Annotated in this window: 60 protein-coding genes (2 of these 60 running past the window's edge); 39 read left to right on the forward strand and 21 right to left on the reverse strand. The window is 60.7% G+C overall.

Annotated elements, in window-relative coordinates; all coding sequences use genetic code 11:
- The 3 genes from rpmG to radC all read right to left on the reverse strand — a co-directional run.
- Positions 1 to 52, reverse strand: the 5' end (the start) of a protein-coding gene (gene rpmG, locus Q8L89_07595) for a 50S ribosomal protein L33 (GenBank protein MDP1708908.1). 104 nt of this gene lie to the left of the window's left edge; only the first 52 of its 156 coding nucleotides appear in the window; the start codon lies at positions 50 to 52; its stop codon lies off the left edge, out of view.
- Positions 53 to 64: 12 nt separating this feature from the next.
- Positions 65 to 301, reverse strand: a complete 237-nt coding sequence (rpmB, locus tag Q8L89_07600) for a 50S ribosomal protein L28 (protein MDP1708909.1) — start codon at positions 299 to 301, stop codon at positions 65 to 67.
- A 79-nt stretch (positions 302 to 380) separates the two neighbouring features.
- Entirely contained in the window at positions 381 to 1055 is a 675-nt protein-coding gene (gene radC / locus Q8L89_07605) for a DNA repair protein RadC (protein ID MDP1708910.1), read from the reverse strand.
- Between the two features lie 43 nt (positions 1056 to 1098).
- Here radC and coaBC point away from each other — a divergent pair, with 43 nt between their 5' ends.
- The 5 genes from coaBC to Q8L89_07630 all read left to right on the forward strand — a co-directional run bounded on the left by coaBC (position 1099) and on the right by Q8L89_07630 (position 5374).
- Positions 1099 to 2307: a bifunctional phosphopantothenoylcysteine decarboxylase/phosphopantothenate--cysteine ligase CoaBC gene (coaBC, locus tag Q8L89_07610; protein ID MDP1708911.1), complete on the forward strand. Its 1209-nt coding sequence runs from the start codon at positions 1099 to 1101 to the stop codon at positions 2305 to 2307.
- Positions 2288 to 2743: a dUTP diphosphatase gene (gene dut / locus Q8L89_07615; protein ID MDP1708912.1), complete on the forward strand. Its 456-nt coding sequence runs from the start codon at positions 2288 to 2290 to the stop codon at positions 2741 to 2743. The genes coaBC and dut overlap by 20 nt, the downstream gene beginning before the upstream one ends.
- 64 nt (positions 2744 to 2807) lie before the next feature.
- Positions 2808 to 4187 (forward strand): phosphomannomutase/phosphoglucomutase, encoded by a 1380-nt coding sequence (locus Q8L89_07620; protein ID MDP1708913.1) that lies wholly within the window; start codon positions 2808 to 2810, stop codon positions 4185 to 4187.
- A 10-nt stretch (positions 4188 to 4197) separates the two neighbouring features.
- Positions 4198 to 5091, forward strand: coding sequence for an acetylglutamate kinase (gene argB / locus Q8L89_07625; protein MDP1708914.1), 894 nt, complete (start codon positions 4198 to 4200; stop codon positions 5089 to 5091).
- Between the two features lie 7 nt (positions 5092 to 5098).
- Positions 5099 to 5374 carry a hypothetical protein gene (locus Q8L89_07630; GenBank protein ID MDP1708915.1) on the forward strand — a complete coding sequence of 92 codons (276 nt, stop codon included), beginning with the start codon at positions 5099 to 5101 and terminating at the stop codon, positions 5372 to 5374.
- A 15-nt stretch (positions 5375 to 5389) separates the two neighbouring features.
- On the opposite strand, the gene Q8L89_07635 is transcribed toward Q8L89_07630, so the two are convergent.
- Positions 5390 to 6028, reverse strand: a complete 639-nt coding sequence (locus Q8L89_07635) for a DUF4124 domain-containing protein (GenBank protein ID MDP1708916.1) — start codon at positions 6026 to 6028, stop codon at positions 5390 to 5392.
- A 48-nt stretch (positions 6029 to 6076) separates the two neighbouring features.
- Positions 6077 to 7471: an argininosuccinate lyase gene (argH, locus tag Q8L89_07640; GenBank protein MDP1708917.1), complete on the reverse strand. Its 1395-nt coding sequence runs from the start codon at positions 7469 to 7471 to the stop codon at positions 6077 to 6079.
- A gap of 145 nt (positions 7472 to 7616) precedes the next feature.
- Between argH and Q8L89_07645 the strand changes: the two genes are divergently transcribed.
- From Q8L89_07645 to Q8L89_07670, 6 genes are all read left to right on the forward strand, one after another.
- Positions 7617 to 8693, forward strand: a complete 1077-nt coding sequence (locus tag Q8L89_07645) for a sensor histidine kinase (GenBank protein ID MDP1708918.1) — start codon at positions 7617 to 7619, stop codon at positions 8691 to 8693.
- Positions 8690 to 9424 (forward strand): LytTR family DNA-binding domain-containing protein, encoded by a 735-nt coding sequence (locus Q8L89_07650; protein MDP1708919.1) that lies wholly within the window; start codon positions 8690 to 8692, stop codon positions 9422 to 9424. Before Q8L89_07645 ends, Q8L89_07650 begins: the two co-directional genes overlap by 4 nt.
- 143 nt (positions 9425 to 9567) lie before the next feature.
- Positions 9568 to 10518 (forward strand): hydroxymethylbilane synthase, encoded by a 951-nt coding sequence (hemC, locus tag Q8L89_07655; GenBank protein ID MDP1708920.1) that lies wholly within the window; start codon positions 9568 to 9570, stop codon positions 10516 to 10518.
- Entirely contained in the window at positions 10487 to 11302 is an 816-nt protein-coding gene (locus Q8L89_07660) for a uroporphyrinogen-III synthase (GenBank protein ID MDP1708921.1), read from the forward strand. Before hemC ends, Q8L89_07660 begins: the two co-directional genes overlap by 32 nt.
- On the forward strand, positions 11299 to 12393 hold the full coding sequence (locus tag Q8L89_07665; protein ID MDP1708922.1) for a uroporphyrinogen-III C-methyltransferase: 1095 nt from the start codon (positions 11299 to 11301) through the stop codon (positions 12391 to 12393). Before Q8L89_07660 ends, Q8L89_07665 begins: the two co-directional genes overlap by 4 nt.
- A complete protein-coding gene (locus Q8L89_07670; GenBank protein MDP1708923.1) occupies positions 12390 to 13595 on the forward strand; it encodes a heme biosynthesis HemY N-terminal domain-containing protein in 1206 nt (401 codons plus the stop codon). The genes Q8L89_07665 and Q8L89_07670 overlap by 4 nt, the downstream gene beginning before the upstream one ends.
- Before the next feature lie 5 nt (positions 13596 to 13600).
- Here the strand turns inward: Q8L89_07670 and Q8L89_07675 are convergent, their stop codons facing one another.
- Entirely contained in the window at positions 13601 to 14638 is a 1038-nt protein-coding gene (locus tag Q8L89_07675) for a CDP-6-deoxy-delta-3,4-glucoseen reductase (GenBank protein ID MDP1708924.1), read from the reverse strand.
- A gap of 66 nt (positions 14639 to 14704) precedes the next feature.
- On the opposite strand from Q8L89_07675, the gene Q8L89_07680 reads away from it, so the two are divergent.
- Complete coding sequence (locus Q8L89_07680) at positions 14705 to 15592, forward strand: SDR family oxidoreductase (GenBank protein ID MDP1708925.1); 888 nt, start codon at positions 14705 to 14707, stop codon at positions 15590 to 15592.
- Here Q8L89_07680 and Q8L89_07685 read toward each other — a convergent pair.
- From Q8L89_07685 to aroE, 4 genes are read right to left on the reverse strand one after another with little or no spacing between them, the layout of a single operon-like run.
- Positions 15558 to 15947 carry a DUF2784 domain-containing protein gene (locus Q8L89_07685; protein ID MDP1708926.1) on the reverse strand — a complete coding sequence of 130 codons (390 nt, stop codon included), beginning with the start codon at positions 15945 to 15947 and terminating at the stop codon, positions 15558 to 15560. The genes Q8L89_07680 and Q8L89_07685 overlap by 35 nt on opposite strands.
- Before the next feature lie 5 nt (positions 15948 to 15952).
- On the reverse strand, positions 15953 to 16720 hold the full coding sequence (gene xth, locus Q8L89_07690) for an exodeoxyribonuclease III (protein ID MDP1708927.1): 768 nt from the start codon (positions 16718 to 16720) through the stop codon (positions 15953 to 15955).
- A complete protein-coding gene (gene prlC, locus Q8L89_07695) occupies positions 16717 to 18756 on the reverse strand; it encodes an oligopeptidase A (protein MDP1708928.1) in 2040 nt (679 codons plus the stop codon). The genes xth and prlC overlap by 4 nt, the downstream gene beginning before the upstream one ends.
- 19 nt (positions 18757 to 18775) lie before the next feature.
- The gene (gene aroE / locus Q8L89_07700; protein ID MDP1708929.1) at positions 18776 to 19627 is read right to left on the reverse strand and encodes a shikimate dehydrogenase; all 852 of its coding nucleotides are present in this window, start codon (positions 19625 to 19627) and stop codon (positions 18776 to 18778) included.
- A 205-nt stretch (positions 19628 to 19832) separates the two neighbouring features.
- Here aroE and ppx point away from each other — a divergent pair, with 205 nt between their 5' ends.
- Positions 19833 to 21302, forward strand: coding sequence for an exopolyphosphatase (gene ppx / locus Q8L89_07705; protein ID MDP1708930.1), 1470 nt, complete (start codon positions 19833 to 19835; stop codon positions 21300 to 21302).
- Between the two features lie 31 nt (positions 21303 to 21333).
- Here the strand turns inward: ppx and ppk1 are convergent, their stop codons facing one another.
- Both ppk1 and hemB read right to left on the reverse strand, forming a co-directional pair.
- On the reverse strand, positions 21334 to 23403 hold the full coding sequence (gene ppk1 / locus Q8L89_07710; protein ID MDP1708931.1) for a polyphosphate kinase 1: 2070 nt from the start codon (positions 23401 to 23403) through the stop codon (positions 21334 to 21336).
- Positions 23404 to 23489: 86 nt separating this feature from the next.
- Entirely contained in the window at positions 23490 to 24503 is a 1014-nt protein-coding gene (hemB, locus tag Q8L89_07715) for a porphobilinogen synthase (protein ID MDP1708932.1), read from the reverse strand.
- Positions 24504 to 24891: 388 nt separating this feature from the next.
- On the opposite strand from hemB, the gene Q8L89_07720 reads away from it, so the two are divergent.
- The 5 genes from Q8L89_07720 (at position 24892) to Q8L89_07740 (ending at position 28301) form a co-directional block, all read left to right on the forward strand.
- Positions 24892 to 25302 (forward strand): prepilin-type N-terminal cleavage/methylation domain-containing protein, encoded by a 411-nt coding sequence (locus Q8L89_07720; GenBank protein ID MDP1708933.1) that lies wholly within the window; start codon positions 24892 to 24894, stop codon positions 25300 to 25302.
- Between the two features lie 196 nt (positions 25303 to 25498).
- Positions 25499 to 26029 (forward strand): ACT domain-containing protein, encoded by a 531-nt coding sequence (locus tag Q8L89_07725; protein ID MDP1708934.1) that lies wholly within the window; start codon positions 25499 to 25501, stop codon positions 26027 to 26029.
- 49 nt (positions 26030 to 26078) lie between these two features.
- Positions 26079 to 26552 (forward strand): peroxiredoxin, encoded by a 474-nt coding sequence (locus Q8L89_07730; GenBank protein MDP1708935.1) that lies wholly within the window; start codon positions 26079 to 26081, stop codon positions 26550 to 26552.
- 51 nt (positions 26553 to 26603) lie between these two features.
- Positions 26604 to 28007, forward strand: a complete 1404-nt coding sequence (locus Q8L89_07735) for a PhoH family protein (protein MDP1708936.1) — start codon at positions 26604 to 26606, stop codon at positions 28005 to 28007.
- A 33-nt stretch (positions 28008 to 28040) separates the two neighbouring features.
- Positions 28041 to 28301, forward strand: a complete 261-nt coding sequence (locus tag Q8L89_07740) for a hypothetical protein (GenBank protein ID MDP1708937.1) — start codon at positions 28041 to 28043, stop codon at positions 28299 to 28301.
- A 24-nt stretch (positions 28302 to 28325) separates the two neighbouring features.
- On the opposite strand, the gene Q8L89_07745 is transcribed toward Q8L89_07740, so the two are convergent.
- The 3 genes from Q8L89_07745 to Q8L89_07755 are packed head-to-tail and all read right to left on the reverse strand — an operon-like array spanning position 28326 to position 33046.
- Positions 28326 to 31529 (reverse strand): efflux RND transporter permease subunit, encoded by a 3204-nt coding sequence (locus tag Q8L89_07745; GenBank protein MDP1708938.1) that lies wholly within the window; start codon positions 31527 to 31529, stop codon positions 28326 to 28328.
- Positions 31519 to 32568 (reverse strand): efflux RND transporter periplasmic adaptor subunit, encoded by a 1050-nt coding sequence (locus Q8L89_07750; protein MDP1708939.1) that lies wholly within the window; start codon positions 32566 to 32568, stop codon positions 31519 to 31521. Before Q8L89_07750 ends, Q8L89_07745 begins: the two co-directional genes overlap by 11 nt.
- Positions 32569 to 32587: 19 nt before the next feature.
- Positions 32588 to 33046: an EVE domain-containing protein gene (locus Q8L89_07755; protein ID MDP1708940.1), complete on the reverse strand. Its 459-nt coding sequence runs from the start codon at positions 33044 to 33046 to the stop codon at positions 32588 to 32590.
- A gap of 79 nt (positions 33047 to 33125) precedes the next feature.
- Between Q8L89_07755 and Q8L89_07760 the strand changes: the two genes are divergently transcribed.
- The 19 genes from Q8L89_07760 to mutM all read left to right on the forward strand — a co-directional run bounded on the left by Q8L89_07760 (position 33126) and on the right by mutM (position 48218).
- Positions 33126 to 34130 (forward strand): KpsF/GutQ family sugar-phosphate isomerase, encoded by a 1005-nt coding sequence (locus Q8L89_07760; protein MDP1708941.1) that lies wholly within the window; start codon positions 33126 to 33128, stop codon positions 34128 to 34130.
- On the forward strand, positions 34127 to 34648 hold the full coding sequence (gene kdsC, locus Q8L89_07765) for a 3-deoxy-manno-octulosonate-8-phosphatase KdsC (protein ID MDP1708942.1): 522 nt from the start codon (positions 34127 to 34129) through the stop codon (positions 34646 to 34648). The genes Q8L89_07760 and kdsC overlap by 4 nt, the downstream gene beginning before the upstream one ends.
- Positions 34649 to 34665: 17 nt before the next feature.
- Complete coding sequence (lptC, locus tag Q8L89_07770) at positions 34666 to 35250, forward strand: LPS export ABC transporter periplasmic protein LptC (protein MDP1708943.1); 585 nt, start codon at positions 34666 to 34668, stop codon at positions 35248 to 35250.
- On the forward strand, positions 35231 to 35767 hold the full coding sequence (gene lptA / locus Q8L89_07775) for a lipopolysaccharide transport periplasmic protein LptA (GenBank protein MDP1708944.1): 537 nt from the start codon (positions 35231 to 35233) through the stop codon (positions 35765 to 35767). The genes lptC and lptA overlap by 20 nt, the downstream gene beginning before the upstream one ends.
- An 11-nt stretch (positions 35768 to 35778) precedes the next feature.
- Complete coding sequence (lptB, locus tag Q8L89_07780) at positions 35779 to 36504, forward strand: LPS export ABC transporter ATP-binding protein (GenBank protein ID MDP1708945.1); 726 nt, start codon at positions 35779 to 35781, stop codon at positions 36502 to 36504.
- A gap of 83 nt (positions 36505 to 36587) precedes the next feature.
- Positions 36588 to 38060 carry an RNA polymerase factor sigma-54 gene (locus Q8L89_07785; GenBank protein ID MDP1708946.1) on the forward strand — a complete coding sequence of 491 codons (1473 nt, stop codon included), beginning with the start codon at positions 36588 to 36590 and terminating at the stop codon, positions 38058 to 38060.
- 30 nt (positions 38061 to 38090) lie between these two features.
- Positions 38091 to 38417: a ribosome-associated translation inhibitor RaiA gene (gene raiA / locus Q8L89_07790; protein MDP1708947.1), complete on the forward strand. Its 327-nt coding sequence runs from the start codon at positions 38091 to 38093 to the stop codon at positions 38415 to 38417.
- Positions 38418 to 38465: 48 nt separating this feature from the next.
- Positions 38466 to 38927, forward strand: a complete 462-nt coding sequence (gene ptsN / locus Q8L89_07795; protein ID MDP1708948.1) for a PTS IIA-like nitrogen regulatory protein PtsN — start codon at positions 38466 to 38468, stop codon at positions 38925 to 38927.
- Between the two features lie 6 nt (positions 38928 to 38933).
- The gene (locus tag Q8L89_07800; protein MDP1708949.1) at positions 38934 to 39476 is read left to right on the forward strand and encodes a hypothetical protein; all 543 of its coding nucleotides are present in this window, start codon (positions 38934 to 38936) and stop codon (positions 39474 to 39476) included.
- Positions 39473 to 40330, forward strand: coding sequence for an RNase adapter RapZ (gene rapZ, locus Q8L89_07805; protein MDP1708950.1), 858 nt, complete (start codon positions 39473 to 39475; stop codon positions 40328 to 40330). Before Q8L89_07800 ends, rapZ begins: the two co-directional genes overlap by 4 nt.
- Positions 40327 to 40728 carry a PTS fructose transporter subunit IIA gene (locus tag Q8L89_07810; GenBank protein MDP1708951.1) on the forward strand — a complete coding sequence of 134 codons (402 nt, stop codon included), beginning with the start codon at positions 40327 to 40329 and terminating at the stop codon, positions 40726 to 40728. The genes rapZ and Q8L89_07810 overlap by 4 nt, the downstream gene beginning before the upstream one ends.
- A 3-nt stretch (positions 40729 to 40731) precedes the next feature.
- A complete protein-coding gene (locus tag Q8L89_07815) occupies positions 40732 to 41001 on the forward strand; it encodes an HPr family phosphocarrier protein (protein MDP1708952.1) in 270 nt (89 codons plus the stop codon).
- A gap of 171 nt (positions 41002 to 41172) precedes the next feature.
- A complete protein-coding gene (gene corA / locus Q8L89_07820) occupies positions 41173 to 42120 on the forward strand; it encodes a magnesium/cobalt transporter CorA (protein MDP1708953.1) in 948 nt (315 codons plus the stop codon).
- Positions 42121 to 42166: 46 nt separating this feature from the next.
- Positions 42167 to 43402, forward strand: a complete 1236-nt coding sequence (locus Q8L89_07825) for an HDOD domain-containing protein (GenBank protein MDP1708954.1) — start codon at positions 42167 to 42169, stop codon at positions 43400 to 43402.
- Between the two features lie 20 nt (positions 43403 to 43422).
- Positions 43423 to 44355, forward strand: a complete 933-nt coding sequence (locus Q8L89_07830) for an ATP-binding cassette domain-containing protein (protein MDP1708955.1) — start codon at positions 43423 to 43425, stop codon at positions 44353 to 44355.
- The gene (locus Q8L89_07835; protein MDP1708956.1) at positions 44355 to 45113 is read left to right on the forward strand and encodes an ABC transporter permease subunit; all 759 of its coding nucleotides are present in this window, start codon (positions 44355 to 44357) and stop codon (positions 45111 to 45113) included. Before Q8L89_07830 ends, Q8L89_07835 begins: the two co-directional genes overlap by 1 nt.
- A gap of 9 nt (positions 45114 to 45122) precedes the next feature.
- The gene (locus tag Q8L89_07840) at positions 45123 to 46508 is read left to right on the forward strand and encodes a GldG family protein (protein ID MDP1708957.1); all 1386 of its coding nucleotides are present in this window, start codon (positions 45123 to 45125) and stop codon (positions 46506 to 46508) included.
- 3 nt (positions 46509 to 46511) lie between these two features.
- Entirely contained in the window at positions 46512 to 47399 is an 888-nt protein-coding gene (locus Q8L89_07845; protein ID MDP1708958.1) for a DUF4340 domain-containing protein, read from the forward strand.
- Between the two features lie 3 nt (positions 47400 to 47402).
- Complete coding sequence (gene mutM / locus Q8L89_07850) at positions 47403 to 48218, forward strand: bifunctional DNA-formamidopyrimidine glycosylase/DNA-(apurinic or apyrimidinic site) lyase (protein MDP1708959.1); 816 nt, start codon at positions 47403 to 47405, stop codon at positions 48216 to 48218.
- Between the two features lie 132 nt (positions 48219 to 48350).
- Here the strand turns inward: mutM and Q8L89_07855 are convergent, their stop codons facing one another.
- The 3 genes from Q8L89_07855 to efp form a co-directional block, all read right to left on the reverse strand.
- Positions 48351 to 48554: a cold-shock protein gene (locus tag Q8L89_07855; GenBank protein ID MDP1708960.1), complete on the reverse strand. Its 204-nt coding sequence runs from the start codon at positions 48552 to 48554 to the stop codon at positions 48351 to 48353.
- A gap of 174 nt (positions 48555 to 48728) precedes the next feature.
- Positions 48729 to 49724 (reverse strand): EF-P lysine aminoacylase EpmA, encoded by a 996-nt coding sequence (epmA, locus tag Q8L89_07860; GenBank protein ID MDP1708961.1) that lies wholly within the window; start codon positions 49722 to 49724, stop codon positions 48729 to 48731.
- A 9-nt stretch (positions 49725 to 49733) separates the two neighbouring features.
- Entirely contained in the window at positions 49734 to 50303 is a 570-nt protein-coding gene (gene efp, locus Q8L89_07865; protein MDP1708962.1) for an elongation factor P, read from the reverse strand.
- Between the two features lie 175 nt (positions 50304 to 50478).
- Here efp and epmB point away from each other — a divergent pair, with 175 nt between their 5' ends.
- A complete protein-coding gene (gene epmB, locus Q8L89_07870; GenBank protein ID MDP1708963.1) occupies positions 50479 to 51486 on the forward strand; it encodes an EF-P beta-lysylation protein EpmB in 1008 nt (335 codons plus the stop codon).
- A 41-nt stretch (positions 51487 to 51527) separates the two neighbouring features.
- Complete coding sequence (locus Q8L89_07875; GenBank protein ID MDP1708964.1) at positions 51528 to 53615, forward strand: EAL domain-containing protein; 2088 nt, start codon at positions 51528 to 51530, stop codon at positions 53613 to 53615.
- 52 nt (positions 53616 to 53667) lie between these two features.
- On the opposite strand, the gene Q8L89_07880 is transcribed toward Q8L89_07875, so the two are convergent.
- The 3 genes from Q8L89_07880 to parC all read right to left on the reverse strand — a co-directional run.
- Positions 53668 to 54909, reverse strand: coding sequence for a DUF1015 family protein (locus Q8L89_07880; GenBank protein ID MDP1708965.1), 1242 nt, complete (start codon positions 54907 to 54909; stop codon positions 53668 to 53670).
- Positions 54910 to 54949: 40 nt separating this feature from the next.
- Positions 54950 to 55843, reverse strand: coding sequence for a protease HtpX (gene htpX, locus Q8L89_07885; protein MDP1708966.1), 894 nt, complete (start codon positions 55841 to 55843; stop codon positions 54950 to 54952).
- A 195-nt stretch (positions 55844 to 56038) separates the two neighbouring features.
- Positions 56039 to 56076, reverse strand: partial view of a DNA topoisomerase IV subunit A gene (gene parC / locus Q8L89_07890; protein ID MDP1708967.1) — the end only. 2224 nt of this gene lie beyond the right edge of the window; 38 of the gene's 2262 nt are visible here — the last part of the coding sequence; its start codon lies beyond the right edge, outside the window — the gene reads right to left on this strand; its stop codon occupies positions 56039 to 56041.

The following is a 56076-nucleotide window of genomic DNA, read 5'->3' on the forward strand; positions in this document are numbered from 1 at the left end:
TGTAGAAGTGACCGGTGTCGGCACTGGAAACGAGCTTGATTTTTTCACGCATGGCGTAGCCCCCTTAAAATTTTTCGCCACGGCTGCGCATATCAGCAAGCACATGGTCGATACCGAGCTTGTCGATGATGCGCATACCCTTGCAGGTGAGGCGCAGGCGCACCCAGCGCCGTTCGGTTTCAACCCAGAAGCGATGATAGCCCAGGTTGGGCAGGAAGCGCCGCTTGGTTCTGTTATTGGCGTGCGACACGTTATTGCCCGCCACGGGGCGCTTACCGGTCACTTGGCATACTCTGGACATGGTGAAATTCCTTAAAACAATCACTCGCAGCCGTCTATTCTAGCAAGAATCAGGGCCCGACGACAAGAATCCTGGGCGTTTATATCAACCCGCGTTCGGCCAGCGACACGGCGCGCCCGTCGCCGATAATGAAGTGGTCCAGCAGGCGGATATCGACCAGCGCCAGCGCTGCCTGGAGCCGCTGGGTGATATGGTGGTCGGCCGGGCTCGGTTCGGCCACTCCGGAGGGATGGTTGTGGGCCAGAATTACCGCCGCTGCGTTGCGCGCCAGGGCCTGTTTGACGACCTCGCGCGGGTGTACGCTGGCGCTGTCGATGGTGCCATGAAACAGCTCATCGAAGGCGATGACACGGTGACGCTGATCAAGAAACAGGCAACCAAAGACCTCGTGGCGGTAGGCGCGCAGGTGTGCGCAGAGGTAGTCGCGAGTGGCGTCGGGGTGGCCCAGCGCATTACCCCGCTTGATTTGCGCCCCCAGGTAGCGGCGGGTCATTTCCAGTATGGCCTGGAGCTGGGAGCATTTGGCCGGCCCCAGCCCGACCGTGGCAGAGAGGGCATCACGCTCTGATTCCAGTAAGCCACGCAGGCTGCCGAACTGCTGCAACAGGTCGCGGGCGAGGTCGATGGCGGTTTTGCCGCGTACCCCGGTGCGCAGGAAGATGGCGAGCAATTCCGCGTCGGAGAGCGCCCCGGGCCCTCGGGCCAGCAGCTTTTCGCGCGGGCGCTCCTGTTGCGGCCAGTCGGTGATCGCCACGAGAACCCCCTAATTTCATGATAGTTGGGGTAAACTTTACCCTATGAATGCGCTAGTCAACAAACACATCCTGCTCGGGGTGAGCGGCGGTATTGCCGCCTACAAGAGTGCCGATCTGGTGCGCCGCTTGCGCGAGGCGGGGGCGGAGGTGCGGGTGGTGATGACGCGCGCGGCCACGGAGTTTATTACCCCGCTGACGTTGCAGGCCTTGTCCGGGCATGCGGTGCGGCTCGACATTTTTGATCCACAGGCCGAGGCGGCGATGGGGCATATCGAGCTGGCGCGCTGGGCCGACGCCGTGCTGGTGGCGCCCGCGAGCGCCGATTTCATGGCCCGGCTGACCCATGGCCGGGGTGATGATTTACTGAGCACGCTGTGCCTTGCAACCACCGCACCGATCGCGCTGGCGCCCGCCATGAACCAGCAGATGTGGCTGAATGCGGCGACTCAGGCCAACAAGGAGGTGCTGGAGCAGCGTGGCATACGACTGTTCGGGCCAGCCACAGGCTCACAGGCCTGTGGCGAAACCGGGCCGGGTCGCATGCTGGAGCCTGCGGATATCGTGCCGCAGGTGGTTGGGTTGTTCCAGACGAATGTACTTTCAGGTCTGCGGGTATTGGTGAGCGCCGGCCCCACGCGCGAGCTGATTGATCCGGTGCGTTACATCAGTAACCGCAGTTCCGGCAAGATGGGCTACGCACTGGCCGAGGCCGCCACCGAGGCAGGTGCCGAGGTGACGCTGGTGAGTGGGCCGGTGATGCTGGCCGTACCTGAGCGAGTGCGGTGTATCGATGTGCAAAGTGCGCGCGAGATGCATGCAGCGGTGCTGGCGCAGGCGCCCAGCCACGCTATTTTCATCGCTGCGGCTGCGGTGGCGGACTATCACGTTGCCGACAGCGTGCCGCAAAAGATCAAAAAGACCCAGGAGGTGCTGGCGCTTTCGCTGGTACGCAACCCCGACATTCTGGGAGATGTGGCCGCGATGCCGAATGCGCCGTTTACCGTGGGTTTTGCCGCCGAGACGGAAAATCTGGAGTTGAATGCGCAGGCCAAGCGCGCCCAGAAAAAACTCGACCTGATCGCTGCGAATCTGGTCAGCCGCCCGGATATCGGTTTCGACAGCGATGACAACGAACTCAAGCTGTTCTGGGAAGGTGGCACCCGGGAGCTGGCGCGCGCCACAAAAACCCGGCTCGCACGTACACTCATTTCAATTATCGCCGAGCAGTACCATGCAAAAAATCCAGCTTAAAATCATCGACGCCCGTATCGGTAATGAATTTCCCCTGCCGCAGTATGCTACCGAGGGTGCAGCCGGTATGGATTTGCGCGCCTGCCTGGAAGATGCGCTGACTATTGCGCCGGGAGAAACGCACCTGATTCCGACCGGTCTTGCCATCCATATTGCCGATGCCACGCTGGCCGCCGTGTTGCTGCCGCGCTCGGGGCTGGGCCACAAGCACGGCATCGTGTTGGGTAATCTAGTGGGGTTGATTGACTCCGACTATCAGGGTCAGGTGTTTGTCTCGTGCTGGAACCGTGGTCGGGAGCCTTTTAGTATCGGTGTCGGCGAGCGCATCGCGCAGATGGTGTTTGTACCTGTGGTGCAAGCCCAGTTTGAAGTGGTAGACGAGTTTGATGCCAGCCAGCGTGGCGCAGGTGGCTTCGGCCATTCCGGCACACAGTAAGAAATACGCAGCCTGTAGCGAGCAACACGTTACAAGAACACAGAAAACAACAGAATAATAAAGAATGACGACGGAAATCCCTGCCAGCATCTTCAAGGCCTATGACATTCGTGGCATCGTTGGCAAAACACTGACAGCGGACATCGTGCGCGACATAGGCCATGCGATTGGCAGCGAGGCGCAGGCGCGGCAGCAGACCGCTGTGGTGGTGGCGCGGGATGGACGCCTGTCCGGCCTGGAGTTCAGCCAGGCGCTTGCCAGCGGTCTGTGTGCCTCGGGCATCAATGTGATCGATATCGGCCAAGCCCCGACGCCGGTGCTGTATTTTGCCACCCACCATTTTAATACCGGCTCCGGTGTGGCAATCACCGGCAGCCACAACCCCCCCGATTACAACGGTCTCAAGATCATGCTGGGTGGCGAGACCTTGTCCGGTGCGGCGATTGCCGCGCTGCGCACACGCATTCTGCAGGGCGCGTTCACGCAGGGCGCGGGCAGTGTCCGCAGTGCCGATGTCATACCGGCCTACATCGAACGCATTGTTGCGGATGTGAAGCTGCACCGTCCGCTGCACGTGGTGGTGGATTGCGGCAACGGGGTCGCGGGCGCGCTTGCGCCACAGTTGTTGCGTGCGCTGGGCTGCACGGTGAGCGAGTTGTTCTGCGATGTGGACGGCCATTTTCCGAACCATCATCCGGACCCGAGTCAGCCGGAGAATTTGCAGGACCTGATCCGCGCCGTCAAAGCCGAGCAGGCCGATCTGGGGCTGGCCTTCGATGGTGACGGTGACCGGCTTGGCGTGGTGACGGCTGAAGGCAGCATCATCTGGCCCGACCGGCAGATGATGCTGTACGCTGCCGACGTGCTGTCACGCAAACCGGGCGCGACGGTGATTTATGACGTAAAATGCACACGCAATCTGGCGCTGGTGATCGCGCAGCATGGCGGCAAGCCTTTGATGTGGAAGACCGGCCACTCGCTGATCAAGGCCAAGATGAAAGAGACGGGCGCTGAGCTTGCGGGTGAGATGAGTGGCCACATCTTTTTCCAGGAGCGCTGGTACGGCTTCGACGACGGCTTGTATACTGCCGCACGTTTGCTGGAGATATTGGCGCGCGATGCACGGACGCCGGGCGCCGTGTTTGCGCAACTGCCGGAGACCGTGAATACGCCGGAGCTGAAGCTGGAAATGAGCGAGGGCGAGCAGTTCGGGTTGGTGCAGCGGTTGCGGCAAGGCGCGTATTTCCCGGGCGCAACGTTGACTACCCTGGACGGAGTGCGAGCGGATTACGACGACGGCTGGGGGCTGGCGCGGCCATCCAACACCACGCCCACGGTGGTGATCCGTTTTGAGGCGGACAATCAGGAGGCGCTGACTCGCATCCAGCAACAGTTTCGTGCTGCATTATTGAGTCTGGAGCCGAATTTAAACCTGCCGTTTTGATGACACGAGCATGAACCTGAATACGACCACAGCAAGCAACATCGCCCATGTGCTGACCGAGGCGTTGCCCTATATCAAGCGTTTCCAGGGCAAGACCATCGTCATCAAGTACGGTGGCAACGCGATGGTGGACGAGACCTTGAAGAGCGGTTTCGCGCGCGATGTGGTGCTGATGAAGCTGGTGGGTATCAATCCGGTGGTGGTGCACGGCGGTGGACCGCAGATTGGCAAGCTACTTGAGAAGATCGGCAAGCCCAGCCAGTTTGTGGACGGCCTGCGGGTAACCGATAGCGAGACCATGGACGTGGTCGAGATGGTGCTGGGCGGGCTGGTCAACAAGGAGATCGTGAACCTCATCAACCGTCATGGTGGATCGGCGGTGGGACTTTCCGGCAAGGATGGCGATCTGATTCGTGCGCGCAAGCTCACGCTGACGCGCAAGACGGCGGAGCTGGAAGCGCCCGAGATCATAGACCTCGGCCATGTGGGCGAGGTGGCGAGCATCGATGCGGCGGTGATTGGCACGTTGGTCAGCGGCAGTTTCATTCCGGTGATTGCCCCCGTGGGTGTGGGTGAAGACGGCCAGTCCTACAATATCAATGCTGATCTGGTAGCAGGCAAGCTTGCCGAAACCCTGCGTGCCGAAAAGCTGATGCTGCTCACCAATACGCCGGGTGTGCTCGACAAGGCAGGTAAACTGCTGGCGCGTCTGGATGCAGGGCAGGTCGCGGCGTTGATTGCCGACGCCACTATTCAGGGCGGTATGCTGCCCAAGATACGCTGTGCACTGGATGCGGTACAGGCCGGTGTCGGTGCGGCACATATTGTCGATGGCCGAGTAGAGCATGCCGTGCTGCTCGAGCTCTTTACCGATGAAGGCGTGGGGACGCTGCTCCGCTTGTGAGATTGTGATGAGTCACGCCAGGGTAAGCGCCTACTTTTCCAGCAGCGCAGAAATTGCCCGGTTGTGCACCCAAAACGGCTGGCCTGACCCGGCCAGCATGCGCGTCGAGGTGCTGGAAGAAACCCCTGCTCAGATCGTGTGTGCCGTGACCTTTGATGAAGTCATCATGGAGGGCTCGGGCTGCGAGGCGGCGCGTGTCGCCTGCTGGGGACGTTTTCACCTGCGTCTGGATGGCCAGGGTGAGGTTATGGGTGTGGAGCTTGCCGGGGGAGATCACCTGTAGCAACTGCGGTGACAATTACGGTTGGGGCGCTGTGCTGGTCTTGAGTTCGCGGAAACGCTGCAGGTCGTTCTCGGCCTGTTGCCGAATGGTCTCCTGCTCGGTCTGTTTGATCTTGATGAAGGTTGTATATTTTTCGATCTGCGCCTTGGTGTCCAGAATATCGTTCTGCAGTTTTTCCGGTACAGGCGCGCCCTGCTTTGCAAACTGGTCAGCTTCCTTGGTCTGGGCGGCCAACCGTGGTTCCAGTTTTCCTCTGTAGGTGGTATGCATACTGATCTCGCCTGCCACGGTCGCCAGCTTTCTGTCTCGCACTTGAGTAATGTCGTGCTCGGACGTGTAAGAACTGAGTAGCGTCCTGTCGCGCGTAGTCTGGTCGGCGGCACGGTGCTTTTCTGCCTCCAGGGCTTGTTGCCTGTGCTGCTCTTCAGTCAATTGTGCCTCGGTTTTCGGGCCTTCAATGGATTTGACGGTGACGCCCTGCTTGTTGAGCTCTGTATGGCCCTGCTGGGTATATTCCGGAGGAATCTTGTCGCCGTAATGCACCGCGCCGTTTTCGTCCACCCACTTATAGAGTTTGCCGGCGGCAAGTTCGCCGGACGGTGCGGCGATGACCAGGATTATGAGCAGTGTGCGTAGAAGACCACGAAGTTTCATGTCGTCATTCTCCGGCTCCAATGGTGGAGCATGTAAACGTCCGCTATATTACCGGTCGAGCAGGACGCGCGCACGCTTGAGTGCGGCGCGCACCTGCGACGGCGCGGTGCCGCCGACGTGGTTGCGTGCAGCAATGGAGCCTTCCACGGTAAGCACCTCAAATACATCCGGCCCGATCACTGGCGCATGCGTACGCAACTCTTCCAGCGTGAGCTGCTCCAGCAGGTGGCCGCTGTCGATGCAGTGGCGTACCGTTTTGCCTACTATTTCGTGCGCGTCGCGGAACGGCACGCCCTTGCGTACCAGATAGTCTGCGAGATCAGTGGCGGTGGAGTAGCCGGCGCGTGCCGCACTCAGCATCGCCTCGCGATTCACGCGCAGGGCTGCAATCATGTCAGTGTAGACATGGAGCGAGGCCTTGAGGGTGTCGACAGTGTCAAACAGCGGCTCCTTGTCTTCCTGGTTATCCTTGTTGTAGGCCAGTGGCTGGGCCTTCATCAGCATGAGCAGAGCAACCAGATGGCCGGTGATACGGCCTGCCTTGCCACGTACCAGCTCCGGCACATCAGGGTTCTTTTTTTGAGGCATGATGGACGAGCCGGTGCAGAAGCCATCGCCCAGATCGATGAAGCCGAACTGGGTCGAGGACCATAGCACCAGTTCCTCGGAGAAGCGCGACAAGTGCATCATGATAAGCGCCGCCGCGCTTACGAATTCGATGATGAAGTCACGATCGCTGACGGCATCGAGCGAGTTTTCGCACGGGGCGGCAAAGCCCAGCAGTTGTGCGGTGTAGTTGCGGTCAATTGGGTAGCTGGTGCCGGCGAGGGCCGCTGCGCCGAGCGGCATGATGTTGACGCGTGCACGGCACTCGCCCATGCGCGCGGCATCGCGTGCCAGCATTTCAAACCAGGCCAGCAGGTGATGCCCAAACGTAACCGGTTGTGCGATCTGCAGGTGAGTAAAGCCGGGCATGATTGTTGCGGCCTCACGCTCGGCGAGATCCAGCAGCGCACTTTGCAGGCGGCGCAGTACTGTTTGCAGTGTGTCAATTTCATCCCGCAGATACAGGCGTATGTCCGTGGCCACCTGATCATTGCGGGAGCGCCCGGTGTGCAGCTTTTTACCTGTTTCGCCAATACGCTCGATCAGGCGCGCCTCGATGTTCATATGCACATCTTCCAGCGCTACTGACCAGGCAAAATTCCCCTGCTCGATATCCTGTTCGATGGTTTTCAGCCCACTCACGATGTTGTCGCACTCGGTGGACGTCAAAACGCCCACGTGCGCAAGCATGCGTGCGTGAGCTGTCGACCCGGCAATATCATGCCGGTAAAGGCGGCAATCAAATCCGACCGAGGCAGTGAAATCTTCCACGAAGGTTTGTGTGGGCTCACTGAAGCGGCCTGCCCAAGGCTTGTCGGTAGGAGAGTTTTTGGCCATCTCGTGCGCGCTGTTGCCAGATGTCACGGTATTATATGCTGTATTGGCAGGATTACTATGAGGTTCCTGCGAAAGCCCCCGCCCAGGCACGAGGGATGGGGAGGGGCGATGATGGATATGGGCCGGTGAACGTGAGGCAATGCACTTGAAGACCGCAAGGGCAGCAAACGACGCACTCTTTTTGCCCGATTTCTGTGGCATGCGCACAGTGCTGGCGCTGATGGTGATTTCCGAGCTGCTGGCGGTGGTACTGGCGCTGGGATCATTGGAGAGCCGGGATCGCTGGGCCGACCTCGGTGTTATTTCATTGTTTGTGCAGTGGGTGGCGCTTACTGGGGCTGCACTACTGTGCTTTGTTCGCAGGTGGCTGGCGCGCCTGCCCAACAGCACGGCAGCCGTGCTGAGTTATCTGTTGCTGCTGGCAGTGACGGCATTGCTCAGCGAGGCGGTGTACTGGCTGCTGCAAGGTGAGGTCGTTGGCATGCCCGTACCTGCTGGCTGGCGCCAGGATTTTCTGCTGCGCAACCTCGCGGTAAGTGCAGTCGTGAGTGCCGTGGCGTTGCGCTACTTTTATGTGCAGCACCAGTGGCGGCGTAATATCGAGTCGGAGAGTGCGGCGCGCATCCAGGCCTTGCAGTCGCGTATCCGCCCGCACTTCCTGTTCAACAGCATGAATGTCATTGCCAGCCTTACACGCAGCCGCCCGCAACTGGCAGAGGCGGCGGTGGAAAACCTGGCCGACCTGTTCCGCGCCAGTCTGGCCGATGCGCGCAACCGTGTGCCATTGCGTGAAGAGCTCGGTATGGCGCGCAAGTACCTGCATATTGAGCAACTGCGCCTGGGTGAGCGCCTGCGTGTGGAGTGGGACATGGATGCGGTGGCGGAGGATGCGCTGATCCCGGTGCTTACCTTACAACCGTTGCTTGAAAATGCGGTATACCACGGCATAGAACCGCTGGCCGAGGGAGGGGATATCTGCATCCGGGGACGGGATGCAGGGGGTGTGATCGAGATCAGGATCAGTAATCCCGTGATACCACAGGGCGCGCCGTCGCGCGCGCACAGCAATCACATCGGGGTGGATAATGTGCGTGAGCGTCTCACGGCGTATTACGGGGTCAACGCCGGACTCACGATTGATGAGGCCGCAGAGCACAATGGCTGGCGCTACAGTATCAGCCTTCGCTTCCCTTATCTGCGTGATATGCAGGCGGACGCATGAAGATCCTCATCGTTGATGACGAGGCCCTCGCACGCGAGCGCCTGTGCGGGCTCATCGCCGAGCTCGGTGGCCACGAGGTTGTGGGCGAGGCGGCCAACGGCAGACAGGCGCTGGCACAAGTCTCGGCGCTGCTGCCGGACACGATATTGATGGACATCCGTATGCCTGAGATGGACGGAATGGAGGCTGCCCTGCACCTCGCTGCGCTGGAGGGGCCGCCTGCCATCATTTTCACCACGGCCTATGACGACCACGCGCTGGCTGCGTTCGAGGTGAACGCCACGGATTATCTGCTGAAGCCGATTCGCAAGGAGCATCTGGAGCGTGCGCTCGGCAAGGCACGTCAGATAAACAAGGTGCAGCTTTCCGCGATGCGCCGTGGAGGTGGAGAGCTGCGCACGCGCAGATACATCAGTGCCCGGGTGCGGGGGGGGCTCCAGCTCGTTCCGGTAACGGATGTCGTGTACTTCAAGGCGGATCAGAAATACGTCACGGTACGTTACCGGGGGGGTGAGGTGTTGATTGAGGATTCGCTCAAGGCGCTGGAGGAGGAATTCTGCGAGCGCTTTGCGCGTATCCACCGCAACTCACTGGTAGATGTGGCCAGTATTGCCAGCATGGAGAAGATCCATGCGGGAAATTGCCGGGTACGCCTGCGGGGCATGGAGGATACGCTGGAGGTCAGTCGTCGTCATGTGACGGAGTTGCGCAGACGATTGCTGGCGGGCTGAGGGGAAGGCCTGCGGCAGATGTACCGAAATCCGTGCTGCGTAGCGGCAGCGTGTCGTGTACACTTTCATTTTTCGCAGCGGACGCAGTGTATAGGCGTCCGCTGTGCCGCAAGCATGCTGTAACTTAATTTTCGGGTATTAACATGGCAACTCAGATACTGCGCATCGCTACGCGCAAAAGTCCGCTTGCATTGTGGCAGGCTGAACATGTGCGGAACCGGTTGTTGGCGGCCCATGCCGGGCTGGAGGTGGAGCTGGTGCGCATGGTCACGCAGGGCGACAGGATTCTGGATACGCCCTTGGCCAAGGTGGGTGGCAAGGGCCTGTTTGTGAAAGAGCTGGAGCAGGGTCTGCTCGAAGGCAGTGCTGATATTGCGGTGCACTCAATGAAGGACGTGCCGATGGCGTTTCCGGCGGGCCTGCATCTGCCTGTTATCGGCCTGCGTGAGGATCCGCGCGATGCGTTTGTGTCCAACCGCTATGCTGCGCTGGATCATCTGCCGCAGGGGGCGTGCGTAGGCACCTCCAGCCTGCGCCGTCAGTGCCAATTGCAGGAGCGGCGGCCTGACCTGCGCATCGTCAGCCTGCGTGGCAATGTCAATACCCGTCTTGACAAACTTGATGGTGGTGAATTTGATGCGGTGATTCTGGCCGCTGCGGGGCTGTTGCGGCTTGGATTTGGCGCCCGCATTACGCAGTACCTGGAGCCGGAGGTAAGCCTGCCTGCCGTTGGCCAGGGCGCCATCGGTATCGAATGCCGTATCGGGGACACACGGATACAAAAGCTGATCGGGATACTTGACGATCCTGCAACCCACATCCGGATCAGTGCAGAGCGGGCCATGAATCACCGTCTGCAAGGTGGCTGTCAGGTGCCGATTGCAGGACACGCCCTGCTTGCTGCCGATACGCTTTCGCTGCGCGGGCTGGTAGGACGGCCCGACGGCACGGAGGTGGTGCGCGGGGCAGTGAGCGGCCCGCGAGCCCAGGCCGAGCAACTGGGTGTTGCGCTGGCCGATGATTTGCTCGCGCGCGGCGCGCGCGCGATTCTGCGTGATGTCTATGCCGACGAACGTTTCGCCGACACCCACTGATCTGCTGGCCGGTGTTACGGTACTGGTGACGCGCCCACGTCATCAGGCCGGGCGCTTGTGCCAGTTGATTGAGGCGCGCGGCGGGCATGCCATTCTGTTTCCGGTGCTGGAGATCACGGAGATTGAGGACAGCAACCCTGCCCGCAAGTTGATCGCACGTCTGGAAGAGTTCGACTTTGCAATTTTCGTAAGCGCTAATGCCGTGCAGATGGGTGCACCCATGCTGGACGGTCGTGTTGATTTTCCGGCCTGGCTGCAGGTCGCGGTGATCGGTAAGCGCACCGCCGAGGCATTGCAAACACAAGGCCTGCGCGTCGATATCGTGCCCCAGGAAGGTTTTACCAGCGAGGCCTTGCTCGCGATGCCTGAAATGCATGAGATGCAGGGTAAGAGCGTGCTGATATTTCGTGGCACCGGTGGACGTGAAGCGCTGGGCGATACACTGGCCCAGCGTGGCGCCCTGGTGAGTTATGCGGAAGTGTATCGGCGCGTGCGGCCTGCAGGCGAAGGCGTGGCGCTGACGAAAATATTGGAGGAGAATAACAAACTGGTCATCATTGTCACCAGCAACGAAGGGCTGCAAAACCTGTTTGACATGGCGGGTATGCGAGGACAGCCATTGCTACAGCGCGCCGTGCTTGTGGTCATGAGCAAGCGCAACGCCGAGCTTGCGCAGAGTTTGGGGTTCAGCGAACCGCCAGTAATCGTCGAACGAGCGGGTGATGAGGGTCTGCTCGATGCCGTGCTTGTCGCCGCCAGGAGTATGAGAAGGGGAGAGTCATGAGCAATCAGCACAGCGAACAGGCCAGTACACAGGTTCATGGCACCGATCAGGATACGCCGGCTGATGCTGGCAGTGAATCGGTCAGCGCTTCAGGCAGTGGCTGGCGCGGGTGCTGGGTGCTGTGGGTGCTGGTTGTTGTGGTAGCCGCTGCGGCGCTCTATGGTGTGTGGCGGGTGGTGCAGCAGCAGCAGGTGCTAGGCCTGCAACTGGATGAGCTGCGTGCGGATGTTGCGCAGGAAGACCATATGCTGCAGGGGCTGCGCGACGAACAACAGGCGATGCAGGCCGACATCGGCGATCTGCGCACAGGCCTGTCCAAGGGTGCCTTGGTGCGGGCCGTGACCGAGGCCAGCTTTCTGGTACGCATCGCCCATGATCATCTGGTTTTTGCATATGACCTGCCCGGCGCCGTGAACGTGCTTGGGGCTGCCGAACAAGTCGTGGGCGACGTGGATGATGTGCGACTGGTAGAGGTCAAGAGGCAGCTTGCCGATACGTTGCAGGTGTTGCGCCAGGTCGATGTACCTGACATTTCCCGGCTCGCACTGCAATTGAAAAGATGGGCGGCGCGCGCGCAGGAACTACCGCTGGCTCAGAACAAAATGGCGCCAGTATCAGCCACACCCGCCACTGAGCAGGCAGGCGCACGCTGGCAGGTTTTGCTGTATGGATTCTGGGCAGAGCTGAAGAGTCTGGTTGCAGTACGGCAGGGAGAACAAGTCACAGTACCGCTGATCACGCCCGAACAGCAGTACTTCCTCTATCAAAACCTGCGCCTGGAGCTGGGGGCGGCACAAATCAGCCTGCTGCATCGCGATCCGCGCAATCTGCGCGCCAGCCTCAGTGCGGTGCGTGACTGGGTTAACCGCTATTTTGATGTGCGCTCGGCAAATACCAAGGCGTTGCTTGCTGAACTCGATGCGCTGGAGAAAATCGATGTTGCGCCGGCATTGCCCGAACTTTCCAGCCTGCAGCAAGCCTTGCATGACGTGCTGGCGGCAGTCAGGGACGGCGATGAGGGTGTACAAAAGATCGATGCCACTGATGCAGGACGCGTGATGGAGAGTGGGACGGCGAATACACCGCTATGAAATTGCTGCTATCGATCACTCTGGTGCTGGTGCTCGCGGTTGGGCTTGGCATTGTGGTGCAGACAGATCCCGGCTACGTGTTGCTGAGCCGTGGCCACTGGTCGCTGGAAATGACCTTGCCGGTGTTTGTGCTGCTGCTTCTGCTCGTCTTTCTGGCGGTATATTTTCTGCTGCGCTTTTTGGCCTATGCCTGGGGCATACAGGGGCGTGTTCGGGCGTGGCGCCGCGAGCGGCGCCGGATCCAGGCGCGGGATGCGCTGCTGTCAGGCGTACTCCAGATGGAGGAAGGCGAGTGGCACAGTGCGGAAAGCGCACTGCTCCTGCATGTCGAGCACAGCGACACCCCCGTGCTGAATTATCTCAGCGCCGCGCGTGCGGCCCATCACGTCGGCGCACATGATCGTCGCGATGAGTACTTGCGGCTGGCGAGCAGTCGCATGCCGCAGGCGGAAATAGCGATTGGGATTGTACAGGCAAAACTCCAGCTTGAGCATCAGCAACTGGATCAGGCTCTGACTACGGTCAACAATCTGTATCAGGTCGCTCCCCGGCATGGTTATGTGCTGCGCCTGCTGATGAAACTGTCATTGGCGCGCGGCGACTGGTGGCGATTGTTGAGTTTGCTGCCGGACCTGCGCAAGCGCAAGGCCATTCCTGTGCAGGAAGCAGATACGCTGGAGATCAATACCCATGTGGCATTGCTTGAAATGGCGGTGCAGTCTCAGGATGACGCTACGGTGCGCAGCGTATGGCATCAGGTGCCACGGCGATTGCAGGGCCACCCCCGACTGGTACTCCTGTATGCACGCTATCAGAACACGCGAGGCAGGGGTGACGAGGCAGAGGGTATGCTGTACCGCACGCTACGCAGGACATGGGATGATGGCTTGATCCGGCTCTATGGTCAGATTGAGAGTGAAGACACCACAGAGCAGCTTGCCCGTGCCGAAGACTGGCTGCATGCACATGACGATAGTCCTGCGCTGTTGCTGACCTTGGGGCGCTTGTGCATGCGCCACCGGCTGTGGGGCAAGGCGCGCACCTACCTTGACGGCAGTCTCAGGCTGGCCCTCCAACCCGAGACCTGTCAGACGTTGGGAAGCCTGCATGAGCAACTGGGTGAGCAGGCAGCGGCGCTGGATTACTACCGGCGCGGATTGCAGTTAACGCAGGGCGGCATGCAGTCCACAGTGGGCAGCTAAACGCATCAGGGTATTGCCCCTGCGGGCAGGGTGTCCTGTGTAAACTCAAACGGATCCGCATAAAAATTTTCCTGCGCGAGGCCGTGGGCGGTGAAATCCCGGTGTGCGGCTTGCACCAGTGCGGGTGGTCCGCTCGCATACACATCAAATCCCTGCAGTGCGGGGTAGTCGCGCAGCACGGCATCCGTTACATACCCCTGTGCGCCACGCCATGTATCCTCAGGCAACGGTTCCGAGAGCGCGGGTGTATAGCGGAAGTTCGGATGTTGTACCGCCCAGGAGCGTACGAGCTCATCGAGATAGAGGCCACTACGGGTAGCTGCGCCCCAGTATAAATGCAGGGGCCGGGTGATGCCCTCGGCAAAGGCATGCTCAAGCATGGCCTTGATGGGCGCGAAACCGGTACCGCCGGCAACAAAGATGACCGGGCGCGACGGGTCTTCACGCAGATAGAAGTTTCCGTGCGGGCCCTCAAGACGCAACAGCGTTTTTTCCTTGAACTCGAACTGGGCGCCGCCGGTGAAGCGTCCGCCTTCGATACGCTTGATGTGCAACTCGATATACTCGTCATCGTGGGGGGCATTGGCGATGGAGAAACTGCGCCTGCGGCCATCGCGCAGCAGAAAGTCGATGTATTGCCCGGCACGAAATTGCAGCCGCTCTGTGGGCGGGAGCTTGAGATAAACGTGTATCACATCAGGCGCGAGTTGCTCGACGCGTTCGACGCGGCAGGGTAATGTCTTGAGCGGGATGGCATCGCTGTCCGAAGTCTCATGCACCTCTACTGTCACGTCAGATGTGGGGCGCGCCTGGCACAGCAAGGTGTAGCCGGTGTTCAGGTCTGCGTCGCTGAGCGCGGGGGGTTTAAACGTGCCATAATTCACGCTACCGGTGAGCAACCGGCTTTTGCAGGCGCCACAGGCGCCGCCGCGACAGCCATAGGGCAACGTGAGGCCGCGACTTAGCGCCGCGTCGAGAATGGTTTCATCCGCGTCGACGTTGAACTCGTGACCGCCGGGCTGGAGGCGAACCTTGAAACTCATGCAGGTATCTTGCGGCTTGGGTAAATTCTGCCATCATTATCGCTGTTTTCACACCCCAGAGGAACCATGACCGGGCCAGTGCTGATTATCGGCTGTGGCGATATTGGCGCACGTGTGGCCGCAGGCTGTGTGGCGCGTGGCGACAGCGTAAGCGCGCTGGCGCGTTCAGCGGCGCGTATTCCGGCGCTACAGGCCATGGGCGCGGCGATAGTGCCCGGTGATCTGGACGATGCTGCTTCGCTGACCAAGCTGCCGACGCGGCATGCGCTGCTGTACTATTTTGCCCCGCCGCCGGAACAGGGCAACACCGACCCACGCATCGGGCGCTTTCTGCGCGCCGTCACAGCGTCTGCGTTACCGCATAAAATCGTCTACATCAGCACCAGTGGTGTGTATGGCGACCACCAGGGTGGCTGGGTGGATGAGGACACGCCGCCTAACCCGCAGACGGCGCGGGCCAAGGCCCGCCTCGATGCCGAGACCCAACTGCTGGTGTGGGGGCGCATGTACGCTGTGCCAGTGGTAATCCTGCGTGTAGGTGGTATCTACGGACCGGGGCGTTTGCCGGTTGAGCGTCTGCGGCAGGGTGGGCCTGTGCTACGACGCGAGGAGGCGTCTTTTACCAATCGCATCCACGCCGATGATCTTGCCCAGGTGTGTATTGCCGCCGCCGAACACGGCGCAGTCGGGTGCATATACAACGTGTGCGATGGCGAACACAGCACGATGACGGACTACTTCAACGCCGTCGCCGACTGGCTGGGTCTGGCGCGCCCACCGCAGATCACGCTGGCCGAGGCGCAGCACGTATTGAGCGCCGGCATGCTGTCCTATCTCCATGAATCACGGCGCATGGATAACCGGCGCATGCGCGAGGAGCTGGGTGTCAGGTTGCTCTACCCCACTCTGGAACAGGGGCTCATGTCCTGCGCGGGGGATACAGCACCAGGGTGACGAGCACTAACAGGCCGAACAGGCTATAGAGTACCGTGAACGCCCATGCCGGCGCGCCGTAAAATAATAAACGACCCAGCCAGTGACCGATGAAACTCATGTCGTAGCCAGCGCCCCCGGCGAGTTCGCGCAGATCATTTTCCAGCAGCGTAAGCGGGCAGCGCACGCCCAGCCACGCCTCCGCCACCACAAAGCCGATGGCGCCAAGGTGCAGCCAGCGGAGCCAACCATTGCGCGTCCACGACCACTGCCTGATCCAGCCTGCCACGATCAGCGCCTGGCCCCCAACCACGAACAACACGTAACTGGCATGCAGGACAAGCACACCGTCGGCAAGCCAAGCGTATAAACGCACGTCCATCACACATTGAATGCTGCGATGACCGGCGCGTGATCGGAGGGGCGCTCCAGCTTGCGCGGAGTGGTATCGATGTGGCAGCCGGTACACAGTGCACGTAGCGCGGGGCTGATGAGGATGTGGTCGATGCGCAGGCCGTGGTTACGCCGGAACCCGCCGGCACGGTAGTCCCACCAACTGAACACGGCCTCCTGTTGGTCAAACAGGCGGAAACAGTCCAGCAGGCCGGAGTCTTGCAGTTGTCTGAACGCCGCGCGCTCGGCGTCGCTCACCAGCACCTGGCCTTGCCATGCTGCGGGGTCATGGACGTCACGATCCTCGGGGGCGATATTGAAATCACCCAGCACGATGAGGTGTTCGTGCGTGCTGAGTTGCTGCTGAATCCAGCCGCAGACTTTTTCGAGCCAGGACAATTTATAAACGTACTTGTCCGAGCCCACGCTGGAGCCATTGGGTACGTAAAGATTGATGACCCGCAGGCCGTTGTAGCTGGCTGCCAGCAGCCGCCGTTGCGGGTCGTCGAGTCCGGCGATATCACATACCGTGTCGGCAGGCAGGGTTCGGCTCAGCAGGGCGACGCCGTTGTAAGTTTTCTGGCCGGAGAAGACCACCTGATAGCCTGCGGCATGGATCTCCCCCAGTGGGAAGTCATCGTCCACGGTTTTTGTTTCCTGCAGGGCAACGATATCCGGCTTTTCGCTGTCGAGCCAGGCCAGCAGGTGCGGTAGCCGCACGCGCAGGGAGTTGACGTTCCATGTGGCAATTTTCACGCGGCGATGCCGCTGTGACGCAACAGCGCATCAATGCGTGGCTCACGGCCACGGAAGTCGATAAACAACGCCATGGCATCACGCACACCGCCCTGTTCCAGTATGCTGTGTAGAAATTGCTGCCCGGTGTTGTGGTCGAATATACCCTGCTCCTCGAATTTTTCGAAGGCGTCGGCAGACAGCACCTCGGCCCACTTGTAACTGTAATAGCCTGCCGCATAACCTCCTGCGAAGATATGGGTGAAGTTGTTGGCGAAGCGCTCGAACTCGGGCGGCTGCAGGACGGCAACGGCCTTGCGTACCTCGCGCAGCAGCTCACGGATGCGCCCGCCTTGTGCCGGGTCATATTCCAGGTGCAGGCGGAAATCGAACAGTGAAAATTCCAGTTGCCGCACCATCTGCATGCCGGCCTGAAAATTGCGCGCGGCCAGCATCTTGTCGAGCAGCGCCTGAGGCAGTTGCTTGCCGGTCTGGTAATGGCCGGAGATGAGATCCAGCGCCTCCCGTTCCCAGCACCAGTTTTCCATGAACTGGCTGGGCAGTTCCACCGCATCCCACGCCACGCCGTTGATGCCGGAGATGGCAAGATGGTCAACGCGGGTGAGCATGTGGTGCAGCCCATGACCAAACTCATGAAACAGGGTGATCACCTCGTCATGCGTGAGCAGTGCAGGCTGATTACCGACCGGGGTGCTGAAGTTGCAGGTAAGGTAGGCCACGGGTGTTTGTACGCCCTGCGGTGTGCGGCGGCGTGCCACACATTCATCCATCCAGGCGCCACCACGCTTGTGTGAGCGGGCATAGGCGTCGAGATAAAATTGGCCACGCAGTTCATTGTTGCTGTCACGGATTTCATACAGCCGTACATCGGGGTGCCAGACTTCTATAGCGTCGGCCTCCGTGATGCGGAGGCCGTAGAGGCGCTGTACCACCTCGAACATCCCCGCCAGAGTCCGTGGCAACGGGAAGTAGGGGCGCAGGTCTTCCTGTGAGATCGCATAGTGGTGCACACGCAGTTTTTCGGCGTAATAGGTGGTGTCCCAGGCGTCGAGTTGAGTAACGCAGTGCTGGTCCCGCGCAAACTGCCGCAGTTCGTCCAGCTCGCGTTGCGCCATCGGCCGCGAACGTTCTGCGAGGTCGGTGAGAAACGCCACCACCTGCTGTGTGGATTGGGCCATTTTTTTTGCCAGCGACAGCTCGGCATAGTTGGCGTAGCCCAGCAGTTGGGCCAGTTCGTGCCGTAACGCGAGCAGGCGCTCCATGAGAGGCTGGTTATCCCACTGGCCGGCATTGGGTCCCTGATCGCTGGCGCGTGTCATATAGGCGGTATACATTTCGCGTCGCAGTTCGGCGCTGTCGGCGTACTTCATCACCGGCGAATAAAGCGGGTAGTCGAGCGTGAAACGCCAGCCAGGCTCGCATGCCTGCTCTGCGGTCTGCCGTGCCAGTGCGCGTGCCGAGTCCGGCAGTCCGGCGAGCAGGCCTTCCTCGGTGATGGATTTGGCCCAGCCCTGGGTGGCATCCAGCACGTTTTCCTCGAATTTGGCGGTGAGGCTGGAAAGCGCCTGCTGAATATCGCGGTAGCGGTCTTGCTGTGCTGGCGGTAACGCGACACCGGCGAGGTGGAAATCGCGCAGGGCGTTGGCGATCACTTTTTTGCGGGCGGCATCCATCTGCGCATAGTCAGGGCTGTCGGCCAGGGCCTGGTAGGCCTGATACAGCTGCGTGTTTTGTCCCAACTCGGTTGCATAGGCGCTCAGTTTCGGCAGGCAGGCGTTGTACGCCGCGCGCAGGGCATCCGAGTTCAATACGGCGTTTAGATGGCTGACCGGCGACCAGACGCGCCCCAGTCGGTCATCCAGCGCCTCAATCGGCGCCACCAGGGTGTCCCATGTAGGGTGCTCGGTGGTGGACAGCAACTGTGCGATGCAGGCACGGTTTTCGGCCAGCACGGTATCAATGGCGGGTTCGACGTGTTCGGCCTGGATGGCGCGAAAGCGTGGCAGGGTGGTGAGATCAAGCAGTGGGTTGTGCATGGTGTGCTCCAAAATCCGGTTAGCAGTCATTGTTACGTAGGGCCGCAATGACCGGTGCAGTGTCGGGCAGTATGCCGCGCCAGAGATAAAAGGCCTCGGCGGCCTGTTCAACCAGCATGCCGAGACCGTCGAGTGACTTTTCCGCGCCCTGCCGCTCTGCCCAGTGCATGAAAATGGTCGGCTGCGCGCCATACATCATGTCGTAACACCAGCCGCCGGTTGCCACGATGCCATCCGGCAAGGGCGGCATGTCGTGTTGCAGGCTGGCGGCGGTGGCATTGATGATAAGGTCGAAGGTGTGTCCTGTGAGGGCGGGAAAGCCGCCGCCCGCTATCTTACCGGTGCCGGAAAATGCGGCGGCGAGTTCCGCCGCCCGATCCGGGGTGCGATTGGCAATGACCAATACGGCAGGATTTTCCGCCAGCAACGGGCCGATCACGCCGCGTGCTGCGCCACCTGCGCCGAGCAGCAGCACACGGCGCCCGGCGATGATGCCGCCATGGTTGTGCAGAATATCGCGCACCAGCCCGACGCCGTCGGTGTTGTCACCGTAACGCGTGCCGTCGGCCTGAAACAGGAGGGTGTTCACGGCCTGGGCCTGTTGCGCGCGGGGGCTTAGTGCGTCGCTTAGTGCGCAGGCCTCCTGCTTGAAGGGCACGGTGATGTTCACACCCTTGCCACCTGCGGCCTGAAAGTTGCCGAGCGCTTGCGCCAGGCCGCCGCTATCCACGTGAATGGCCTCATAGCTCAGGCTGTGTCCGCACTGGCGTGCGAAGGCAGCATGGATAGCGGGTGATTTACTGTGCGCCACCGGGTTGCCCATCACCGCGTAGCGTGCATTTTCCGGTTTGAAATCAAAGAGTGATGACATGAGCGCCTTGGGCCTGGAAACAGGCGGCGGCTTGGGATTTTTGCTACAGTAGCCCCGGCTGTACACCAATTATAACAGGCGACAGGCGGAGAATTCATTGGCGCGTACGGCAAGTCGATCAATCGCCCTGAAAGCCGCGCCGGGCGCGAAACACGGCAGGCGGGCCAAGGCTGCGCCGCGCGCTGGGCCACGTCTGCTGGCAGCGGTGGACCTCGGCTCCAACAGCTTCCACATGATTGTGACGCAGGTGGCCCAGGGCAGGCTACACGTACTCGACCGGCTGCGGGAGATGGTGCGGCTCGCTGCAGGCCTGAACAAGCAGGCCAATCTCAGCAAGCGTGCGCAACAGCGCGCCCTGGCCTGCCTCAGCCGTTTTGGCGAACGCTTGCGCGGCCTGCCGCCGGGCAGTGTGCGGGTGGTCGGCACCAATACCTTGCGCAAGGCGCGTAATGCGGCTGAATTTATTGCGGCGGCACAGCGTGCGCTGGGGCATCCGGTCGAGGTCATCGACGGGCGGGAGGAGGCGCGTCTCATTTATCTGGGTGTGGCGCACAGTCTGGGGGAAAGTGTTGGCCAGCGACTGGTGGTGGACATCGGCGGCGGCAGCACCGAGTTGATCATAGGCCGTGGTTTCGATCCGCTCCACATGGAAAGTCTGAGTATCGGCTGTGTGCGGGGCAGTACAGACTTTTTCCCCAAAGGGGTACTCAGCCGCGTCAACTTCGAACGCGCCCAGTTGGCCGCGCACCAGGCGCTGCTGCCGCACGTGGCCCGCTACCGCAGCCTGGGCTGGACGGAGGCGGTGGGTGCATCTGGCACTATCAATGCGGTGCAGGAAGTGCTGCGTGCACAAGGCTGGAGTGACGAGGGCATCACCCGCGCGGGTCTGAACAAGTTGCGCAAACGACTCATCGCCGCCCGCCGGATTAAGGGGCTGAAGCTGGCAGGTTTGCGCAGTGAGCGTGCGGCAGTATTTCCCGGAGGCGTTGCCATCCTGATGGCTATTTTCGAGAGTCTGGGCATTACCCGCATGGTGTATGCCGATGGCGCGTTGCGTGAAGGCGTGCTGTACGACATGTGGGGGCGCAGGGCGCGGGGTACGGATGTGCGTGAACGCAGTGTGCAGTGGCTGGCGGCACGTACCGGGGTCGATGCCGCGCAGTCACAGCGTGTTGCGCGGAGTGCCGCGCTGCTGCTACAGCAGGTAGCGCAACCCTGGCACCTGCAGGCAGAGGATGCTCGTCTGCTGGCGTGGGCCGCGCAGTTGCATGAGGCCGGGCTTTCCGTCAGTCATGCCCAGCACCATAAGCACGGCGCCTATCTTGCCGAACAAACGGACATGGCGGGATTTTCGCGCCGCGACCAGCAGTGGCTGGCCACATTGATACTGGCGCAGCGCGGCAAAATCCCTGTGGCGGCGCTGCGGGCCCTGCCGGGCAGGTTGCGCCTGGCAAGTACGCGTCTGTGCCTGCTGCTGCGGCTGGCCGTGGTGCTGCATCGCAGCCGTAGTGCGCGGCGTCTGCCGCACATCCGGCTCAAGGCGGCGGGCAAGAGTGTGACGTTGTCGCTGCCCAAGGTCTGGGCCGCACGGCAACCGCTGACCTGCGCTGATTTAAAAGAGGAGGTGGCCTGCCTCAAGAGCGCGGGTATCAGGTTGCGACTGGGTTTTCGCTAGGGGCATCCGAGACACAGCAGCGCTTCCGGCATCAGTCCGCGAGTTTTTCCAGCAGGCGCTGCTGGGCTGAATGTGCATGCCCCGTCTTGGGCGTGACCCGCTGATATTCACCCGTGCTGTTCAGCAGCCAGGTTTGGGTGTCGTCGGTCAGGTAGGCGCGCAGGCCTTCATCCACCAGCCGTTTGGCCAGACGTTTGTCCTCCACCGGGAAACACACCTCGACCCGGCGGAACAGATTGCGTGGCATCCAGTCGGCGCTGGAGCCATACACACAGGAGGCACCGTCATTGTGAAAGTAGTACACACGGCTGTGTTCAAGAAAACGGCCGAGCACGGAACGCACCTGGATGTTTTCCGAGACGCCCGGCAGGCCCGGCCTCAGGCAGCAAATGCCGCGCACCAGCAAGTCGATTTTTACCCCTGCGCAGGAGGCCTGATACAGCGCCTCAATGATCTGGGGATCGGACAGCGCATTCATGCGGGCGATGATATGCGCCGGTCTGCCAGCGCGTGCGTGCTCCACCTCGCGAGTAATCATCTCGCACAGGGTCTTGAACAACGTAAACGGTGACTGCAACAGTTTTTTGAGTTTGCTCGCCCGCCCCAGCCCGGTGAGCTGCTGGAATACCTTGTGCACATCATCGCCAATCGTCTTGTCGCAGGTGAGCAGACCGAAATCGGTATAACTGCGGGCGGTGCGCAAGTGATAGTTGCCGGTAGAGAGATGTACATAGCGGCGCAACTGTTTACCCTCGCGCCGCACCACCAGCAGCATCTTGGCGTGGGTCTTGTAGCCGACCACGCCGTACACGACGTGTGCCCCGGCGTCCTGCAGGCGGTTGGCAGAACTGATGTTGTCAGCCTCATCAAAGCGCGCGCGTAATTCAACCACGACAGTCACTTCCTTGCCCGCATGCGCGGCTTCTGCCAGCACATCCACCAGCACCGACTCGGCACCGGTACGGTAGAGGGTTTGCTTGATGGCGAGTACGTCCGGGTCCGCCGCCGCCTGCCGCACAAAATCGATGACCGGCGCGAACGACTCGAACGGATGGTGCAACAACACGTCGCCCTGACGGATGGCGGCAAACAGGTCGGCGGGGTGAGCGAGACGGCGCGGCAGCCCGGGCGTAAAGGGCGGGTATTTGAGGTCGGGCCGGTCGACCTGCTCGGCAATCATGAGCAGGCGGTTGAGATTCACGGGACCCTCCACCTGGTACAGATCGTCGGTGCCCAGATTGAACTGACGCAACAGGAAGTGCGCCATTTCAGGCGCGCAGTTATCCGCCACCTCCAGCCGCAGGGCATCGCCATAATGACGCATGGGCAGTTCGCCTTCCAGCGCCTGCAGCAAGTCATCGATTTCTTCTTCGTTGACAAACAGCTCGCTGTTACGCGTGAGACGAAACTGGAAGCAGCCGGTCACCTGCATGCCGGGAAACAGTTCACCCACATGGGCGTGCAGAATGGAGGACAGAAACACGAAATCGTGGGGGCCTTTGGCGCATTCCCGGGGAAGATGAATCAGGCGCGGCAGCGAACGCGGCGCCTGTACCACGGCGGTGGCGCTGTTGCGGCCAAAGGCGTCCTTGCCTTCCAGCGAGACAACAAAATTGAGGCTCTTGTTGAGTATGCGCGGAAAGGGATGGGCCGGGTCGAGGCCCATGGGGCTGAGCACCGGTAACAGCGCATCATTGAAATAGCGCTTTACCCAGGCGGACTGTTTGGCATTCCAGTGGGTGCGGCGCAGGAAACGGATATTTTCCGCGGCGAGTGCCGGGATCAGGGATGCATTCAAAGTCCGGTACTGTTCTGCGACCAGCGTGTGTGCCGCGGCACTGACGCGTTGCAAGGTGTCCTGTGGGCTTAAGTGGTCGGCTTCCGCCTGCGCAGCGCCCGCCTGCGCTTTTTGCTTCAGACCGGAGACACGGATTTCGAAAAACTCATCCAGATTGGTGCTGGAGATGCACAGAAAACGTAACCGCTCCAGCAGGGGGAGGGTGGTATCGGCTGCCAGTTCCAGCACGCGGCGGTTGAACTCCAGTTGCGAGAGTTCGCGGTTGATATAGAGGTCGGGCTGCCTCAAGTCGATATCGCTCATGGCGTGAGGATATGAAGTAGTTGTGACGGGGGCGTTACACGCGGGTCCCTGCCTCTGGCCGGAGGGGGCGGGATGGTGTGGCCGGGCTACTTCAGCCACTCTGCTGCGCGTTTGGCGAAATAGGTGAGGATGCCATCGGCACCGGCGCGCTTGATACACACCAGCGACTCCAGCACCACCGCACGCTCATCCAGCCAGCCGTTTTGTGCGGCGGCCATCAGCATTGCGTATTCGCCGCTCACCTGATACACAAATGTCGGTGCGCCGAATTCATCCTTTACCCGCCGCACGATATCGAGGTAGGGCAGGCCGGGCTTGATCATCACCATGTCGGCGCCTTCGGCCAGATCGAGCGCCACTTCGCGCAAGGCTTCATCGCTGTTGGCCGGATCCATCTGATAGGTGTATTTATCGCCCGCGCCGAGGCCCGATTTGAGATTGGCCGCCGAGCCGACCGCATCGCGAAACGGGCCGTAAAAACCGGAGGCGTATTTCGCCGCATAGGCGAGGATGCGGGCGTGGCTGTGGCCGTTGGCTTCGAGTGCGCTGCGAATTGCGCCGATGCGCCCGTCCATCATGTCCGAGGGTGCCACCACGTCGGCGCCGGCCTCGGCGTGCGACAGTGCCTGCTTCACCAGCGCCGCGACGGTCTCGTCGTTCAGCACATAGCCGCTGGCGTCAATCAGCCCGTCCTGGCCGTGGGTGGTGTAGGGGTCGAGCGCGACGTCGGTAATCACGCCGAGTGCTGGAAGCTCCTTTTTCAGCGCCCGCACCGCGCGTTGGACCAAGCCATCCGGGTTCCAGGCCTCTTGTGCATCCAGCGATTTCATTTCCGCTGGGGTAACAGGAAATAACGCAATCGCGGGTATGCCGAGCTTTACCAGCGCTGTCGCTTCTTTAAGCAACTCGTCCACACTCACCCGTTCAATGCCGGGCATGGAGGCCACGGCCTCGCGCTTACCCTTGCCCTCGAGCACAAACATCGGGTAGATGAGATCGTCTACCGTGAGCGTGGTCTCGCGCATCAAGCGGCGGCTGAAGGCATCGCGCCGCATGCGGCGCATCCGGGTAGAGGGAAAGCGGCTGTCAGACGGAGTCACGGAGGGGTTCCCGGTAGTGGTTTGATCGCTCAGGCAATATTAGCACAGCGGGAAAGGGCGTCGCCCCCGGACGGCAGCTTTCCCGGTGGCCGAGAGGGTGATAGTGACGCAGGCTGCAAGGGCATAAAGTGACGCTGTGTGTCACTTTATGCCCGACAGGGCGTCCATCAAGGTGGCTTGAGGTGACGTATCGCCTTTTTTTGTTAAGTATAATACTTTTATATATCATAGAACTATTGCGTATATGTCAAACCTTTTCTGATTTCTGGCACGAATCTTGTTGTACATTCTTTTGACATGCTTCGGGGGTGCTGACCTGTTGCCCGTGATGTGCCGACAGAGCCCTGAAGCCAACAGAACTCAACTACAATTTTTCAAGGAGCAGGACATGCAAAAAATACAACAAGGCTTTACCCTGATCGAGTTGATGATCGTGGTTGCCATCATCGGCATTCTGGCGGCAATAGCAATTCCGTCATATAACGACTACACAAAGAGAGCTAGATTTTCTGAAGTACTATCTATTGGGGATGCCTATAAGATTGCCGTCGCTGAGTGTTTCGCAAGTCTCGGTACTCTAACTGGCTGTACTGCGGGATCCAATGGCGTGCCTGCTGCCGCTGCTGCGACCACCAGTTTGGCGGCAGACATGAGAGTAGCGGATGGTGTAATCACCATGACCGGTACTACCGCTGCGGGTGGGTGGACTTCAATCTTGACGCCAGCACAAAATGCAGCTAACACCGCGATTATCTGGGGACAGACGGGCACTTGCTTGACGAACAAGGCCTGTAAGTAAGTAACGCGCAGGAGGGTGCAGCGTAGCGCACCCCAGCGTTACCAACCCAGGTTGGGCCGACGACGAAACACAGGCTCAACCCTCCAAAGCCCCGCGCATGCGGGGCTTTGTTTTTCCGCCCGCCGCAATTGCCTGTATAATCCTCCTTAAATTCCCTCCACTTATACTCAGACTGCACCGGGGCGCCTGTATCGCAATGAAAGTCTTGCTGGTTATTTCCGCCCTGGGCGCAGACCGGCCCGGCCTGCTCAAGGAGCTGGCGCAGGCCTTGATGGAGTGCGGATGCGGCATTGCCGACAGCCGCATGACGGTGCTGGGGGGCGAGTTTGCCGCGGTGCTGATGGTGACCGGCAACTGGAGTGCGGTGGCCAAGGCCGAAGGCGCGTTGCCGGGGTTGCAGGAGCGGCTGGGGCTGGCGATCAACGCGCATCGCACCGAGGCGCGCGCCAGCGAGGCACCGCTGCTGCCGTACGTGGCCGAGATCGTGACGGTGGATCGCCCCGGCATTATCTACCGGCTGGCCGATTTTTTCACCGCGCGCGGCATCAATGTCGAGGATCTCTATACCAGCGGCTACACCTCGGCCCACTCTGCCACTTCGATGTTTTCCCTGACCATGACGGTCAATATTCCGGCTGAGGTGCATATCGCCGCCCTGCGCGACGAGTTCATGGGCCTGTGCGAGGAGTTGAATCTGGATGGTGTGCTGGAGCCATTGAAGCGTTAGAACCCTGAGCCACTGCAGGGGGTGAGAATATGTTCAAGGAGGCTGTCAGATGAGCAGGATCAGTATGGGCACGGCGGTGCCGGACTTTGAGCTGCCCGCGACTGGCAATCAGCGGGTGCGGCTGTCAGGTCTGAAAGGCAAGAATGTCGTGCTCTACTTCTACCCCAAGGACAAGACCCCCGGCTGCACGCTGGAGGGGCAGAATTTCCGTGATGCTGCCAAGCAGTTTGCCAAGCTCAATACGGTGATACTCGGCGTGTCGCGCGACAGCATAAAGCTGCACGAGTCATTCAAGGAGCAGGAAGGGTTCAGTTTTGATTTGCTGTCAGACGCGGATGAAGAGGTCTGCAAGCTGTTTGATGTCATCCAGCCCAAGATCATGTATGGCAAGGAAGTGGTGGGTGTGCAGCGCAGCACCTTCCTGATCGACAAAGCCGGCATGTTGCGTCAGGAGTGGCGCAAGGTGAAGGTGGAAGGCCACGTGGACGAGGTGCTGGTGGCAGTGAAGGCGCTCAGCAAGTAACCCCTTCCTCGCCGAAGCAGGGGACGTTTGGCTTGAAGGGTGTTAACGGTTATGCCCAGAAAAGAAATCACCGGCAAGCGGCTGTTTGTGCTCGACACCAATGTGTTGATGCACGATCCGACCGCGATCTTCCGCTTCCATGAGCACGATGTCTATCTGCCGATGGTGGTGCTGGAGGAGCTGGATGCGGGCAAGAAGGGGCTGTCTGAGGTAGCTCGCAACGTGCGCCAGGTCAGCCGTTTTCTGGATGACCTGATGCATAACGCCAGCAAGGAAGAAATCGACAACGGGCTTGCGTTGCCCGCCTACAGTCAGGCCGCTGCCGCCCGCGGACGGCTGTTCTTCCAGACCCGCCGCATGCCGCTCGAATTGCACGAGGCGCTGCCCGGCCATCGCCCGGACAACAACATCCTCGGCACCGTTATCGCGCTGCAACAGGAGCACCGCGATGTCACGGTGATCCTGGTCTCCAAGGATATCAACCTGCGCATCAAGGCGGCGGTGCTCGGCGTGCATGCCGAGGACTATTACAACGACCAGGTGCTGGACGATGTCAGTCTGCTGTACCGGGGCAGCGCGGAACTGCCAGCGGATTTCTGGGACAGGCACAGCAAGGACATGACCTCGTGGCAGGAAAGCGGGCGCACGTTTTACAAGCTGAGTGGCCCGGATGTGGAAAACTGGCACCCCAACCAGTTCCTGTCCGGCACCGGCGACAGTGGTTTTGAGGCCATCGTGCGGACGCTGGAGGGCAGTGGCGCAACCATCGAGCTGGTGCGCGATTTTCTCAACCCACGCCATGCGGTGTGGGGCATCAACGCGCTCAACCGTGAGCAGAATTACGCGCTCAACCTGCTGATGGATCCGGAGATAGACTTCGTCACCCTGCTCGGCACCGCAGGTGCGGGCAAGACGCTGCTCACGCTCGCCGCCGGGCTGGAGCAGGTGCTGGATGAAAAGCGCTACAGCGAGATCATCATGACCCGGGTGACGGTGCCGGTGGGCGAAGACATCGGCTTTTTACCAGGCACCGAGGAGGAGAAGATGACACCCTGGATGGGTGCGCTGATGGACAATCTGGAGGTGCTGACCAAGTCCGACGTCGGCGGCGACTGGGGCCGCGCTGCTACCAACGACCTGCTGCGCAACCGCATCAAGATCCGCTCGCTCAATTTCATGCGCGGGCGCACCTTCCTCAACAAGTTCATTATTCTCGACGAAGCGCAGAATCTGAGCGCCAAGCAGATGAAGACGCTGATTACGCGCGCCGGACCGGGCAGCAAGGTGGTATGCCTCGGCAACGTGGCACAGATCGACACCCCCTATCTCACCGAGACCACCTCGGGCCTGACCTATGTGGTGGACCGGTTCAAGGCCTGGCACCACAGCGGCCATATCACCCTGATGCGCGGCGAGCGTTCACGCCTTGCAGACTACGCCTCCGAGGCATTGTAGAATGCCGTATCACCCAGGACAGGAGCTGCACGCATGAAGAAGGCACCCTCGCTCGGTTGGTCACTGTTGCTGGCCGGTATCGCGCTGGCGTGGCTGGGGCTGTTCCTTGCCGACGCGCTCATGTTGCTGCACTCCGCCCTGCTGCATTTTGGCGAACACATGCAGATGCTGTGGGAGTATATGGAACCGTTGCCGCAGGCGCTGGTGGTGGTCGGGTTGCTGGCAGTGGTGGCGGCACTGGGGCTGTTTATCAGCGAGCGCCGCCGCCGCAGCACACCGGGTGAGTGGTACTGAGGCAAGTCTTTTCCCGGTAGCGCGTTAGGGTTTGTCCGCCGTCTGCCCCTGCCTGTAGCTGTAGTAGAGCAGCGGTATCACCAGCAGTGTCAGCAGCGTCGAGATCAGCACGCCGCACAACAGCGAGATCGCGAGGCCGTTGAAGATCGGGTCGTCCAGGATGAACAGCGCGCCCAGCATGGCCGCAAGGCCGGTGAGCACAATGGGTTTGGCACGTACGGCACCGGCGCTGATGACCGCGTCTCCCAGCGTCACACCCGCCTGCAGTTTCTGGTTAATGAAATCCACCAGCAGTATCGAGTTGCGCACCATGATGCCGGCAAGCGCAATCATGCCGATCATCGAGGTGGCGGTGAATTGCGCGCCGAACAGGGCGTGCCCCGGCAGAATGCCGATCAGCGTCAGCGGAATCGGCGCCATGATAATGAGCGGGACGAGGTAGGAGCGGAACTGCCCGACCACCAGCAGGTAGATCAGTATCATGCCGACGGCATAGGCAATGCCCATGTCGCGGAAGGTCTCGTAGGTGACCTGCCACTCGCCGTCCCACTTGATGCCGTAACGATGCACATCCTGCGGCGCCCGGATGAAGGACTGGCGGGGGCTGATGTCGTCCAGACGGGCGCCGCCTGCCAGGGCCGCGCTGATGTCGAACATGGCATACAGCGGACTGTCGAGCGGGCCCGCCATGTCGCCCGCCACATACACCACCGGACGCAGGTCTTTGTGATAAATCGACTGCTCACGCCGGGACTCGGTGACGTGGGTGAAGTTGGACAGCGGTACCAGCGACCCGTTGGCCGCCCGTACGCGCAGGGCGAGCAAGGTGGAGAGCCGGGCCTTGTCGCCGGGGCTGAATTCGAGCCGGATCGGCACGGCATATTTGGCCTGCGCGTCATGCAGGTAGCTCACGTCTTCGCCGCCGAGCACGGTGGCGAGCGCCGCCACCACGGTTTGCGGCGTCACGCCACTGAGCGCTGCCTTTTGCTGGTCGACGCGCAGCAGCAGTTTGGGCGCGGGCGCCTCCACGCTGCTGTCGACATCGACCACGTCCGGGGTGCGCGCGAACAATTGTGTCAGCGCCTCGGCTACGCGGAGTTGCCCGGCGTAATCCGGGCCATAGACTTCCGCCAGCAGCGGCGCGCTGACCGGTGGGCCGGGCGGTACCTCGACGATTTTGACGTTGGCGCCGAAGCGGTTGCCGATGTCCTGCAACGGCGCACGCACGGCCTGCGCAATGGCGTGGCTCTGGCGCTGGCGTTGCGATTTTTCCACCAGGTTGACCTGGATGTCACCGGCATGGGCCGACTGGCGCAGGTAATACTGCCGCACCAGGCCGTTGAAGTTGATGGGCGCCGCCGTGCCGGCATAGGTCTGATAGTCGCGCACTTCCGGCACCGTGTTGAGATAGGCCCCCAGTGCATCCAGCACCCGCGCCGTGCGCTCGACACTGGTACCCTCCGGCATGTCCACCACGATCTGGAATTCGGATTTGTTATCGAACGGCAGCATCTTCATCACCACCAGCCTGGCCGCGACCAGTACCAGCGACAGCACAATCAGCAGGGCAAGCCCGGCCCACAGCCAGCGCCGCCGGGTGCGGCCGCGGGTGTTATCCAGAAAGGGCGACAGGCCGCGCTGAAACAGCCCTTGCAGCCGGGCGGCGAGGCGCGCATCCCGCGCTTCACCAGCGTGCTGATGCGTGCCCATGAGTTTCAGGCTGAGCCACGGCGTGAGAACGAAGGCGACCGCGAGCGAAATCAGCATGCCCAGGCTGGCATTGATCGGGATAGGACTCATGTACGGCCCCATGAGACCTGAGACAAAGGCCATCGGCAGCAGTGCCGCGATCACGGTGAGGGTGGCGAGGATGGTTGGTCCGCCGACTTCATCTACCGCGCGCGGTATGACTTCACGCAGACTGCCGCCGGGTGGCGGGCGCTGGCGATGAATATTTTCGACCACCACGATGGCGTCGTCCACCAGGATGCCGATGGAGAAGATGAGCGCAAACAGCGACACGCGGTTGAGTGTAAATCCCCAGGCCCAGGAGGCGAACAGGGTCAGTGCCAGCGTGACGACAACGGCCACGCCCACAATCACGGCCGCGCGCCAGCCCAGCGCGGCGAATATCAGCAGCACAACCGCGAGGGTGGCGAATACCAGCTTGGTCATGAGCAGTTGCGCCTTGTCGTCGGCAGTCGCACCATAGTTGCGCGTGACGCTGACCTCGACGCCGGCGGGAATGACGATGCCCTTGAGATGCTCGATGTGGCTGAGTATCTCGTCGGCAATGGCGACGGCGTTGGTGCCTGCCTGCTTGGCGATGGCCAGTGTGACCGCAGGCGGTGCGGCGTGTGCCTCGCTGCGATTTCCGAAGCGCACGTACTGCTCCGGTTGAGCGGGCCCGTGGGCAATGTCAGCCACATCGCGCAGATGCACCGGCGTGTGCTGGCTGAGGCCGACCACCAGCGCGCCGATGTCGTCGGCGTTGCCGAGGAACTGTCCACCCTCAATCAGGATTTCGCGGTCGTCCAGCACCTGCACGCCGGACGGCTGCGCGCTGTTGGCCGCGCGTAATGCGTGGCGCAGGTCATCCAGTGCAATGTTAAAGCCCGCCAGCCGCACCGGGTCGATGCGTACGCGCACGACTTCCGGGGCGCCGCCGACCGTGTAAATATCGCGCGTGCCGGTGATTCGTTTGAGTTCGGTCTCCAGCGTGTGCGCTATTTTCTGTAACGGATAAGCGGTGTAGGCCGGGTCTGTGCTCCACAAGGTGAGCGTGACGATGGGCACGTCGTCGATGCCTTTGGGTTTGATAAGCGGTTGCGCCACGCCGAGGTTGGCGGGCAGCCAGTCCTGATTGGAGTAGATGGCGTTGTACAGGCGTACGATGGCGCGGGTGCGGTCTTCGCCCACCTTGAATTGCACCGTGAGCACGGCGCGCCCCGGCAGCGACTGCGAGGTGATGTGTTCCACGCCTTCGATCTCGGACAGCACCTGTTCTGCCGGTGTGCTGATGAGGTTTTCAATTTCGCGCGCGCTGGCGCCGGGGTAGGCAATGAAGACGTTGGCGAAGGTGACGTCGATCTGCGGCTCTTCCTCGCGCGGTGTGACCAGCACGGCGAAGATACCCAGCAGCAACGCTGTAATGGCAAGCAGCAGCGTGAGTTCGGAGTCGACAAAACGCTGCGCGATACGGCCTGCCAGACCAAGCTTACGGGCCACGTGGCGAGTCCGCAGGCGGCTCCTTCAGCCAGCGCATGGCGCGCAACGGGTCGAGCGCAATACGTTCGTTTTCGGCCAGCCCGGCGAGTACCTCGATCTGGTCAGGCCCGGCAGGCAAGCCGATGCGGATCTGGCGCAGCGCGACCCGACTGCCCGCATCCACTACATAGACGGCGGTTATCTCGCCGCGCACCACCAGCGCCTGTGTCGGCACCCGCAGGCGGCGCTCGCTGCCGGTGATGAACAGCAGCTTGGCAAACATGCCGGGATACACCGACTCGGTGCCGGTCGGCAGTTCGGCGCGCACCTGATACACGTGGCTGGCCGGGTCGGCGTAGGGCGCGAAGGTGAGGCGGGTGGCGGTCACGGTTTGCGCCGGGGCGTCGAGTTGCACCTGCGCCTGTTGCAGCGTGCGCACCACCGCCATGTCAGCCTGCGGCACACTGGCTACGGCACGCAGTGTCTCCAGTGAATAGCCGCTCATCAAGGCCTGGCCAACGGTCACGGTCTCGCCGGTTTCGACATGACGCTGTGTGACGACACCACTGTAGGGCGCACGGATGACCGTGTAGCCCAATTGTTCGCCGGCCTGACTGATACCCGCCTGCGCTGACGCAACCCGTGCCTGTGCCGACTTCAGGTCGGCGCTGGCCTTGTCGAGGGCCGCCTTGGGCAGCAGGCGTTTTTCGTAAATCGTGCTGACGCGATCAAACTCCGCCTGGGCCTCCCGCAGGCGGGCTTCCGTCTCGCGCAGTGTGGCTTGCCCGGCAGCGAGTCCGGCGCGCTGCTCGGCGTTGCGGATGCGCAGCAGCACGCTGTCACGCGGCATGGCATCACCGACGTCGAAATAGATCTCGACCACGCGCCCGTTTACCTGCGCCGACACGGTGGATTGCCGTGTCGCTTCAATCACGGCGTCGAAGGCCTGTTCACGCGGCACTTCCCGGTAGCTTACCGTCACGGTCTCAAACGGCAATTCCGCCGCCAGCGCGGTGGAGATTCCAGCCACTGCTCCATAGCCGAGCAGGCTGGCCAGCACACCATAAGCGCGCAGGCGCTTACTCCAGCGCCAAAATGATATCCCAGTGTGTCTGCGAGAGCGGCAGGATGGAGAGGCGGTTGCCACGCCGGAGCAGCGCCAGATCGCGCAGGGCGGGGTGCGCCTTGAGTTCGGCGAGGCTGATGATGCGCTTGAGTTTGCGTTTATAGCGTACGTCGACGCGGAACCAGCGCGGGTTATCGGGCGTGCTTTTCGGGTCATGGTATTTGCTCTCCGGATTCAGCGCCGTGGTGTCAGGATACCCCGCCCGTACGATTTTCATCACCCCGGCAATGCCCGGCACGGCGCAGTTGGAGTGATAGAAAAAGGCCAGATCGCCCACCTGCATATCATCGCGCAGCATGTTGCGCGCCTGGTAGTTGCGCACGCCGTCCCAAGGCTCTGTCTGCTGCGGGCGCAGCTTGAGATCGTCGATACCGAAGGCATCGGGCTCGGATTTCATCAACCAGTAGTTCATATATTGCCTTGGGTTTTCGCACTATACTAGCGGAAAGTCGGTTTGGTGGCTGTAGCCGGATTCCTATACACTTGGCGCGATGAAAGGCTATGTCCACAGTCAGCGACGACGCATGGATGACGTGACGCTCTACCGCATGGCACGTGCCGTGATCGACACTGAGGCCCGCGCGGTGGCCGCGCTCAGCACGCGTATCGACGCGGATTTTGCGCGCGCCTGCCAGTACCTGCTCGACTGCGAAGGGCGCATCGTCGTGATCGGCATGGGCAAGTCCGGCCACATCGGCAGCAAGATCGCCGCCACACTGGCCAGTACCGGCAGCCCGGCCTTTTTTGTCCACCCGGGCGAGGCGAGTCACGGCGATCTCGGCATGATTACCGCCAAGGACGTCGTGCTCGCACTTTCCAATTCGGGTGAAACCGATGAAATCCTTACCATCGTGCCACTCATCAAGCGCCTTGGTGTGCCGCTGATCGCACTGACCGGCAATCCGGACTCCGCGCTGGCGCGCAGGGCCAGCGTGCACATCGACGTGAGTGTGGCAGAGGAGGCCTGCCCGCTCGGGCTGGCGCCGACGGCCAGCACCACGGCGGCGCTGGTGATGGGCGATGCGCTGGCAGTATCGCTGCTGGAGGCTCGCGGCTTTACCGCAGAGGATTTTGCACGCTCACACCCTGCCGGGCGTCTGGGGCGGCGCTTGCTGCTGCTGATTGGGGACATCATGCACACCGGTGACCGTATTCCGAAGGTCACGGAGCAGGCACCGCTCAGCGAGGCGCTGATGGAAATGACGCGTAAGGGCCTGGGTATGACCACGGTCGTGGACGCCGATGGCCGGTTGCTCGGGATTTTTACCGACGGTGATTTGCGCCGTGCGCTGGATCATGCGCTGGACGTACATACGACACCCATGACCCAGGTCATGACACGTGGCGGCAAGGTAGCACATGCCGACATGCTGGCCGCCGAGGCCTTGCAGCTCATGCAAAGGCACAAAATCAGCGCCCTGCCGGTGGTTGACGCAGAGCACCGGGTGGCCGGCGCCTTCAACCTGCAGGATTTGCTGCGGGCGGGTGTGGTATGAAGGATATCCTCGAAAAGGCCGCCCAGATCAAGCTGGTGGTGTTCGATGTGGACGGCGTGCTTACCGATGGCAGCCTGTATCTCGGTGACGATGGCCAGGAATACAAGGCCTTTCACTCGCGCGATGGCCACGGCATGAAGATGCTGAGGCAAACCGGCGTGCAGGTCGCGGTGATTACCGGGCGCACCTCGCAGGTGGTGGTGCACCGCATGGCCAATCTGGGCGTGGAGCATGTTTATCAGGGCCAGCTGCACAAGTTGTCGGCCTTTGAGGCGTTGATCGCCAAGCTGGGGTTGGGGGCGGAGCAAACCGCGTTTGTGGGTGATGACGTGGTGGATTTGCCGGTGATGCGCCGGGCCGGTCTCGCCATTGCAGTGCAGGACGCGCATCCTCTGGTCAAGGCGCATGCGCACTGGCAAACGCCGAGCCTGGGTGGCCGCGGCGCCGCGCGTGATGTGTGCGAACTCGTCATGGAGGCGCAGGGGCATCTTGATGCGGAAATGCAGCGCTATCTGTGATGCGGTTACCGCCTCGAGTGCACTTCAAATGGCCGGAGCGGCGCACGCTGGTGTTGATACTGATACTCGTTGTGCTGGCCTTGGTGAGCCAGTGGCTGCTCAGCCTGAATGAGGCGGGACGTCAGGGCGAGGAAGCCACCCTGCGCCACGAGCCGGATTACACTATGGAGAATTTCGTTATCACCGGTATGAATGAGAGGGGTCAGCCCACACATAAGCTGCAGGCCCCGCTGATGGTCCACTATGCTGACGATGGCAGCGCCGAGTTCACGCAGCCTGCAATGACACTGTATCAGAAGGATGCGGCGCCGTGGGAGGTGCGCTCCGCGCGTGGCTGGATGTCGAAGGATCGCAAACGTATTCTGTTGCAGGGTGAGGTGCTGATTGAAAATCCGGCAGCGCCCGCGCGCGACGTGTGGCGTATTGAAACCCACGATCTCACGCTGTTGCCGGACGCGGAGTATGCGGAAACCTCAGCACCGGTCACGATTACCGGGCAGACCAGCGTCACACGGGGCGTAGGGATGCAGATATTTATCAAGGAAGGACGGCTGAAATTGTTGTCCAAGGTACGAGGCAGATATGAAGCAAAGAAACGCTAGGGCGGTACTGTTGCTGCTGGGGTTCGGGTTTGTGGGCGGCGCGCAGGCGCTGTCATCAGACAAGCAGCAACCGCTGACGATTGAGGCCGATACGGTAGAAATCGATGACAAGTCCGGGGTGAGCGTCTATCAGGGCAATGTGGTGGCCGTGCAGGGCACGCTGGAGTTGAAGGCCGATACCGTGACGATCTACAGCCCGCAGCGGGTGCTTGACAAGGTGGTTGCCGTGGGCAATCCGGCGAGTTTCAAACAGCGCCCTGACAACAAGAGCGAGGATGTGCGCGCCAAGGCGCAGCGCATGGAGTATTACGCCGACAAGGAAAAACTTATTCTGCTGGAGGGCGGGCACCTCTGGCAGGGCAAGGATGAGTTCAGCGGTAATCGCATCGAATACGATATGCGGCTCGACGTGGTGAATGCCAGCATGTCGAGCACAGGCAAGGAACGGGTGCGCATCATCATCCAGCCGCGCGACAAGGCTGTGCCCGATGGTTCCGCGCCCGCGACCAAGCCCTAAGCGCCGGGTTGATGAGCCTGCTCTCGGCCCGCCATCTGGTCAAGCGCTACAAGTCGCGTAGCGTCGTCAATGATGTCTCGATCGAAGTCAGGAGCGGTGAGGTGGTCGGGCTGCTGGGCCCCAATGGCGCTGGCAAAACCACCTGCTTTTACATGATCGTCGGCCTCGTGCCGTGCGCCAGCGGCCAGATCCGGCTGGACGAATATGACCTGACCCACTATCCCATGCATGCGCGCGCCCGGTTGGGGATAGGGTATCTGCCTCAAGAGGCGTCAGTGTTCCGCAAACTGACGGTGGCTGACAATATTTTGGCGATTCTGCAGACCCGGCCCGACCTTAGCCCGGACGAGCAGGCAGAGGTATGCAAGGACCTGATGCGCGAGTTCCATATCGACCACCTGCGCGACAGCCTGGGCCAGGGCCTGTCCGGCGGTGAGCGCAGACGGGTCGAAATAGCCCGTGCGCTGGCCGCCGACCCCAGTTTCATTCTGCTGGATGAGCCCTTCGCCGGGGTCGACCCACTCTCGGTGATCGATATTCAGGCTATCATCAATCACCTGCGCGAACGTGGTATCGGCATCCTGATCACGGACCACAAGGTGCGCGAGACCCTGGGTATCTGCGCCCGCGCCTATATCATGAATGAGGGCCGGGTGATCGCCGAAGGCACGCCGGACGCCATCCTCAGCCATGCCCATGTCAAGGAGGTCTATCTGGGGGAGCATTTCCGGCTCTGAATCGGGTATGATGGAAGTTGGCACGAGATTTGCCATGCCCTGTGTAAACCCCTCCGATAGATCGCAGGCATGGAAGACTGACTATGAAACAATCAATGCAACTCCGTCTTGGTCAGCACCTCACCATGACACCCCAGTTGCAGCAGGCGATACGCCTGTTGCAACTCTCCTCCATGGAATTGCACACGGAAATCCAGCAGGCGCTGGACTCCAACCTGATGCTGGAGCTGGACGAGGACGATAGCGCCGGGTTCGCGGCCGTGGAACAATCGGCCTACGCTACAGAGGCTCCGGCGCAGGCCGTGACGGAGGCCGCCGGAAGCGAGCACGACGGCTACGAGGGGCAGCATCAGGATCAGGCTGTGGATACGCTGTGGGAGGATGCCTATGACGTAAATACCGCCTACACGCACGCTCAGGATCCTGATAGCCGTGGCTATGAGTCCCATGACGCTGCCACGGAAAGTCTGCGCGATCACCTCGTGTGGCAGATGCGTCTGACACCGTTTTCCGATACCGACATGATGATTGCCGCCGCCATCATCGACTCCATCAGTGATAGCGGTTATCTCAACAGCAGCATCGAGGATATCCGGTCTGGCCTGCAGGGTGCGCTGGCCGAAGAGGACGTGACGCTGGATGCTATCGAGGCCGTGCTGCACCGGGTGCAGAATTTCGACCCGGTCGGCGTGGGGGCTCGCGATCTGCGTGAGTGCCTGTTGCTTCAGTTGCATCAATGTCCCAGGGGTACGCCCTGGCTGGAGCAGGCCAAACGCCTGGTTGGCGATGATCTGCCGCTGCTTGCCAGCCACGACTATGCCCAGTTACGTCGCCGTCTGGGCGTCACCGAGGATGACCTGCGCGCGATCATTGCCCTGGTGCATGGTCTCAATCCGCGTCCAGGCGAGCAGGTGACCGAGAGCCAGGCCGAATACATCACGCCCGACGTCTATGTGAAGAAGCATCGGGGTGCCTGGCAGGTATTTCTCAATCAGGGCGCAGCGCCACGCGTGCGCATCAATCACCAGTATGCCGGCCTGATCCGGCGGGCCGACAACAGCACGGACAATTCCACCCTGAAAAACCATTTACAGGAGGCGCGCTGGTTTATCAAGAGCCTGCAGAGCCGCAATGAAACCCTGCTCAGGGTCGCAACCTGCATCGTCGAGCGGCAGCAGGGCTTTCTGGAGCACGGCGAAGAGGCGATGAAACCGCTGGTATTGCGTGACGTGGCCGAGACGCTGGGCATGCACGAATCGACCATTTCACGCGTCACCCGGCAGAAATTCATGCACACCCCCCGTGGTATCTTCGAACTCAAGTACTTCTTCTCCAGTTGCGTCAGCACCGACACGGGCGGGGAGTGCTCCGCCACCGCCATCCGCGCGGTAATCAGGAAGCTGGTGGCGGCCGAGCACACGGCCAAACCCCTGAGCGACAGCAAGATCGCCGGGATACTGGTCAAGCAGGGCATTAACGTTGCACGGCGAACTGTGGCAAAATACAGGGAATCGCTGACCATCCCACCCTCTAACGAGCGCAGGCGTATGGCCTAGATTCTTCTTCCATCTTAAGGAGCCCGATCCATGAACCTCAGCCTCAGTGGCCATCATGTTGAGATTACCCCCGCCTTACGCGCCTATCTGACGAACAAGCTTGAACGTGTGCAGCGACACTTCGACCATGTGACAGACATGACCGTGGTGTTGTCGGTTGAAAAGCTGCGCCAAAAGGCCGAGGCCACCCTGCATGTGAGCGGTGCGAGCCTGCATGCGGACGCGGAGGATGGTGACATGTACGCGGCGATAGACGCGCTGGCGGACAAGCTCGACCGTCAGATCAAGAAGCACAAGGAGAAGCTTACGGATCACCACCGCTCCGAAGGCGCGCTGAAAAACCAGCAGCACAGCTAAGGGTGTTACAGGCCTCGCCATTCATGGCGAGTCTGGTTGCAGAGTCACATGCAGATTACTGACCTCATTATTCCACAACGTATCGCCTGTCGCGCCCGTGGTGCGAGCAAAAAACGCGCATTGGAGCTGTTGAGCGAGCTGCTGGCCCAGGCGGAGACCGGGCCTGACGCCCAGGAAATATTTAACAGTCTGGTCGCACGTGAGCGCCTGGGGGGCACCGGCCTGGGGCATGGCTTTGCGCTGCCGCATGGGCGGGTGCAGGGTGGGCAGCAGCCCATCGGTGCCTTTGTCCGGCTGGCCGACGGGGTAGACTTTGACGCCGCGGACAAGCAGCCGGTCGACTTGCTGTTTGCCCTGTTGGTGCCTGAGAAATGCACCGCGGAGCACCTGCAGATACTCGCCCTGCTGGCGGAGATGTTCAACGACAAGGGCCTGCGTGCCGAATTGCGGGCCGCTGACTCAAGTACAGCCCTGTACGACATTATCAGGGACTGGCGCCCCGCCGCCTGAGGCACCATGCCCCTGTGTACATCCAGTGTGACGCTGCACGGTGTGTTCATGGATATCCTGGATACAGGCGTATTGTTGTGCGGCGCCAGCGGGACAGGCAAGGGCGAGCTGGCGCTGGAGTTGATCACGCGCGGACACCGTCTGGTGGCCGACGATGCGCCGGATTTCAGGGCCGGGGGTGCCGGGGTGGCAGGCACATGTCCGCCGCTGCTGCAGGACATGCTGGAGGTGCGTGGCCTGGGGGTGCTCAATATCCGCGCGCTGTTTGGTGAGCGTGCCGTTGTGCCGGCAGCAATGCTGGCGCTCGCGGTGCGGCTGCAGTGTGCAGCACCCGGCGCACAGCGCTCGCTGACGCCGGATTACCGCGATCGCCAGGTGCTGGGCCATACCCTGCCAGAGATCGTGCTGCCGCTCCTGCCGGGACGCAATGCCGCCCTGCTGGTTGAAACCCTGGTACGTGACTTCAGGCTACGCCGGGCGGGCTATGACGCCGCCGAGGATTTCGTCCGGCGCCAGTACACGTGCCTGAGACGCGTGGGGGAGGCATGAAGCTTGTCATCGTTACCGGGCTTTCGGGCTCCGGTAAAAGCACCGCCCTGCAGTCGCTCGAGGATCTGGGGTACTACTGCATCGACAACCTGCCGGTCAGCCTGCTGCCTGCCTTTGCCGCGCAACTGGCAAAAGAGATGCAGCACGGATACGAGAATGCTGCGGTCGGCATCGACGCCCGCACCCTCGCGGATGACCTGCAGCTGGTGCCGCAGCTGCTGGAAGAAATTTCGCACAGCGGTCTGCTGTGCGAAATGGTGTTTCTGGATGCCGGCGACAAGAGCCTGCTCAAGCGTTTTAGTGAAACACGACGCAAGCATCCCCTGTCGCGCTTAGGTATGCCGCTGGCCGAGGCCATAGCCTATGAACGCAGATTGCTGGCGCCCATGCTCACGCATGCAAGCATCAATCTCGATACCAGTGATACCAATGTGCATCAGTTGCGGGAGTTGATACGCAGCCGGATGGGCAAGGTGGGGCGCAGTGTCATGGCGGTGCTGTTCCTGTCTTTCGCCTACAAAAAGGGCATACCGGCGGATGCCGATTTCGTGTTTGACCTGCGTTGCCTGCCCAATCCGCACTGGCAACAGGCCTTGCGCCCGTTGAGCGGGCTGGATGTCCCGGTTGCGGCCTATCTGGACGAGCAACCTCGGGTCGGGCAAATGCGTGTCGAGCTGGCAACCTTCCTCGAACGCTGGGCACCTGCTTTCGAGGCGGAGAATCGCAGTTATATGACGGTAGCGCTGGGGTGTACCGGCGGCCAGCACCGTTCGGTGTATATGGCACAATGTCTTGCCGATCATTTCAGCAAAATGCGCGATAATGTGCAGGTGCGACATCGAGACCTCACATGACCATTGGCCTGCTGATCATCACCCACAACCACATTGGCGATGACCTGATCGCCACGGCCACGGCCATGCTGGGCCTGTGCCCATTGTCCACCGAAGCGCTTGCGGTCACGCAGAACGCCGATCCGGAGGGTACCTTGCGCAAGGCGAGGCAGTCTGTCGAGACGCTCGATCAGGGTAACGGCGTGCTGGTGTTGACCGATATCTATGGTTCCACGCCGAGCAATATCGCCTGCCAGCTGATAGAGGGCGATCGTGTGCAAGTGGTGTCTGGCGTCAATCTGCCAATGTTGATCCGCATTCTGAATTATCCGCAGCTCAGCCTGTCGGAGTTGACCGAAAAAGCACTCTCCGGCGGCAGGGATGGCGTGTTGTGCTGCAATCCGGTGTGCGGAGAATAGGCGTTGCAACGACGTGAGGTGGTGATCTGCAACAAGCTCGGGCTGCATGCCCGCGCGGCAGCAAAGTTCGTTACCCTTGCAGCGCAATTTACATGCGAAGTGCGGTTGGTGCGCGCCGGGCGCGAGGTCAACGGTAAAAGCATTATGGGTGTAATGATGCTGGCGGCGAGTCAAGGTACCCAGCTGTACCTTGTTGCCTCCGGCGAGGACGAGCTGCAGGCCCTGGAGCAGCTGGAGCGGCTCATCGGCGAGCGGTTCGGCGAGACTGATTGAAATAGGCGTCAGATTCCAACAAAAACGGTGTAACTGCCGCTAAAGTATTGTCTCACCTGCGCGGGCCGCTTACCATGACGCCAGTAAGCGGAGACACGGCATGATGCGCGGCATCTGTGTCAAGCAAGCCCGCAACAGACCGTATCCCGGAGCACTACCAGGGCAGGGCACATGATTACCACATTTGTACTGCATGAAGGGCGTCTGGAGCAACGGCAGGTAGGCGGCATGGACGAGCTGGATCGCCAGGCGCTGTGGGTGGACATTGTCCAGCCTACGGAGGCCGAACTTGCCTGGGTGCAACAGGTCTATAATCAGGCCTTGCCCACGCCGGATGAGGTCGCCGAGATTGAGGCCAGCGCACGCTTCTATCAGGACGAAGACGGCCTCCACATCCATTCCTATTTTCTGCACGACTTCGAAGATCGAGCGCGCAACATCACGGTGGCGTTTACCCTGAATCAGGGGCGGCTGTTCACGCTGCATGACGAAGATTTGCTGGCTTTCCGTGTCTACCGCATGCGTGCCCGCCGTCAGGCCGGGCTGGCGGATGATGCCATGACGATCATGCTCAATCTGTTCGAGACCAAGGTGGAGCGGCTGGCTGACGCGCTGGAGCGCCTGCAGGTGGATCTGGAAGTGTTGAGCCAGACGGTATTCAGCACTGCGGAGAAGGACATGGGTGAGGTGTTTACCCGCATTGCGGCGAGTGAAGACCTGAATGGCACCGCCCGCCTCAGCATGATGGACAAACAGCGCACGCTGTCATTTCTGTTGCGGCGCGGGGACTTCAGCGCCGTGCAGACACAGCAGCTGCGGGAAATTCTCAAGGATATCGAATCGCTCATCGCGCATTCTGCCTTTCTGTATGAAAAGGTAAACCTGTTGATGGATGCCGGCATGGGAATGATCAATATCGAGCAGAACAAGATCATCAAGATATTCTCGATTGCGGCGGTGGTGTTTCTGCCGCCGACACTGGTCGCCAGCATCTACGGCATGAACTTCAGGCTCATGCCGGAGCTGGACTGGGAGTGGGGATATCTCATGGCCATTGTGTTGATGGTTCTGTTTGGTGCTGCGCCCTACTGGTATTTCAAGCGCAAGGGCTGGTTGTAGCCAACGCTGTTGCTGTCCGTTTCAGTGCAAACAGGTAGCTGAATTTATGCCCAATGCCTTTATCGCCCGACAGCCGATCTATGACCGCGCGCTTGACGTGATTGGTTACGAGCTGTTGTTCCGCAGTGGAGAGACCAGCCACGCGAACTTTGCCGACGCCGACCAGGCAACGTCTCAGGTCATGCTCAATGCCTTCATGGAAATTGGCCTGGAAAATATCGTCGGTGAACACCTGGCCTTCTTCAACCTCACGCGTGCTTTTATTGTCGGCCACTACAGGTTGCCGTTCCCGCCTGGCCGGGGTTGCCTTGAGATACTGGAGAGTGTCGCGATGGATGATGCCGTGGTGGCGGCGGTACGCCACCTTTCGAGCCAGGGTTATACGATAGTGCTGGATGATTTTGTCTATCACGAGAAGTTGCGTCCGTTGGTGGAAATCGCAGACATTATAAAAATCGACGTACTGGCGCAAGGTCATGTCGAGGTGCAGCGCGATGTCAGTTTGTTGCGCAAGTACGGGGCCAAGCTGCTGGCGGAAAAGGTGGAAACCCAGGAGATGCTCGATTTTTGCCGTGAGCTGGGATTTGATTATTATCAGGGTTATTTCTTCTGCAAGCCCAAGGTTATTTCTGGCAGCCGCATGCCGACCAATCGAATCGCCGCTTTACAATTGCTTGCCGCGCTACAGAACCCGGATATCAGCGTGACCGAGCTGGAAACCCTGGTGGAGCGCGATGTCGCCATGAGCTACAAGTTGATGCGCTGCATCAACTCGGCATTTTACAGTCTGCCGCGCAAGGTAGAGTCGATCCGGCAGGCTATCATCATCCTGGGTAGCCAGTGGTTGAGAACCTGGGTGAGTCTCATGGTGCTTACCAATATTGACGATAAGCCGCGTGAGTTGCTGGTCACGGCGATGGTGCGTGCCAAGATGTGCGAGCTGCTGGCAACGGCGGCGGGGCAAAAAGGATCGGAGCGTTTCTTCGTTGCGGGGCTGTTTTCGGTGCTGGATGCCCTGATGGACAGGCCGCTGGAGGACCTGCTCAAGATGTTGCCGCTGGCAGATGAGGTGAGTAATGCGCTGCTGCATTATCAAGGGCCGATCGGCAAGACGCTGAAGTGCGTGCTTGCCTATGACCGCGGGCAGTGGGATGACGTGCATTGTCCGGTCATGGATACTGCCGGCGTCGCCCAGGCCTATCTCGATTCCGTCGCATGGGCGGAGCAGGTGGGGCAGGCGTTGCTGCTTGAGAATGATGCGCCGCCCGCCGCCCGCCGTTGACCAATGTGCGGATGATGCCTATGAGTGATACCGCCCTGATTCGTGTTGAACATGTGTGGCGCTACTACAGCACGCTCTGCGCTTTGCAGGATGTGAGCTTTGAGGTGCGGCGGGGTGAAGTGCTGGGCTTCCTCGGACCCAATGGTGCTGGCAAGTCGACCACCATGCAGATTATCAGTGGTAATCTGGCGCCAACACGCGGGCGGGTGTGGATCAATGGTATTGATATCCTGGACGAGCCCAGGCGTGCCAAGGCACATATTGGTTTTCTGCCCGAGTTGCCGCCGCTCTACCGTGAGCTGACGGTGGACGAATACCTGCAATATTGCGCGCGCCTGCACCACATTCCACGGCCACGCGAACGCGCCGCGCTCGATACCGCCAAACAGCGCTGCGGACTTGCCGCCGTAGGCCGGCGCCTTGTGGGCAATCTTTCCAAGGGCTATCGCCAGCGGGTGGGCATCGCACAGGCCATACTGCATATGCCAGCGGTGGTAATACTCGATGAGCCCACGGCCGGGCTTGATCCGAACCAGATACATGAGATGCGTCTGCTGATCCGCGAGCTGAGTGCTGAGCATAGCGTCATTCTTTCTACCCACATCCTGCCTGAGGTGCAGGCGGTGTGTGATCAGGTGCAGATTATCCATCGTGGTGAACTGGTGCTGAAGGACAGTATCGAAGGTCTTGAGCGCCGCATGCAGGGTGCCAGCCTGCGTATCGGTTTGCGTCATCCACCCACGCTGTCGGTGCTGGAGGCCATTGCCGGTGTGCAGGGCGCCGAGTTGCTCGAAGACGGCGCTGTGCGCCTGCACTGCAACGGGCGGGAGGTGGCCGAGGTGCTGGCAATGCAGGCGGCGGAGCAGGGCTGGGGGCTGTACGAGCTCAGCCCGGAGCGGTTGTCGCTGGAGCAGGTATTCATGGAACTTACACGCAGCGAGCAGGCGGCCTGATGGCAATAGTGACCATAGCCGCACGTGAATTCAAGAGCCTGTTTCTGTCGCCGCTGGCATGGACGATGCTGGCCGTGGTGCAGGTCATCATGGCCTACATGTTTCTGATCCAGCTGGACGCCTTCGTGCAGTTGCAGCCGCAACTCGCCGCGCGCGAGGGCGCCCCTGGACTGACCGACATCGTGATTGCACCGCTGTTTGGCAATGCCGCTGTTGTGTTGCTGCTGGTGGCACCCCTGCTCACCATGCGCCTGATCAGCGAAGAACGCCGCTCGCAAAGTCTGGCCTTGCTGTTCAGCGCACCCATTTCGATGACCGAAATCATTCTCGGTAAATATACCGGCATCGTCGCGTTTCTCTTTGTCATGCTGGCGCTGATTGTGCTGATGCCGCTGACGCTGTTGCTTGGCGGCAATGCCCTCGATATGGGGAAGCTTGCCGCCGGCGTGATGGGGCTGGCGCTCATGATTGCAAGCTTCGCCGCGCTGGGTCTGTTCATGTCAGCCTTGACCAGTTATCCAGGCGTGGCTGCCGTCAGCAGTTTTGGTGTGTTGCTGTTATTGTGGATTATCGACTGGGCCGGCGACAAGGGGACGCCGGCCAGCGGGTTGTTTGGCTACCTCTCGCTGGTACGGCATTACGAATCATTTCTCAAGGGTGTATTCAACAGCGCGGATGTACTCTACTACCTGCTGTTCATCGTCACCTTTCTGGTGCTGGCTATCAGGCGTCTCGACGCTGACCGGTTGCAGGACTGATTCGGCACCATGCAGGTCACACCCAAATCCCAGCTCCAGATCAGGCTGCAAAACATCATCTTTGTGGTGCTGTTCCTTGGTGCCATGGGTCTGCTCGCGTGGCTCAGTACGCGTTATGTCTATCAGGCGGACTGGACCGCAGGCGCGCGTAACACGCTGTCGGCGACCAGCCAGTCACTGCTCAAGGAACTGGACGAGGCGGTACACATCACGGCCTACGCGCGCGAGGATGCCGTACTGCGCAAGCGCATCAGCGAGCTGCTGGCACGCTATCAGCGCTACAAGCCGGATTTGCAGCTCAACTTCGTCAACCCCGATACCGCACCTGAACAAACACGCGCGCTGAATATCACTGTGGACGGCGAGCTGGTGATAGAAAGCAGCGGGCGCACTGAACACCTGCAAGAACTGTCAGAGCAGGCGCTGACCAATGCGCTGGTGCGGGTATCGCGCCCGGGAGGGCGCAGTCTGGTGTTTCTCTCCGGCCACGGCGAACGTGACCCGCACGGTGAAGCCAATCATGACCTCAGCCTGTGGACGCGGCAACTGGAGAGCAAAGGCATCAAGGTGCAAACGCTCAATCTCGGTATCAACCCGCAGATTCCTGACCAGACCACGGTGCTGGTGATTGCAGCACCGCAGACCGACATTCTGCCGGGCGAGGTGCAACTGCTGCAGGACTATGTCAGACGCGGGGGTAAGCTGCTGTGGTTGGCCGATCCGGGGCCGTTGCATGGTCTTACGCCGCTGGCCGAGCAGTTGGGCGTGGAGTTTGTCACCGGGATCATCGTCGACTCCACCGCGCAGCTGCTTGGCGTAAGCCAGCCCGGATTCGTGCTGGTGGCGGAGTACGGGACACATCCGATCATACGTGACTTCCGCAACCTCACCCTGTTCCCGCGCGCGCAGGGTATCGACTGGAGGGCAGACACTGCCGGGCAGTCCACGGACTGGCGTGGCGCTGCATTTCTGGTGACTGGTGAGAGCAGCTGGGCCGAAACCGGTCCGCTTAGCGGCGCCATAGCATTCTCGGCAGAGGCAGGCGACACGCGTGGCCCGCTCAGCCTCGGCTGGGCGCTGGTACGAGAGGTGAACGAGATGGATATGGCGGCACGAGAGCAGGCCGAACAACGCATCGTGGTCATCGGCGACGGCGACTTTCTCTCCAATACCTATCTGGGCAATGGCGGCAATCTTGATCTCGGCCTGCGGCTGATCAACTGGCTGGCAGAGGATGACAGTCTGATAACCATTCGCGCCACGACCGCGCCCGACACCACGTTGCACCTGTCACCCACGGCCTCGCTGCTGATTGGCATCGGCCTGTTATTTATAGTACCGCTGATACTGCTTGCCAGCGGGTTGTTGATCTGGCTGCGGCGGCGCAGGCGCTAAGCCATGACGCCCCGTAACAGGCTGAATCTGGTATTGCTCGGCGGCGTGCTGGTGCTGGTGCTGGTGGTTGTGTATCAACCCGGCCTGCAACAACCGCCGCCGCTGGCACAGTTGACACCGCTGGTACCGGCACAGATTATCCGGATCCGCATTGAACGCAGTGCGGACGATACCATCCTGCTCGAAAAAGAATCGCCAGGCTGGGTGTTGCAGGCCCCGGTGGCGATGCCCGCCAACAACTTTCGTGTTGAGGCGGTCTTACAGACGGCTCAGGCGCCGGTGCATGCGCGCATGCAGGCGGCAGAGGTATCTCTGGCCGAGTTCAAGCTGGATCAGCCGCGCGTGCGATTGTGGCTTGATGACACCGAGATCGCCTTTGGCGGCACTGAGCCGCTCAGCGGTCGCCGTTACGTGCAGACCGGCGACAGTGTGGTGCTTATTACCGATACCGGTTATTTCGATCTGGTGGGGGATTTTACAGCGTTTGCTGATACGGCACTGCTGGCGCCGGATGCCCGCCTGACCCAGATTGATCTGCCTGCCTTGCGCCTGGTGCGCTTGCGTGAAGGTAGCTGGATGCAGGCCCCCAATCGTGCCCAAATGCCGCCTGCGTCAAATACATCAATGGACATGATCAACGCCCTGCACGACGCCTGGCGTTTGACCCGTGCCACGCAGGTGAGACCTTATGTGGCAGCGGAGCATGCAGAAACTGCGGGTGACGATATCGTGTTTATTGGTGTGGAAGGTGACGCAGTGCCATTGCGCTTCGATATCCTGAGCCGTGCGCCGGAGTTGGTGCTGGGGCGTGCCGATCTCGGTATCCAGTATCGTCTCCCGGCTTCAGCCGCCGAGCGCTTGCTCAGCCTCAGTGCCCACAGCGCACGTTGAGCCATGCCCGAATTGCCGGAAGTCGAGACCACGCGGCGCGGTGTTGCGCGTTATTGTACAGGGAAAAGAGTTGCTCGCGTCGTGGTACGGGATGCCCGGCTGCGCTGGCCGGTGCCGCAGGCACTGGTGCGCCAGTTGCCGGGGCAGGTGATTGAGGCCGTCGAGCGGCGTGGAAAATACCTGCTGTTGCGCACTCAGGCCGGCACGCTGATCATGCACCTTGGCATGTCAGGCAGTCTGCACGTAGTGTCTGCGGCGACGTGTGCACAGAAACACGACCATCTCGACATCGTACTCGACGACCAAACCTGCCTGCGGCTGCGTGATCCACGCCGCTTCGGAGCGGCGTTGTGGGCAAGGGGCGATCCGCTGGCGCATCCCCTGCTGAGCAAGCTTGGTCCGGAGCCACTGGACGAGCACTTTCATGCAGCCTATCTGTATCAGCGTGCGCAGGGACGTCGCACGGCGGTCAAGCAGTTTATTATGAACAGCCAGGTGGTGGTGGGTGTGGGTAACATCTATGCCAACGAGGCCTTGTTTTGCGCGGGCATCCGGCCCGGGAGCGCCGTCGGCAGTCTCTCACGTGCGCGCTGTGAGCGTCTGGTGCAGGCGATCCGGCAGGTACTGCAGCAGGCACTGGTGCACGGCGGCACCACGCTGCGCGATTTTCGCAACAGCGATGGCGCGCCCGGCTATTTTCAGCAGCAGCTCAGCGTGTACGGACGTGCCGGACTGCCCTGCCCGGTCTGTGGGCGGCGCGTGCGGCTGCTCAGGCAGGGGCAGCGCGCCACCTACTATTGTGCGCGATGCCAGCGGTAGGCCGCGTTGGGCACAAACCGACACCTGCACCGGGTGGAGCATTGCAAGCGGGGAGGGTTGTTGGATAGGGGCATTCCGCAATGCCCCTATCCCGGTTACAGGGTTATTGTTTTTATTTTAAATGTTCAACGACTACTTGACGACGACCTTGGTGGCCTGCATCCCTTTGGGGCCACGGGTGGCTTCAAACTCTACCTGCTGGCCTTCGGCCAGCGACTTGAACCCTTCGCCTTGCACGGTGGAGTAGTGTACGAAGATATCATCACCCCCATCAGTGGGTGAGATGAATCCGAAGCCCTTGGAGTCGTTAAACCATTTCACAGTACCATTTTTCATGACTATCTTTACTCACAAATTGAGCGGAGAACCGCCGGATTAAATTCCCGCAACCGAAAATATGTCCAGGGCCGCAGGTACTTTTACACATCAAAAATAAGGTGTGTTGGGCCGGATGGTAAAGGATGTTGCTGTCAAACACAAGCAATGGCAGGGGCGCCGTTGGCGCGCTTTTCAGGCGCGCTCGAAGGGAAATGCAATGACTTCGTTGATGTGGGAATAGCCGCCTGCCAGCATCAATAGCCGGTCTATACCCAGTGCTACACCCGCGCAGGCTGGCAGGCCATGGGCAAGCGCTGAAAGCAGGTGCTCGTCTATCGGCACCGGTGGCAGGCCGCAAGACGTACGCTGATTATTCTCGTGCTCGAAGCGTCGACGCTGCTCCACGCTGTCACCAAGCTCATGAAAGCCATTGGCCAGTTCAATGCCATTGATATAAAGCTCAAACCGTTCTGCCAGCGCATGCGCCTGCCCCGGCCCCGCTGGGCGAACGCGCGCCAGTGCCGCCTGCGAGGCTGGATAGTCGTAGATGAAGTGCAGGCAGTCGGGCCGAAGCTGCGGGATGACGCTATGGGTGAGTAACAGGTCCAGCCAGGAATCCCGTTCATGGGGGCTATGCCCGGCCATGGCCACACCGTGGCCGAGCGCACACGCTTGCAGTTCGGCGACGCTCGCCGTATGCGGGTCGATGCCGGCGTGGTGCTGGAACAGTGAGCCGTAGGGGGTGCGCTCACTGTCAGTTAATTGCAGCATAGGCAGGTAGGCAATGAGTGCGGCGACCTCATCCATCAGTGCATGGTGATCGTAGTCGGGACGATACCATTCCAGCAAGGTAAATTCCGGGTTGTGCCAGCGACCGTATTCGCCATCACGGAATGCCTTGCTGATCTGGTAGATCGCTCCGCTACCGGCTGCGAGCAGACGCTTCATGGCAAACTCAGGCGAAGTGTGCAGGTACAGGGGTGTTCCCTGGGGTGCCAGGGGCCCGGTGTAGCGGGTTACCAGGCTGTGCAGCTGCGGGGCGGTGCTGGCGGCATGCGCAAGCACCGGGGTATCGATTTCGAGCACACCGCGTGCCGCGAAAAAGTCACGTATCGCAGTGACAAGCTGCGCCCGCAGGCGCAGGGCCTCAAAGGTGGCGGCGGGTTGCCAGTGTGGAGGCGAATTCAACCGAACCGGTCATTCCTTGACGCGTGATACATACTCGCCAGTACGGGTGTCCACCTTGAGCAGTTCGCCAATTTCGATGAATAATGGCACTCGTACCACAGCGCCCGTTTCGAGCGTAGCCGGTTTACCGCCGCCGCCCGAGGTGTCACCGCGCAGGCCGGGATCCGTATCGGTGACCCGGAGTACGACAAAGTTGGGCGGGGTCACCAGCAAGGGCTGGCCATTCCAGAGCGTAACGGTACAGGTATCCTCCTCTTTGAGCCATTTTTTTGCATCACTGACTGCGTTACTATCTGCGATGTGCTGCTCGAAACTGTCCGGGATCATGAAGTGCCAAAACTGGCCATCACTATACAGATACTGCATTTCAGTATCGACGATGTCTGCGCCCGGCAGCGTGTCACCTGATTTGAAGGTGCGTTCTATCACGCGCCCGGTCTTGAGATTGCGTATCTTGACGCGGTTGAAGGCCTGTCCCTTGCCAGGCTTTACGAACTCATTCTCGACGATGGCGCAGGGATCATTGTCCAGCATCACCTTGAGACCGCTTTTGAATTCATTGGTACTGAAGGTAGCCATCGTGTTGTATGCCTCTGCATAATCCCAAGTGTGAAAATAGTACTGACAAGTTTATCAGGAAGTCTACACTATCCGGTATATCTCCCGCCGTTACGGTCGGTGAGGCTGGGGAGTGTGATGCCGTATGCCGGAATCAGGGTGCAGCAGCCCCCAGGCTGCAAACCGTGCGGCTGACATGAGTGCACAGGCCAAGACACGGCTGCCGCCAGCATGCTGGCAGCGCGAACTGGCGCAGGCCGTGAGTGATCCGTTGCAGTTGGCGCAGATGCTGGAACTGCCAGCCAGCCTGGCATTGGATGGACTGCTGGGGGCTGGCAGCTTCTCGCTGCGCGTGCCGCGCGGTTATGTGGCGCGCATGCGCAAGGGTGATGCGCACGATCCGCTGCTGCGCCAGGTGCTGCCTGCAGCGGCGGAGGCGATAGAAACAGCAGGGTTCCGCTACGACGCCGTGGGTGACCTCGGTGCCATGCCGGTGCCCGGGCTGCTGCACAAATACCGGGGCCGGGTGCTGCTGGTGACGACCGGGGCCTGCGCCATCCATTGCCGCTATTGTTTCCGTCGTCACTTCCCCTATGCAGATGCCAACCCGGCGCAGGAGCAATGGATCCCGGCGCTCGACTATATCGCGGCCGATACCAGCCTGCGCGAAGTGATACTGAGCGGTGGCGACCCGCTGAGCCTCAGCGACACGCGTCTGGCAAGCTTGTCCAGGGCGTTGCAGCCTATCGCACATCTTGAGTATTTGCGTCTGCATACCCGCCTGCCGATTGTGTTGCCTGAGCGGGTAGATGATGCCTTGCTGGAGTGGCTGAGTGAGAGTCGGCTCAGGCCGGTGATGGTGGTGCATGCCAACCATGCGAATGAGATCGATGATGCGGTGCGGCATGCACTCAGGCGCCTGACAGCGGCAGGCGTGACGTTGTTCAACCAGTCGGTGCTGCTTGCCGGGGTGAACGATTCGGCAGAGGCGCTGGAGGACCTGAGTCAGTCCCTGTTCGGTGCCGGTGTAACGCCGTATTACCTGCACCTCATGGACAGAGTGCAGGGTGCGGCGCATTTCGAGGTGAGTGAGGCGCGGGCGCATGACCTGATGCACCGGCTGCGCACACGTCTGCCCGGCTACCTCGTGCCGCGCCTGGTGCGAGAGCAGTCAGGTGCCCCTTTCAAGCTGGTGCTGGCATAAGCCGCATGTAATACTGTTTCATCAATAGAGTATTACCCAAGATGAAAAAAGAAAACACAGTTCGCCTGCTCGTCGTTGAGAGCTCCTCTGATCAAACCGAGATGACAGCCAACCTGCTGCGTCGTGCCGGCCATGGCGCGCAGGTGACACGGGTGGAAAAGCTGGAGGATATTCGGGCAGAGCTGGCACAACAGACATTTGATCTGATCATCAGCCTTCCCGGGCCGGCAAAACTGGACGTGCAGCAGGTGCTTACGCTGGTGCACGAAGAGGGCCTGGACATCCCGCTGATAGTGGTTACCCGGGGGGGCGAAGATCAGGAGGCAGGGCTTGAGGCATTGCGTAATGGTGCGCGCGACCTGGTACAGCAGGATCAGCCTGAGCGGTTGCAGCTCGCCATGCTGCGTGAGCTTGCCGATCTCAAACTACGCCGCAATCATCGCGTGTGTGAGGCATCACTGCGGGAGGCGGAAAAACGTAATTGTCAGTTGCTGGACAGTTCGCGCGATGCGATCGCCTATGTGCATGACGGCATGCATATTTACGCCAATGCCGTCTACCTGTCACTGTTCGGCTATGTCAGCGCCAAAGAGCTGAAAGGTGTGCCGGTGATGGATATGGTGGCAGCAGCGGATCATGCACGTCTCAAGGATTTTCTGCGCAATTACAGCAAGCATGGCCCGTCTGGCGAGCTGGAGTTGCTGGGGCGGCATAGCGGTGGCATGGAGTTCAAGCTCAAGATGGAGTTCAGCGCCATCAAGGTGGAGGGTGAGACATGCACGCAAATCACCATACGGGATCTGTCGCAGAACCAGGAGTTACAGGAGAAGATCAAGCAACTGAGCAGACAGGATTTGCTGACCGGACTCTATAATCACCGCTATTTCATGGAGGAACTGGAGCGTGCGGTTGCCCAGGCAAAGAACGGTGAGACGGGTACGATGCTCTATATAGGCATCGATAGCCTGCCGAACATCAAGGAAAGCCTTGGAATCTCGGCCAGCAATATGGCGTTGGGAGATATCGCCAGGCTGATACACGGGAAGCTCGGCAACGCCGGACTGGCTGCACGCCTCAGTGATGAGGTGTTTGCCATCCTGCTGCCAAAAGTGGACATCGCGCGGGCGCAGAAATTGGCAGAAACCCTGCGCAAGGCTGTTGAGGCTACCGTGTTTGAGGCTGACGCCCAGCCGGTTTCTCTCGCATGTACTGTTTGTGCCTGCGCCCTCAGTGATGACATCACCAGCAGTCGCGAACTGTTGCTTGGTATTTCACGCGCCTGTGTGACATATCAGAACGCTGGCGACAATCGGGTACATGTATACAACCCGGTGGCGGAGGCACGCGTCATACGCGAGAAGATACGCCATTGGACGGTACAGTTACAGGCGGCAATCGACAGTAACCGCTTTCGCCTCCTGTATCAGCCTATTATCAGTCTGCGCGGTGGCACTGATGAAAACTACCAGGTATTGTTGCGCCTGCTCGATGAGCAGGGCAACGAAATGCGGCCCGAGCAGTTCATGCCGGACGCAGAACAGGTAGGATTAATGGGTGCGATAGATCGCTGGGTGATAGAGCGTGCGGTCAAGTTACTCGCCGCACGGCGGCAGGCAGGGCACAAGACCAGCTTCTTCATCAAGCTGTTTGTGGACACGATGGCAGACAAGGCATTGCTGCCCTGGATCAGTCAGACCATCGAGGCCGCAGGCCTTCCCGGTGCGGGGCTGGTATTTGAGGTGCGCGAGACTTCTGCGGCTAATAATCTCAGGGAGGCAAAGGAGTTCGTCAATGGCCTGCAACAATTGCAGTGCCGCTTCGCGACTAACCACTCGCCTTCAGGCAACGGAGGCGCCAGTTTTGGTTACCTTAAACATCTGCCGGTGAATTATATCAAGCTCAACGGTGCGCTCATGCAGGGCTTGCTGGTCAAGCCTGATAATCAGGCGACAGTAAGGATGGTCAATGAAGCCGCCCACGGCGCGAAGATTCTCACGGTGGCCGAGTGCGTGGAGGATGCTGCAACACTGGCGCTGTTGTGGCAATACGGGGTTGATTATGTGCAGGGCTACTATTTCCAGCAGCCCAGCGAGACCTTGACCTACGATTTTGCGGCCGATCAGAACTGAGCAGGGCCGCATGGGATCCGCCCCTGAGCGGGGTGGATATTGTCGGTGTGACTCAGTCCAGCAGGTGTGATACCAGGCCATCCGCCAGCTTGGGCTCGAACCAGGTTGATTTAGGCGGCATCATCTCGCCGGCATCGGCTACTGCCATCAGGTCCGCCATGCGGGTGGGATAGAGCGAGAATGCGACGGCCATCTCGCTGCTGTCAACACGCTTGATGAGTTCGGACAGGCCACGGATACCGCCGACAAAATCGATGCGCTTGTCACGGCGCGCATCATGGATGCCCAGCACGGGTTCTATAAGGTGTGTCGCCAGCAGACTGACATCGAGCTTGGCTACCGGATCCCGCACCGCCAGCAAGTCGCTGTTCAAGGTCAGGCGATACCATTGCCCCGGCAGATACATGCCGAATTCACCGGCGCCCGCAGGCTTTACAGGTACGCTGCTGGTCTGTACGCTGAAGCATTGTTCCATCTGGCGCAGGAAATCCTCGCGCGTCAGGCCATTCAGGTCTCGCACCACGCGGTTGTAATCGAATATCTGCATCTGGTTGTCGGCAAACAGCACCGAGAGGAAGTAATTGTAGCTCTCGACGCCTGTGTGCCCGCTATTGTTGGTACGGCGGCTGGCCGCGATGCGTGAAGCCGATGCGGCCCGGTGATGGCCATCGGCAATGTAGAGCGTGGGTACGGCCTCAAATGCCGCGCCGAGGCGCAGACTGGGTTCTGTGTCGCGTACCACCCACAGCATGTGCCTGATGCCGTCGTCGGCGGTGATGTCAATCTCGGGCGCCTCGCTGCAGATGCCGTCGAGGATGGCATCGATGGCCACTGCATGGCGGTAGGTCAGCAGCACCGGGCCGGTTTGGGCATTGAGTGCGTCTATCTGGCGCACGCGGTCATCTTCCTTGTCGGGGCGAGTGAGCTCATGGCGCCGTATGTGGCCATTATCGTACGCTGCGACCGATGCAGCGGCCACGATACCGGTCTGGGTGTGGTTACCCATCACCAGCCGGTACACGTAGTAACAGGGCTTTTTGTCGCGTTGCAATATCCCCTGCTTGATGAGCGCGGCGAAATTTTCCGCGCCCTTGGCATAGACCGCCGGATCATAGGGATCGATGTCCGGCGCCAGATCGATTTCCGGCTTGGAGATGTGCAGAAAGCTGTAGGGACGATTCTGGGCGCGTGCGCGGGCCTCAGCGCTGTTTAATACGTCATACGGTGGTGCTGCGACGGCCGCGGCAAACTCAGGCGCCGGGCGCAGCCCGGCGAAACTTCGAATCAATGACACACACGCCCCCTGTCTGAAAAATAATGAACGATGATGCGTGTTATGCCGACACGGCGCCCGACTGCAGGGCGGCAATGCGCTCCTCCAGCGGCGGGTGGCTCATGAACAGGCGCTTGAGACCGTGGCCGAGGCCACCGGCAATGCCAAACGCGGCCAACTGATCCGGGAGTTGTGCCGGGCTGTGGGCCTGTTGCAGGCGCTGCAATGCCGCCACCATCTTGTGTCGCCCGGCAAGCGTGGCACCGCCATGGTCGGCGCGGTATTCGCGCCAGCGGCTGAACCACATCACTATCATGGAGGCGAGGATGCCGAGTACGATCTGGGCGATGATGGTGGTGATCCAGTAGGCTGGCCCGTAGCCGCGCTGGGTCTTGAACACCACACGGTCGACGACGTGCCCTACCACGCGCGAGAGCACGATCACGAAGGTATTGATCACGCCCTGAATCAGCGCCAGTGTCACCATGTCACCGTTGGCGACATGGCTGACTTCGTGCGCCAGGACGGCCTCGGCCTCGTCGCGGTTCATGGCCTGCAACAGGCCGCTGCTGACCGCTACCAGTGCGTTGTTGCGCGACATGCCGGTGGCAAAGGCGTTGATATCGGGGGCGTTGTAGATGGCGACCTCCGGCATGCCGATGCCGGCACGCTGGGCCTGACGGCGCACGGTATCGACCAGCCACGCCTCGGTTTCGTTGGAGGGCCGCTCGATAACCACGGCGCCGGTCATGCGTTTGGCGCTCCATTTGGAGATCGCCAGTGATATGAATGAGCCGCCCATGCCAATCACGGCCGCCATCACCAGCAGGGCATTCATGTTCAGACCGGCGCCCTGCTCATCGAGCATGCTGTCAATGCCAAGCAGCCGCAGAACGATGCTGAGTACCAGCAAGATGGCGATGTTGGTAATCAGAAACAGCGCAATACGCTTCATGTTCGTTTTCCTTGGGAGTGGGTAGGTGGTTGCTGCATTAGATGGGGTAGACGAGGCACAAGTTCAAGGGGACTCAAGCCCCCAGCCGTGAGGCCGCTATATGGGTTATAGCAAGGTTACTCTCCCAAAGCCTTACTGCATTTTATCAGGCTGGGCAGGTTCCAGCCTGTTTTTTTATCGCGTGTACCCTCGCTGCTATGGTTGCCGGTCTCCGGCGGCGATTCTCTCCACCC

The sequence above is a fragment of the Gammaproteobacteria bacterium genome, assembly GCA_030680605.1.
Taxonomy (GTDB): domain Bacteria; phylum Pseudomonadota; class Gammaproteobacteria; order SURF-13; family SURF-13; genus JAQBXX01.

Excerpts from the sequence above, each read along its gene's own strand:
- rpmB (MDP1708909.1), bottom strand. The coding sequence starts at position 301 with ATGTCCAGAGTATGCCAAGTGACCGGTAAGCGCCCCGTGGCGGGCAAT.
- coaBC (MDP1708911.1), top strand. The coding sequence starts at position 1,099 with ATGAATGCGCTAGTCAACAAACACATCCTGCTCGGGGTGAGCGGCGGT.
- dut (MDP1708912.1), top strand. The coding sequence starts at position 2,288 with ATGCAAAAAATCCAGCTTAAAATCATCGACGCCCGTATCGGTAATGAA.
- Q8L89_07620 (MDP1708913.1), top strand. The coding sequence starts at position 2,808 with ATGACGACGGAAATCCCTGCCAGCATCTTCAAGGCCTATGACATTCGT.
- argB (MDP1708914.1), top strand. The coding sequence starts at position 4,198 with ATGAACCTGAATACGACCACAGCAAGCAACATCGCCCATGTGCTGACC.
- Q8L89_07630 (MDP1708915.1), top strand. The coding sequence starts at position 5,099 with ATGAGTCACGCCAGGGTAAGCGCCTACTTTTCCAGCAGCGCAGAAATT.
- Q8L89_07635 (MDP1708916.1), bottom strand. The coding sequence starts at position 6,028 with ATGAAACTTCGTGGTCTTCTACGCACACTGCTCATAATCCTGGTCATC.
- argH (MDP1708917.1), bottom strand. The coding sequence starts at position 7,471 with ATGGCCAAAAACTCTCCTACCGACAAGCCTTGGGCAGGCCGCTTCAGT.
- Q8L89_07650 (MDP1708919.1), top strand. The coding sequence starts at position 8,690 with ATGAAGATCCTCATCGTTGATGACGAGGCCCTCGCACGCGAGCGCCTG.
- hemC (MDP1708920.1), top strand. The coding sequence starts at position 9,568 with ATGGCAACTCAGATACTGCGCATCGCTACGCGCAAAAGTCCGCTTGCA.
- Q8L89_07660 (MDP1708921.1), top strand. The coding sequence starts at position 10,487 with ATGCCGACGAACGTTTCGCCGACACCCACTGATCTGCTGGCCGGTGTT.
- Q8L89_07665 (MDP1708922.1), top strand. The coding sequence starts at position 11,299 with ATGAGCAATCAGCACAGCGAACAGGCCAGTACACAGGTTCATGGCACC.
- Q8L89_07670 (MDP1708923.1), top strand. The coding sequence starts at position 12,390 with ATGAAATTGCTGCTATCGATCACTCTGGTGCTGGTGCTCGCGGTTGGG.
- Q8L89_07675 (MDP1708924.1), bottom strand. The coding sequence starts at position 14,638 with ATGAGTTTCAAGGTTCGCCTCCAGCCCGGCGGTCACGAGTTCAACGTC.
- Q8L89_07680 (MDP1708925.1), top strand. The coding sequence starts at position 14,705 with ATGACCGGGCCAGTGCTGATTATCGGCTGTGGCGATATTGGCGCACGT.
- prlC (MDP1708928.1), bottom strand. The coding sequence starts at position 18,756 with ATGCACAACCCACTGCTTGATCTCACCACCCTGCCACGCTTTCGCGCC.
- aroE (MDP1708929.1), bottom strand. The coding sequence starts at position 19,627 with ATGTCATCACTCTTTGATTTCAAACCGGAAAATGCACGCTACGCGGTG.
- ppk1 (MDP1708931.1), bottom strand. The coding sequence starts at position 23,403 with ATGAGCGATATCGACTTGAGGCAGCCCGACCTCTATATCAACCGCGAA.
- Q8L89_07720 (MDP1708933.1), top strand. The coding sequence starts at position 24,892 with ATGCAAAAAATACAACAAGGCTTTACCCTGATCGAGTTGATGATCGTG.
- Q8L89_07725 (MDP1708934.1), top strand. The coding sequence starts at position 25,499 with ATGAAAGTCTTGCTGGTTATTTCCGCCCTGGGCGCAGACCGGCCCGGC.
- Q8L89_07730 (MDP1708935.1), top strand. The coding sequence starts at position 26,079 with ATGAGCAGGATCAGTATGGGCACGGCGGTGCCGGACTTTGAGCTGCCC.
- Q8L89_07735 (MDP1708936.1), top strand. The coding sequence starts at position 26,604 with ATGCCCAGAAAAGAAATCACCGGCAAGCGGCTGTTTGTGCTCGACACC.
- Q8L89_07740 (MDP1708937.1), top strand. The coding sequence starts at position 28,041 with ATGAAGAAGGCACCCTCGCTCGGTTGGTCACTGTTGCTGGCCGGTATC.
- Q8L89_07755 (MDP1708940.1), bottom strand. The coding sequence starts at position 33,046 with ATGAACTACTGGTTGATGAAATCCGAGCCCGATGCCTTCGGTATCGAC.
- Q8L89_07760 (MDP1708941.1), top strand. The coding sequence starts at position 33,126 with ATGAAAGGCTATGTCCACAGTCAGCGACGACGCATGGATGACGTGACG.
- kdsC (MDP1708942.1), top strand. The coding sequence starts at position 34,127 with ATGAAGGATATCCTCGAAAAGGCCGCCCAGATCAAGCTGGTGGTGTTC.
- lptA (MDP1708944.1), top strand. The coding sequence starts at position 35,231 with ATGAAGCAAAGAAACGCTAGGGCGGTACTGTTGCTGCTGGGGTTCGGG.
- lptB (MDP1708945.1), top strand. The coding sequence starts at position 35,779 with ATGAGCCTGCTCTCGGCCCGCCATCTGGTCAAGCGCTACAAGTCGCGT.
- Q8L89_07785 (MDP1708946.1), top strand. The coding sequence starts at position 36,588 with ATGAAACAATCAATGCAACTCCGTCTTGGTCAGCACCTCACCATGACA.
- raiA (MDP1708947.1), top strand. The coding sequence starts at position 38,091 with ATGAACCTCAGCCTCAGTGGCCATCATGTTGAGATTACCCCCGCCTTA.
- ptsN (MDP1708948.1), top strand. The coding sequence starts at position 38,466 with ATGCAGATTACTGACCTCATTATTCCACAACGTATCGCCTGTCGCGCC.
- Q8L89_07800 (MDP1708949.1), top strand. The coding sequence starts at position 38,934 with ATGCCCCTGTGTACATCCAGTGTGACGCTGCACGGTGTGTTCATGGAT.
- rapZ (MDP1708950.1), top strand. The coding sequence starts at position 39,473 with ATGAAGCTTGTCATCGTTACCGGGCTTTCGGGCTCCGGTAAAAGCACC.
- Q8L89_07810 (MDP1708951.1), top strand. The coding sequence starts at position 40,327 with ATGACCATTGGCCTGCTGATCATCACCCACAACCACATTGGCGATGAC.
- corA (MDP1708953.1), top strand. The coding sequence starts at position 41,173 with ATGATTACCACATTTGTACTGCATGAAGGGCGTCTGGAGCAACGGCAG.
- Q8L89_07825 (MDP1708954.1), top strand. The coding sequence starts at position 42,167 with ATGCCCAATGCCTTTATCGCCCGACAGCCGATCTATGACCGCGCGCTT.
- Q8L89_07830 (MDP1708955.1), top strand. The coding sequence starts at position 43,423 with ATGAGTGATACCGCCCTGATTCGTGTTGAACATGTGTGGCGCTACTAC.
- Q8L89_07835 (MDP1708956.1), top strand. The coding sequence starts at position 44,355 with ATGGCAATAGTGACCATAGCCGCACGTGAATTCAAGAGCCTGTTTCTG.
- Q8L89_07840 (MDP1708957.1), top strand. The coding sequence starts at position 45,123 with ATGCAGGTCACACCCAAATCCCAGCTCCAGATCAGGCTGCAAAACATC.
- Q8L89_07845 (MDP1708958.1), top strand. The coding sequence starts at position 46,512 with ATGACGCCCCGTAACAGGCTGAATCTGGTATTGCTCGGCGGCGTGCTG.
- mutM (MDP1708959.1), top strand. The coding sequence starts at position 47,403 with ATGCCCGAATTGCCGGAAGTCGAGACCACGCGGCGCGGTGTTGCGCGT.
- Q8L89_07855 (MDP1708960.1), bottom strand. The coding sequence starts at position 48,554 with ATGAAAAATGGTACTGTGAAATGGTTTAACGACTCCAAGGGCTTCGGA.
- efp (MDP1708962.1), bottom strand. The coding sequence starts at position 50,303 with ATGGCTACCTTCAGTACCAATGAATTCAAAAGCGGTCTCAAGGTGATG.
- epmB (MDP1708963.1), top strand. The coding sequence starts at position 50,479 with ATGAGTGCACAGGCCAAGACACGGCTGCCGCCAGCATGCTGGCAGCGC.
- Q8L89_07875 (MDP1708964.1), top strand. The coding sequence starts at position 51,528 with ATGAAAAAAGAAAACACAGTTCGCCTGCTCGTCGTTGAGAGCTCCTCT.
- htpX (MDP1708966.1), bottom strand. The coding sequence starts at position 55,843 with ATGAAGCGTATTGCGCTGTTTCTGATTACCAACATCGCCATCTTGCTG.